The sequence below is a fragment of the Micromonospora sp. WMMD712 genome (genome assembly GCF_029581295.1).
Classification (GTDB): domain Bacteria; phylum Actinomycetota; class Actinomycetes; order Mycobacteriales; family Micromonosporaceae; genus Micromonospora; species Micromonospora carbonacea.
Genome location: NZ_CP120743.1, coordinates 4180515 through 4237431, shown reverse-complemented (window position 1 = coordinate 4237431; position 56917 = coordinate 4180515). Strand labels below are relative to the sequence as shown.

Genomic DNA, 56917 nt, shown 5'->3' with positions numbered 1-56917 from the left:
TCGACCATTTCCACCGGGCCCTGCCCATCCTGCGGGAGGTCGGTGACCGGGCCGGCGAAGCCACCACCCTCCACAACATCGGCAGCGTGCACGACAGCTTGGGAGACCGGCAGCGGGCCCTCGACCACTACCACCGGGCCCTGCCCATTTTGCGGGAGGTCGGCGACCGGGCCAGCGAAGCCACCACCCTCAACAACATCGGCCTCGTGTACGACGGGTTGGAGGACCGGCAGCGAGCGCTGGACCACTACCACCGGGCCCTGCCCATCCGGCGGGAGGTGGGCGACCGGGTAGGCGAAGCCGTCACGCGGCTCAACATTGCGATGGTCCACTGGGCGAAGGGGGACCTCGACCAGGCGATCCAGGAGCTCGAACACGTCGTCGACCTGGAGCGGCAGGTCGACCACCCCAGCCTCGAAGACCACACCGCCTTCCTCGAACAACTCCGCCGGCAACGCGCCGAAGACCGCCGATCGGAACCGCCACCTACGGGGTCGTGATGCCCATCTCGCCGAGGACGTGGGCCGGATGCTCCTGACGCGGCGTCGCGTTCGGCCCCGTAACCCCGAGGGATCGCGCTGGGCGCGCCTTAGCTGGTGCCGGTTCGCCTGTTCACCTGGCCGCTGGATGCTTGACCCTTCTTATAGATGGAATCTAAACTTTCGATCTGTTATCGCTAACAGTGGCGTCAGTCGATGAGAGCCGACGGGTCATTGACGCCGGGGGTCAAGGGCAGTCCCCATGGCGACGCTGGAGGGCGGTGCCGACCGGTCCGGGCAGGACCGGGGCACGCGCGTATCACCACCACCAGCCAGGAGGACGCAACATGACGCAAGACCAGAACGGGCCGGTCAGCGGCGAGCGGCGAGTGCTGAGCCGGAGAGCCGTCCTGACGACGGTGGGGGCCGTGCCGGTCGCCGCCGCGGCCGGGACACTGCTGGGGGCCACCGGAGCCTCGGCCGCGCCCGCGACCATCAACGTGTCGGCACAGCGGCAGACCATCAAGGGGTACGGCGCGATGGCCCACGCGGCCTGGATCGGCGACCTGACGGCTGCCCAGCGGGAGACGGCGTTCGGCACCGGCGAGGGCCGGCTGGGCTTCTCCATCCTGCGCATCCCCGTCGGCGAGAGCTCGGCCGACTTCGGCCGCGACCTCGCCACGGCGAAGCGCGCCGTCGAGCTGGGGGTGACCGTCTTCGCGTCGCCGTGGAACCCGCCGGCCAGCATGATCGAGACCTTCACCCGGGGCAGCCAGACCAACGCGAAGCGGCTCCGCTACAGCTCGTACGCCGCCTACGCGCAGCACCTCAACGACTTCACCACCTACATGCGCAACAACGGGGTGCCCCTCTACAGCATCTCCGTGCAGAACGAGCCCGACTACGCGCACGACTGGACCTGGTGGACCACCACCGAGATGGTCAGGTTCCTGAAGGAGAACGCCGGGTCGATCAGCACCCGGGTCATGGCCCCCGAGTCGTTCCAGTACGTCAAGTCCATGTCGGACCCGATCCTCAACGACGCCGCCGCGCTGGCCAACGTGGACATCATCGGGGCCCACCTCTACGGCACGTCGTACTCGAACTTCCCGTACCCCCTGTTCAAGCAGAAGGGTGCGGGCAAAGAGCTGTGGATGACGGAGGTCTACTACCCCAACAGCAACGCCAACTCGGGTGACGCCTGGCCCGAGGCGCTCGACGTGGGCGAGCACATCCACCGCGCCATGGTCGACGCCGAGTTCCAGGCGTACGTGTGGTGGTACCTGCGGCGCAGCTACGGCCCCATGCGGGAAGACGGCCAGATCAGCAAGCGGGGCGCGATGATGGCGCACTTCGCCCGGTTCGTCCGGCCCGGCTACACCCGGATCGACGCGACGGCGAACCCGGCGTCGAACGTCTACGTCTCGGCCTACCGGGGCGGCGACACCGTCGTCATCGTCGCCGTCAACAAGAACACCTCGTCGGTGAGCCAGCAGTTCACCCTGTCGGGCGCCAGCGCGTCCGGCACCGTCCAGAACTGGCTGACCGACGGGAGCCGGACCGTCGCGCCGCAGAGCGCGCTCACCATGTCCAACGGCTCGCTCACCGTCAACCTGCCCGCGCGCAGCATCATGACCTTCGTGGCCAGCGTGAACGGCACCACGCCGCCGACCACGCCGCCGCCCACCACCCCGCCGCCCAGCCCGACCCCCACGCCCACCGTCACGCCCCCTAGTGGCTCGGGCCCCCGGGTCGCCTACACGATGAACTCGTGGGGCTCCGGCTTCACGGCCAGCATCGACATCACCAACACGGGCACCTCGGCGATCAACGGCTGGACGTTGGCGTTCACCCTGCCCTCGGGCCAGTCGATCACCTCGGGCTGGAACGCCACCTACTCGCCCTCCAGCGGCCAGGTGAGCGCCCGCAACGTCGACTACAACGGCACGATCGCCCCCGGGGCCACCATCAACATCGGCTTCCAGGCGAACACCAGCGGCAGCACCGCCAAGCCGACCGCCTTCACCCTCAACGGCGTCGCCTGCACGGTGGTCTGACGGCCACGGGACGTCGAACGTCCGGGTGCGGCCCCTCCGGCGACGGAGGAGCCGCACCCGGTGTCCGGGTCCGTCATCGGGGCGCTGCGGGTCGCCCGGCCGCTCGGCCGGTCGGGTGGGCAGTCCCGCGCTAGCGGTCGCCGCCTGGCCTGTCCTGCTGCGTCAGCCGCCGCATGCGGCGCAGCAGCGCCGCACGTCGGCGGTGTGCCCGCACGGTCAGCGTCAGCGCCGCCGCGACGAACAGGCCCCCCGTCGTCAGCGCAGCCCACAGGCCGGCGCCGCCGCGGGCCGCCGCGAAGGCCGTGATCCCGGTGGTGACCAGGGAAGCCGCCAGGGCGATCCAGCCGGCGACCACCTGCTCGGTGGCGAACAGCGGCACCCGGCGGGTCAACAGCCAGCCCCCGTAGCAGGCCCAGGCCAGGCAGAACACGGTGAGCAGCGCGAACGACAGCCGGGTACGACCCGGCAGCGGCCCCGGCTCGCTCCACCACAGCGAGGTCACGAACACCGCGCCCGCCAGCCCCGCCAGCAACGCCGCCACGGCGCGGATGCGTGTCCCCCGGGACAGCGTCGTGTCGAGGTGGTCGAGCAGTTCCCGTGCCGACAGGCGTGGCTCGTCGGTCATGACCGGTACCCCTTCCCGTTCAGGTGCTCCCGGAGCAGGCGACGCGCCCGGTGCAGCCTCGACTTGACCGTGCCGACCGGCACCTGGCAGACCTGCGCGCAGTCCTGCACCGACAGGTCCTCCAGGTAGTGCAGGACGAGGATCTCCCGTTCCAGCACCGGCAGGCCCGTGAGGGCGTCGACGAGTTCCGCCCGGACCACCACCGCCTCCCCCGGATCCTCGACACACCTGTCCTGGAGAAGCGGAGTCTCCTGCCCCCTGGCGTACTCCGTGCGGAGGCGGTCGACGATCGAGCGGCGGGCGATGGCGAACAGCCAGGGCGTGAACCGGGCCGGTTCCCGCAGGCGTGGCAGGCCGCGGACGACGGCCAGCCAGATCTCCTGACTGACGTCGTCGGCCCGGTCGGCGTCCAGCATGCGCCGGACGTATCGCCACACCGGCAGGCGCCACCGGGCCACCATCTCGGCCAGCGCCGCCCGCTCGCCGAGCTGGGCGCGCACCACCAGCAGCTCATCGGTCATCTCGCCCTCCTCTCACCCTGGACAGTCGGGCGAGCGGCCGATCAGGTTCACGGCGTACGCCGCCGCGGCGGGCGCGGTCGCAGCGGGCGCGGTCGCCGCGGGCGGTGCCGACGAGACGACGGGCCGCCGTCGCGCGCCCTGCTGCCCAGCGGCGGTTAGGAAGGGGCCCTTCCTATACAGAAAGCGTTAACAAGGTGCCCTTCCTTACCGCAGGGAAGCGTGGGCGGAGAAGGCGATGCTCGCCAGCAGGAAGCCGCCGTTGACGACCGTGAACGCCACGATCACCCAGAACACCAGGGCCGGGGCGAACGCCAGCACCAGGCCCGCCACGAAGATCACCGCGCCGTAGTCGCGGACCAGCTTCACCAGCCGCACCGGCAGCGACGTCGAGGTGACCATGCTGGCCGCGTTCGGGCCGGACTGCATCACCGACGTGACCAGGTTGACCATCCAGGTGCCCGCGAACAGGGCGACCAGCCACGTCGGCGTCGACGGGCGCTGCGCCACCGCCGTGGCCGACAGGGCGGCCACCAGGGCGATCTGGGCCGCCACGTCGCAGAGCACGTCGACCCGCGCCCCCGCCGCGCTGCCCGTGCCGGTGACCCGGGCGAGCTGCCCGTCGGCGCAGTCCAGCGAGTAGGCCACCTGCCAGCCGACCAGGGCGACCACCCCGACCACCCAGGCCGGGACGGTGCCGGCGGCCACCTCGTCGGCGAGCGCGACCACGGTCACCGAGGCGGCCAGCCCCAGCACCAGGTTGGTGATGGTCAGCGCGGTGGGGCGCAGCCCGAGCCGCTGGGCGAACAGCGCGAACACCGCGCCGAGCCACTGGCTGACCGACTCGCTGAACAGGCCGCCGCCCCGGTTGACCCGGTGGAAGTCGGCTACGGACGGGCGGGCGGGATCAGCCAAGGTCGCGGAGTGCACCGGCGTAGTCTGCCAGCCGCTCCCGCGTCTCGGTAGCCGACATCGCCAGGTGCTCCAGGATGGTGTACCGGTCGGGGCGGGTGGCCGGCGCGAACTGCACCGCCTCGACGAACTGGTCGTCGGTGAGCCCCACCTCGGCCGGCAGCCGGGGCAGGTTGTGCCGGGACAGGCACGCCGACATCTCCGCGAAGCGCCGCCCGTCGCCGCGCAGGAACGTGCAGAACAGCGCCCCGAGCCCGGCCAGCTCGCCGTGCGAGGCGGTGCCGGGGAAGAGCGCGTCGACCGCGTGCATGATCTCGTGGCAGCCGCCGCTGGACGGGCGGGACGTGCCGCACACCGCCATCGCCAGCCCGCTGGAGATCAGCGCCTCGGCGAGCACGGTGACGAACGCGTCGTCGGTCATGTCGCCGGGGTGGGCGAGCACCGCCTCGGCCCCCATCCGGGCCAGCGACGCGGCCAGGCCGTCGACGGGCTCCCCGCGCACCTGGCGGGCCAGCTCCCAGTCGGCCAGCGCGCTGATGTTGCTCACCACGTCGCCGATGCCGGCCCGGTTGTGCCGCTCCGGCCCCGCCTCCACGAAGTCGAGGTCCACGATCACCGCGATCGGGATGTGCACCCCGTAGGAGCCCTTGATCCCGCCGGTGATCAGCGACGCCACCGGGGAGGCGATGCCGTCGTTGGCCAGGCTCGTCGCCACGGTCACCATGGGCAGGCCGCGCCGGGTGGCCGCGTACTTCGCCACGTCGATCGTCTTGCCGCCGCCGATGCCCACCACCGCGTCGTACGACCGGGCGCGCAGCTTCCCGCCCAGGTCGTCGGCGGCCTCCAGAGTGCCCCCGGCGACGGTGAACACGTCGGCCGAGCGCAGCGACGGGCGGATCAGCTCGGCGATCTGCCCGCCCTGCCCCGGCCCGACCACCACGGCGACGTCCCCGCCGGAGGAGATCCGCCCGTCGGCCAGGATCGCCGCCAGGTCGGCCACCGCGCCCCGCCGCACGTCGATGTGCAGCGGGGTGAGGATCGTCCGGGCTAGTAGCGGCACGCGATCTCCCGCGCGCGGGCCAGGTCGTCGTGGTTGTCGACCTCCACCCAGGAGACGTCGCCGATCGGCGCGGCCCGCACCTCGCCGCCCCGCTCGGCGAACTCCTGGTAGCCGTCCTCGTAGTAGAGGTTCGGGTCGCGCCGCCAGGTCGCCTCCAGCGCGTCGGCGAGCGGCTCGGCCACCTGCGGCTCGATCAGCGTCGCGCCGATGTACTCCCCGTACGCCTCGCCCGGGTCCATCAGCTTGGTGATGCGGGTGAGCTGGCCGGCGGCGTCGAAGGTGGTCTTCATCTCCTCCTCGGCCAGCGTCTTGAGCGTGTCCACGGCGAGCAGGATGCCCGGCCCGCGCTCGGCCAGCAGCGTCCGCTCCACGCTCACCGGGTGCACGGTGTCGCCGTTGACCAGCAGCACGCCCCTGGCGAAGTGCTCCCGGGCCAGCCACAGCGAGTACGCGTTGTTCCACTCCTCGGCCTTGTCGTTGTGCACGAGGGTGAGCGTGACGCCGTGCCGCTTCTCCAGCTCCGCCTGGCGGGAGACGACCGCGTCGGCGGCGTACCCGACGACGACGACCACGTCGGTGAGGCCGACCTCGGCGAGGTTGCGCAGCGCGATGTCCAGGATGGTGGTGTCACCGTCCACCGGCACCAGCGCCTTGGGCAGGGTGTCGGTGTACGGGCGCAGCCGACGCCCCGCACCGGCCGCGAGGACCATCCCGATCATGCAGTTGCCTCCCTGGTTCGACTCCGGGTCACCGGTGGAGGATAGCGCCGGGGCCGACCCCGCCCGCCGTCAACCGGCGCGCCGGCCCCGGCAGGGCCGCGCCCGGCCCCGGCGGTTGCGGGTCAGCCCGGCCCCGGCGCGTCAGCCCGGCAGGGCGGCCAGGTCCGCCAGCATCGTCAGCCGCTCCTCGGCGGTCAGCGCCGCGTACGGGCCGGCCGCCCGGCGGTCCGTCTCCAGCTCGATGGCCAGCCGCTCGGGGCCCGCCGGCAGCTCGCTGACGCTCAGCGCGGTGTGCCCCGCCGCCGTCCACGCCGCCGCGTGCGCGTCGGCCCGGTGGTAACGCAGCGTGCCCAGCCGGTTGAGCAGCAGCACCCCCGGCGCGGTGCCGTCCGGCTCGTACGGCGGGGCGGTCACCGCGAACGCGTCGCCCAGCACGTCGGTCTCCTCCTCGGCGGCGACCAGCGCGTGCGCCAGCAGCCGGCCGAGGGTCTCGACCAGCCGCAGCACCCGGTCGTCGTGCCCCGCCCACAGTTCCTCGGTCACCTCGGCGTGCACCTGGAACAGCTCCTCCAGGAAGGCGAGGCCACGTTCGGTGGCGCTGAGGCAGCCGTCGGGGCGGCGGTGCAGCATCCCGTACGCGACCTGCTTGTCCAGCGCCCGCTTGCAGGAGGCCGGGTCCCGGTAGCGGGTGACCGCGGCGAAGCCCGCCGGGTCGACCGTCCCGCCCGGCGCGGCCAGCCGGGTGCGGAACTCGACGAGGAAGCCGGTGGCCGCCGGCCCGCCGTAGCGCTGGCTCAGCTCCGCGCCGCCCCCGTCCCGCCCGGCGAGGATGCCGGCGGCGAAGACCCGGTCGACGGCCGGGGCGACCAGCCCGGCGAACCGGTGCGGCGGAAGCTCGACGTCGTCGCTCACAGACCGATCGAGCGCAGCGCCGCGAAGCCGTCCTCGGCGATCCGCCGGATCAGCCCGTCGTTGACGTCGCGGTGTTCGTCCAGCACGGCCAGGTCCCGCTCGGTCAGCCAGCGGAACTCGGTGTGCTTGCCCTCCTCCAGCCGGGGGCGGCTGAGGTCGCCGTCGACCCGGACGAGGAAGTCGCTCTCGACCCGGGGCAGGCCGTCGTTGCCGGTCCACCGGTATTCGCCGACCGGGCCGAGCAGGTGCGACACCGTCCAGCCGGTCTCCTCGGTGACCTCCCGGCGCAGCGCGTCCTCGATCTCCTCGCCCGGTTCCAGGTGGCCGCCGACGATGTCCCAGGTGTCGGGGAAGAGGACCCGCTGCGGGGACCGGCGCTGGAAGAAGAGGCGGCCGTCGTCGTCGACGATCAGCGCGCCGGCGCAGCGGAGAGGCTCGGTGGGCACGTCACGACAGTAGCGAGCCGGGGCCGGCAGGGCGATGCCCCGTCCGGCCCCGGCTCGTCACCGCTGGCGTCGCGCCCGGCTCACGGGCCGACGAAGACCGCCTTCGCCCGCCAGTCGATGCCGCTGAGGAGGCGGCTGCTGCGCAGCGTCCAGCCGCCCGACGGCGCGCCGTTGACCCAGGTGGCCGACGACAGGTTGCCCAGGAGGCGGCTGACCAGGTAGATCCGGTCACCGGAGACGAACACCCCGCCGGAGTCGGAGAAGCCGGACGTCGCGGCGGTGAACTTGTCCGCCCCGACGGTCCCGCTGTCCGGGTTGAACCAGCGCCAGTACAGGCCGTTCTGCCCGCTGAGGGTGTAGTAGAGCCGGCCGTTGGTGTAGAACATGCCGGTCACGTTGGCGATCTCCGGGTAGAAGCTCACCGTGCTGCCGGCGTACGTCTGCCCCTCCGGCCCGGAATCGGTCTCCACCGTGTCCCACAGCTCGTCGTGGTAGGGGTCGACCTTCGTGGGGGTGCCGAAGGCGGTGCCGTCGAACGTGCGCCGCCACAGCGAGCCGTTCATCCCGTAGAACAGGGTGCCGCCGACCCAGAAGGCGCTCTTCGCCGACGACCAGGTGGTGCCGTCGGTGTTCTCGACGGCCGTGGCCGCGCCGACCGAGCTCGTCCCGTCGTACGACCGGCGCTGCACGTCGTTGGCCGCGCCGAAGCCCAGCCCGGCCTGGTAGACGTTGCCGGGCAGGGTGGCGGTGGCGGTGGAGTGCGGGGCGGCCCCGCCGTTGAGCGGCAGGAACGCGATCCGTCCCCGGCGGTACTGGAAGTTGCCGATGTACTCCTGGTCGGAGCCGAGCCAGATGCCCTCCGGGGTGGCCAGCAGCGCCGCCACGCCGTAGCCGCGCGGGTGCCGCCCCGGGTTCCACGACAGCGGCAGGCCGTTGAGCGGGTCGAGCGCGGCGATGCTGGGCCGGGCCACCGCGCCCGGGTACGCCGAGTTGGTGGCGGAGGTGTTGTTGAGCCAGCGGAAGTGGCCGCCGACATAGATCGCCTGCTCGGTGACGCCCACGGAGAGGAACGTGTCGCCGCCGGAGTAGGCGACCCAGGTCGGCTGGACCGACGTGCCGGTGGACGACGTCTCGAAGCGGGCCGTCGAGTCGCAGAGCGTCCCCGCGTACGGCGCGCCCGTGCTGACGATGACGAAGTAGCTGCCGTCGGGGGAGAAGCTCACGTCGCGCACGTACGAGTCGAACGAGTTGTAGGAGCAGCGCGGCTCGAACCGGTTGGTGTTCCACGGCGACACGGTCGCGGTCTCCGCCCCCAGGTCGAGCCGGACCACCTGGTCGTGCAGCACCCCGTCGGCCTTCTTGAAGTTGCCGATCACCACGAGCTGGGTGCCGTCGGGCGAGACGGCCAGCTTCTCGGGCCCCACGCCGGCGCTCGCGCCGCTGATCCCGTCGTAGTTGTGGTGCTCGGTGAGCGAGGTGGTGAGGTAGTCGTCGACCACGCCGGTGACGGCGTCGAGTGAGGCGAGGCCGGCGCGCGGCTTCGTGGCGGCGGTGGTGAAGATGCCGCCGACGAACAGCCGGCTGCCGACCTTGACGACGTCGTTGACCAGCCCGTTGAAGGCCAGGTTGGGGAAGCTGGTGACCAGGCTGCCGTCGGCCAGGTCGAGCAGGGCCAGCTTGCGGCGGTTGGTGCCGTTGACGCTGTTGAACTTGCCGGCGAGGTAGACGGTGCCGGCGGTCGGGCCGGCGAGGATGTCGTAGACCTCGTTGTCGACCACCGGGGCGAACGCGGTGTCGACCTGGCCGGTGGCCTTGTCGAAGGCCAGCACGTAGTTGCGGGTGAGCGTGACGTCCGAGTTGCGGTTCTGCACCTGGGTGAACGAGCCGCCGACGAGGACCTTGTCGCCGGCGTCGTGGATGGCGAAGACCGTGCCGTCCAGGATGTTCGGGGTCAGGGAGGAGGGGACTGCGCCGACCATGGTGGCGTGGTCGGGGGCGGCGGGGGCCGGGCCGGCGACGAGAAGGCCGGAAACGGTCAACGCGGCGGCGGTCAGGACCGCGAGGGGTCGGCGACCAAGCGCCGGGAAACGGGCCACTGGCAACTCCGGGTGAACAGCGGAGATCGATGGGGAGGAAGCCTCCGTGCGAGCGGGTGCACCCGTTCGCTGACCGCCGGGCGCTGAGGCGGCGACCGGGGGACGGAGAGCTCGATGACACAATCGCGCACGGAAGGCGCGGCGTCTACCCCGCGTTGCGTCTTGTGGCCGACACCGCGCCGGCCACTGCCGGGACAGCCGCGCCGGCCGTACGAAGAGACGAGTTCACTGGGTGCGCGGGCCGTGCGCCGGGGTGGGTGGCGGCGGCGCGGAGAACCACGGGTCGGCCGTCAGTTCCCGGAATGCGGCCAGCCCGTCCGGGTCGTCGTTGAAGGTGCTGTCGTACGCCGGCTTGGTCTGCTTCGCCGCGAAGTAGACGACCGCCTTGATCTGCGGGTGCCGCTTGATGTAGTCGCCGGCCTCGCGCAGCCACGCGCCGCGCTGCCCCGGCGAGCCGGGATAGGTCACGCCGAACTCGCCGATCACAATCGGACGCGGGTGCTGGGCGGCGAACGCCATGAAGGTGTCCATCTGCGGGGCGAAGCCCTCGAACCCCTTGCCCGGGTAGACGTCCGTGCAGAGCCAGTCGACCTGGTCGTCGCCCGGATAGTACGCGGCGGCGTTACGGGAGGAGTCGACGAACCCCTGCACGTGCGGGCACCAGACGAAGGCGGCGTTGGTCGCGCCGACCTCGGTGAAGATGCCCCGGATGCGCTTCCAGGCGGCCACGTAGTCCTCGGGCGAGTGGACGCTCTGTTGCAGGTTGGGCCGGTCCATCTCCCACCGCCACCGCAGCATCAGCGGCACCCCGAACTGCTTGATCTTCTCGGCCCGCTGCCGGATGAGCTGGTCGTAGACGCCGTCGCGGATGGACCGGGTGTCGGCGCCCGACCAGGAGATCATCTGGAGCTTCCCGGCGGCCTGGAAGGCGTGCTCGGTGGGGCCGGGGAAGTCGTCCTCCCACTCGTGGAACATGTGCGCCAGGTTCACGTTGCCCTGGGTCTGCGCGGCGAACGCGGCCAGCGCCTCCACCCGCCCCTCCGGGGTCTGCCAGTCCGGCTTCACCCACGCGCCCAGCCACGCGCCCTTCTCGGGCAGCTCCGGGCCCCGGCCCGTGGTGGCCAGGTCGTCCGTCGCGCGGGGGGACACCGTCGGCGCGGCACCGGACGGGGGCGGCACGAAGTCCGGGGCCTGCTCGGAGCAGGCCGTGACGGCCAGCGCCGAGGCGAGCAGGAGCGCCGCCGCCCTGTGGAACCGCTTCATCGTGTGCCGCACCTTTCCCATGCCGTCGGCGTGCCGGCGGCGGTCGTTTCCGTGGCTGTGGGACCCGAGCCGGCCTCAGCGCCGCCGGCCCCGGCGCAGGGCCCGCAACGCGTCGAGCTGGAGCACCCGGCGCAGCCGCCACGCACCGGCGAGGTAGCCGGCGGTGCCGAGCACCGCGAGCACCGCGAGGGTGACCGGCCCGGCGTCGAGCAGCGCGCGGGCGATCAGCGCCGGCACGCCGAAGCACGCCACCGCGAGGCCGGCGGCGGCGAGCGTGCCCCGGCCGAACGGGTGCAGCCGGTACGCGTGGTGCAGCTGCGCCAGCGGCACCAGGTTGGTGATGAAGATGGACGCCGACCAGGCGACCGCCGCCCCCATGATGCCGAAGCGCGGGATGAGCAGCACGTTGAGCACCACGTTGACCAGGGTGCCGGCCAGCGCGTTGTAGAACGTCCACGACGTGCGCCCGGCCATGTTGAGCACCGTGTCGACCATGCCGCAGCCGGTGGCCACCAGCATCGTCAGCGCCAGGAACACGGTCACCCGCGCCCCCGCGGCGTATCCCTCGCCGAACAGGTGCAGCATCGGCTCGGCGAACACCGCGAACAGCAGGTATGCCGGCCAGGCCAGCAGCACCAGCCAGCCCGTCGCGGCCTGGTAGAGTCGGCCCGCCGCCTCCCGGTCGTCGCGCACCAGGTGCTCGGCGAGCCGGTGCTGCACGGCGGTGGACAGCGCCTGCCCGGAGAGCTGCCCGAGGGCGAGGAACCGGGTGGCCGCCGTGTAGAGCGCCGCCTCGGACAGCCCACGCAGCGCGCCCAACAGCACGATGTCGAGCCGTTGCACCGCCATCTGGGCCAGCCCGCTCAGCGCCCGGGGTCCGCTGTAGCGCCAGTAGGGCCAGAACTCCTCGCGCAGCGACACCGCCGGCGCCTGCGCGCCCCGCTCCGCGCGCCGCACCAACCGGGCCAGCCACACCGTGCCGACCAGCGCCGCCGGCAGGTAGGGCGCGACCCAGGCCAGCGGCAGGGCCGTCGTCGCCGACAGGCCGAGGACGGCGGCGAGCCCCACCCCGGCCACCTGCAACCCCGTGCGGCCGAGGCGTTCGATCAGCAGCAGCGGGCGCATCTTGCCGAAGCCCCGGCAGGCGGCCAGGACGAAGTCGCACAGCGCGGCCACCGGCACGAAGACCAGCAGCACCCGCAGCGCGCGCACCGCGCCGGGCACCGGCTCGTCGAACGTCAACGCCACGATCCGGGGGGCCGCCCACCAGCCGGCCACCGCGATCAGGGTGCCGACCGCCAGCACCGGCAGCAGGCCCACCAGCACCGAGGCGCGCAGCCGCTCCGGCTGGCCCAACGTGCGGTAGCGGCTGATGAAGTAGACCGAGCCGACGCCGGTGCCCAGCCGCGCCGCCGCGTACGCGATCATGAAGGCGCTGGTGGCGGCGAAGAAGAGGCCCGCGTCGGACATGGACCAGCCGCGGGTGACGACGATGTTCAGGCCGAAGCCGGCGACCGCCGCGACCGCCACCCCGAGCAGGTTCGCGACCCCGTGCCGCGCCGCGCCGCCCAGCTCGCCGGCGGCCGACCGGGCCGGGGCTACCGTCGCCACGACGGCACGCGTCCCCACCAGGCGCTCAACCGCTCGTCGTACGGGGCGAAGTGCTCCTCCAGCCGGGCCCGCAGCGCCGCGTCCATCGGCGAACGGGACCGCGCGTTGTGCTTGCCGAACGAGATGTCCGCCCAGTGCGGCAGGCCGAGGAAGTCGCACACCGCGTCGAACGCCGGCCGGGGCTCGGCGAAGAAGTCGTCCGCGTCGATCACGTGCAGCCGGTCCCGGCCGAAGATCGACTCCAGGCGTTCGAGCTGCTCCACGTACTGCCCCCGGGTCAGGTACGCGTTGTGCTGGAAGTGGTGGCTGTGCGCCGTCGGGTCGGCGAGCAGCCGTTCCCGTTCCCCGGCGATCCGCTCCTGCTCCAGCTCCAGGGCCCGCTCGAAGCCCTCCGTCTCGAAGCCCCGCGCCGCCTCGTGGGTGTGCGCCGAGTAGGCCCGCTCCACCGGGTCGCGCAGCAGCACCAGCAGCCGCACCCCCGGCAGGTCCTTCGCGATCCGCTCCCCCGCGAGGGGGTGGAACATGTAGTACGGGCTCGACTCGCCCGTCACCCCGCGCACCCCGACCTGCTCCCGCACCGACTCGGCCCGGCGCACCGTCGGGAAGTGCCCGAGATACCAGTCCATCCCCCGGTCGTAGCCGGTGTCGAAGTAGTGCACGCCCTTGTGGTAGACCGCCGGAAGCACCGCCGGATGCTGCGACAGGGTCTTGAACAGCGAGGTCGTGCCGCAGCGCTGGGCACCCACGATCAGGAAGTCGGGGGCGAGCCGCGACCCGGCGGTCCACCGGCCGTACGTCCGGCTCACCGACCGCACCGCGCGCCGCGCCTGTGCCTTGACCAGCGTCACTTCGCCACTCCTCCCGCACCCGGCCGTCCGGCCAGGTGTTCCTCCACCGCCGGCAGCAGCCAGGCGTCCACGTGTCCCAGCCGGGCCCCCGCCTCGGCCTGCCGGTCGCGCAGGTAGCGCGCCGCCAACTCGACCAGGTAGAGCACCGCCACCAGGTCGGCCACCCCGGCCGGCTGGCCGAACGGGGCCAGGTCGTCCGGCGCGGCGGCGATCAGCCGCGCCGCCGCCGACCGGGGCTCCACCCCGGCCCGGGTGATCGCCGTCTGCACCCGCCGGTGCAGGGCGTCGAACCCCAGCGGCACGTCGTCGGCGAACCGCTCCCAGTCCCACACCAGCACCCGGCCGTCGGCCAGGGCCGCGCTGTTGCCGCCGTTCCAGTCGCCGTGCCAGGCGCCCAGGCCCAGCACCGGGTCGACGCGGCGCACCCCGGCCAGCACCGCGCGCAGCCGGGCCGCCTCCGGCCGGTCCCCGAGCGCCGCCAGCTCGACTTCGAGCCGCCGGTCGTGGGCGCTGCCGGCGTAGGGGCGGTGGTCCACCCCGGCGCAGCGGCTCACCGTGACCATGGCGGCCCGCTCCGCCTCGGCGGCCGGCCCGGGCGCGGCCCGGGGCAGCCCCACCGGCAGGGCGCTCTGCACCAGCAGCGCGTGAGCGCCCCAGACGCCGTGGTGCAGCGCCTCGGCCACCTGCACGCCCGGCAGGTCGAGCGTCGCCAGCCGGGCCAGCGCCGCCGCCTCCGCCTCGACCAGGGCCCGGGTCAGCGGGTCGACGCCGAGCTTCGCGTACCCGATCGGGACGCCGGCGGTGTCGAGGAGCTGGACCACCGGCTTGCGGTTGGCCCGCGCCGGCCCGATGTGGATGCTCAGCAGCGCCGGACGGCCCAGCACGGCGGCCAGGTGCGCGTCGAGCGCGCCGCCGCCCGCGTCGCCTCCCGGCTCGACGACCAGCCGGTCCCGGAACGCCAGCCGGCCGAGCCCGGTGCGGAACGCGGTGGCCAGCACCGCGCGGCGCAGCCGGGCCTTCGCGCTCTGCGCCTCCGTCGAGTGCCGCACCGCGCCGGCCGCCGCCCGCCGGGAGCCGGCCGGCACCAGCAGCCGGGGCCGCGCCGCCGACGGCACCACCGCGAAACCGGCCCGGCCGCCGCGCCGCAGCGCCGGTCGGGCCGGCGCCGGCCACACCAGACCGGCCAGCTCCGGCAGGTACGCGCCGCGCGCGTCCGCGCCGGGGGGAGGAGTGAGCATCAGCGGAACCGCCGTTCGGGCCGGGCACCCGGCGCGGCCGGCGCGGACGCGGCCTCGACGGCGGCGAGCCGGGCCGCGCGGCGCGCCTCGCGCAGGTGCAGGTCGTTGCGGGCGAGCAGCGCCACGCTGATCAGCCCGTACGCCAGGGTGGTGTTCAGCGAGCCGTAGAGGAACTGGAAGAACAGCATCAGGATCAGCACCAGGCTGCCGGCGATGCCGATCGGGGTGTTGTCGTGCCGGAACCGCCACAGGCACCACAGGAAGAACGCGCTGTAGCAGAACGCGCCCACCCAGCCCTGGCCGGTCAGCAGGTTCCACACCTGCCCGTTGCTGCCCAGCTCCCGGTTGCCGCACTGCTTGCACTCGGCCGACTTGCCGATCGCGATCGACCGGTTGCTGCCGATCAGGGCACGGTTGCCCCCGTAGCCGAGCACCGGGGAATGGTTGGCCGCCTCGACCGCGCCGCTGGACAGGGTGGCCCGGATGTCGTCGCTGTGGCCGTTGGCCATCCGTTCGTTGAGCAGGTCGCCCAGCGGCGACGCCAGCACCGCCACGCCCATCAGCCCGCTCGCCAGCGCCAGCCCGACCAGCACCACCACCCGGCCGCGCAGCGCCAGCCGCACCGCGACGTACACCGCGCCGACCACCAGCCCGATCCACAGCCCCCGGTTGAGCGAGTAGACGATCGGGAAGACGGCGGCGACCACGACCAGGTAGCCGGTGAGCCGGCGCGGCCCCCGGCCGAGCACCACCCAGCCGACGATGAACCAGATCAGCAGGATCGCCATGTTCTCGCCCCAGGTGTTGGTGTATTCGAAGGGGGCGGCCGGGCGGGGCGAACTGGCTTCCCCGGCGAGCACCTCCTGCACCTGGGCGACCTCGACGTGCATCAGCCGGTTGACGAACGGTTCCTTGGCGATGGCGGCGGGCAGGATGTAGTTGAGCGGCGCGACGAACTTGAGCTGCGGGAACAACGCGCCGACGTATCCGCCGATCACGGTGACCACGGCCATGAAGCCGAACAGCTTGACCAGCCGCCCCCGGGGCAGCTCCCGCTCGCTGAGGTTGAGGACGTAGAGCATCGTCACCGTCAGGGCGGTGTAGTTCATCACCCGGATGCCCCAGCCGATGTACCGGCCGGAGCCGCTCGGGGGGAGCGTGTTGGGCGCGGTGATGCCGAGCATCAGCCCCGAGAGGACCACCCAGGCCAGCAGGATCAGCCAGATCCCGAAGCCCGGCGGCACCTTCACGTTGCCGCGCCGGTAGAGCTGGAACGCCATCGGGATGGCGAGGATGGCGAAGATGAACGACGGCAGGCCCAGCGCCCACCACGCCGGGTAGAGCACGAAGAGCGCGGTCACCGGCCAGGCGACGGGCAGCCGCAGGGACCAGCGCCGGGTCGGCGCCTCCGGCGGGTGCTGCGCGGGGTGCTGCGACGGGCCGGCCGGATGCCGTCCCGCCGACGCCGGCTGCGGTCCCGGTGCCGGCCGGAGCGGGGCGGCCATGGTCATGTCACGCTGACCTTGGCGGTCTTCGGGGCGTAGATCACCCAGGCCGGGCCGGGCTGCGGCCGGACCTGGAAGCCGCCCTCGTCGGTGACGTTGCAGACCAGCTTCTGCCCCGGCTTGCGCCACTGCGCCTTGGCGCTGGACGGGCCCGAGACCACGAGCGCCGCGCCGGAGCCGTAGACGTTCGCCCCGGGCAGTGAGCGGGGGCTGGGCTTGCGCACGGTGAGCGTGCGGTATTCCATCGTGAGCACCACCACCGAGGCGACGCTCACGGTGACCTTGCCGACCTTGCCGCGCCACGACGCGCTGGCCGCGTCGTACGTCCAGGTCTGGGTGGGGTGCCCGGGGGCGGCGACGGTCAGCTTGCCGGCCGGGTTGACGCCCTGGCTGGCCAGTGGCGCGCCCGGGGTGGCGTGGTCGAGGACGGGGGTCGGCGCGACGCCGCCCTTCGGGGCCGCCGCCCGCAGCGCTGCGGTCGACGCCTGCCCCGACGGGAACGCCGCCTCGCGCTGCCCCGGGGTGACGCCCTTCAGCTCGGCGGCGGCGAACTGGTTGAGGAAACCGGTCGGCCCGCCGGCGTAGCCGACGAAGGGGCGCAACACGCCGACGGTCCGGATGTCCACGGGCCGGATCTCCGCGACCGGGCCCACCTTCCCGGCGTCCCGGGACTGGTAGACCGCCGTCAGGTGCAGGCTCTCCGACTCGGCGAACTCCTGGTAGACCACGTCGGCCTCGGCCAGCCCGACGGGGCTCGTGCCGGGCGTCACCCGCACCGGCACCACGACCGCCTGGCGGGCCGCCACCTCCTCGGCGACCGGCTTGCCGGACAGCGGCGCGGTCGGCAGGCTCGGGGTCGGGGTGGGCCGGGGGGCCGGCGAGCCCGGGTCGACCACGTTGGTGGCCCCGGGCGGCTGTTCCTCGGCGCAACCCGCGCCGAACGTGGCGACCAGCGCCACCGCGAGCGTGCTGCCCAGGGCGCGCCGGCGGTTCACTCCCTGTCCTCGACCGGGTCGAGGGCCATCGAGTAGCGGCCCGGGTCGACACCGTCGGAGTCCCGCGCCGAGCGGTAGACGGTGGACTTGCCCGGGGGCTTCGGCTGCGTCGTCGGCCGCGACGGCGGAAGCGGGGTCTGCGGGACGGGCGGCGGGGTCTGCGCCGCCGGGCCGGGCGTCGGCCGGAGGGACCCCTGCGGCCCGGTCGGCGGAGGGACGTCCCGGCCGCCGGCCGAGGGACGGGTGTCCCGGCCACCCGGTGAGCGGTTGTCCCGGTTGCTGGTGGCCGGGCGGGGGAGGATCATCGTGGACTCGATGTTGGGCGGACCGGCCTGCGACGGCACCGCCGGGTTGGACCGGGGACGGGGCGACGGCGGACCGTCGCGCCGCGCCGCCGGGGCCGCGGCCGGGGCCGGGGCCCGCTCGGCCAGCCGGGGGGCCAGCACCGCGCCGAGCACCGGCGCGTCGACCTGCTCGAACTGGTGGATCGCGGCGGTGATCTCGCTGCTGCGGGTCTGCCCGCCCTCGATCACCAGGATCACGCCGTCGACGTGCCGGGCCAGCGCCTGTGCCTCCACCGCCGCCGTCGGCTGGGCCGTCTCGATCAGCACGTGGTCGAAGCGGGCGGCCAGCTCGCCGAGGACCTCCAGCATCATGGCTACGGGCAGCTCCACCTCGGTGTCGAGGGCGCCGGGGAACAGCACCCGGAGCTGGCCGAGGCCGGGGGCCGGGGTCAACGCGGTCAGCGCCGACACGTCGCGGCGCAGCACGTCGGCGAGGGTGTGCCGGGGCTTGGCCCCGCCCAGCATCTTGGGCAGCGGGGAGTCCCGCTTGGTCGTCACCACCGCGACCTGCGCGCCGGTGCGGGCGTAGGCGGCCGCGAGGTTGCCGACCACGAAGCCGGCCGCCGGGCCGGGCGAGGTGTCGGTGAGCAGCAGCTGGCGGCCCCGGCCGGGCTGCGGCTCGGGCATGGTCGACAGCAGCACGTTGCGCAGCCGGCCCAGCTCGCGGGAGACCTCGTGGCCCGCCGGCAGGATGGTCAGACCGGCCTGGCCGGTGGGCAGCTCCAGCAGCATCGGCACGCCGAGCCGGTCGGCGACGTCCCGACCGCGCCGGACGCGGGTGTCGAGCCGGTCCAGCACCAGGGCGACCACGATGCCGAAGAGCAGACCCGCGCCGAGGCCGCTGGCCAGGTTGAGGGTCGTGTTGGGGGAGCTGGGCTTCCGGGGCAGCGGCGCGTCGGAGATGATCTCGCCGGGGTCGAGGGCGGTGCTCAGCAGCGGGCTCAGCCGGCTGTTGAGGCTGGCGAGCTGATTGGTCAGCACGTTGCGGTCGGCCTCGGCGCGGGCGCGCTCCACCGAGTTCGGCGGCGCGGCGGCGATCTTGCCGGCGACGGCGGCGAGCTGCTTGTTGGTCTCGGTGATCTGCTGCTTGAGCGCGGTGGTCTCGTTCTCCAGGGACCGGGTGGCCGTGGCCAGCCGCAGGTCCAGGTACGCCTGGGCGAAGGAGTGCGAGCCGGCCTGCGCCGCCTCGGGGCTGGCCGCCTCGAACGCGATCTGGAGCACCTGGCTGTTCGGCGGCACCGTCACCGACAACGACCGGACCAGGTCCTCGGCGGGGATGTCGGTCTTCAGCAGGGCCTGGGCCCGCTCGGCGACCACCAGGGAGCGGACGACCTGCGCCTCGGTGTCGAGGTTGACCTTGGCGCCGGGGTTGGCGTCCGGGCCGACCTGGCGGACCAGCAGCGACGTGGTCGACACGTAGGTGCGGGTCTGCACCTGGCTGACCAACATGCCGGCGCCCGCGCCGAGCAGCGCGGCCACCACGAGGATCCACCACCGGCGGCGTAGCCACTCGAGGTAGGTCATCAGCGTGGGGCCGTCTGAGTCGCGCAGATCGGCGTGGTGAGACGAGGGCATCGGGGTGTGTCGCTCCCTTTGGACCGGACCGGCCAGTCGTCCGTGACGGGCGGCGTCACGGCGGAAACCTGAGTCTCCCTGATCCGGGCGGTCAGGGGAAGCCGACGAAGCGTCGCTTTCCAGCAACGGCGTCGCAGGGGAGGATAGGCGGGTGCGGTTTTGCTACCACATCCAGAGCCACCGGTCGCCGGAGCAACTGAACCGGCTGGTGCACGCGGTGAAGAAGTACAGTCCCGACAGCATTGTGCACGTCAGCCACGACGTGAACGGTGCCCCGCCGGACCTCGCCGAGCTGCGTTCGATGACCGACGTCGTCGTGCAGATGCACGAGGGTGGATACGGTGACTTCAGTCATGTCGACCGCTACATGGCCGCGGTCGACTGGCTGAACGACGAGGGGGTGCAGGTCGACTGGCTGGTGAACATCACCGGTCAGGACTACCCGCTGCGGCCCCTCGGCGAGTGCGAGGCGGAGCTGGTCGACTCGGGCGCCGACGGGTTCATGGAGTACTGGGACGCCAACGGGCCGGAGAGCCACTGGCCGCGCAGCCGCGTCCGCTCCCGCTACCACTTCCAGCACCGCCGGCTGCTGCCGCTCAGCCCCCGGGGCAAGAAGCTGCTCCGCCCGCTCCAGGCGGTCAACCGGGTGCAGCCGCTGGTGCGGGTGCACGTGTCCTACGGGCTGGCCGTCGGCCGCCGGGCCCGCACCCCGTTCGGCCCCGACCTGCGGCTGCACGGCGGGTCCGCGTTCTCCTCGCTGAGCTGGCCCGTGGTGGCCTACCTGCGGGACTACTTCGACCGGCGGCCGGACGTGGTGGAATATTTCCGACACTGCCTCTCCCCGGTCGAGGCGGTCTTCCAGACGATCGTGTGCAGCGCCGACCGGTTCGACCTGGTGCCGGACTGCAAGCGCTACTTCGACTTCCGCGACAGCACCTTCAACCACCCCAAGTCGCTCACCGCCGAGGACCTCCCCCTCGCGCTGGCCAGCGGGGCGCACTTCGCCCGCAAGTTCGACTACGAGCGGGCCCCCGAGCTGCTCGACACCCTCGACGCCCAGCTCGCGAGGTCGTAAGGAAGGGCACCCTGTTAACGCTTTCGGTAGAGGAAGGGCCCCCTCCTCACACCGTCAGCCGGCGCGCCCCAGCCGACGCGCGGGGCCGGCCGGGCCGGGCCGGCAGCCCGCGTAGCCCTCAGCGGTAGCCGTAGCGGCGGCGCAGCGGCCAGGTCATCGCCCCGACCAGGCGGCGGGGCCCCGGGGCGTACTCGCGACGCCACTTCTCGTCCAGCGCCAGCGTGATCGGGCCGCTGCGCATCCGGATCCGGCCGCCGGCCACCGCGTGCGAGCCGGCCTGCTCGAACTCGTTGTCGCGGAGGAACTCCAGCGGGTCGACGACACCTGTCACGTCGGCGGTCAGCGCCGCGATCCGGCCCAGCTCCCCGCGCGGGTCGCGGACCAGGTCCTCGTACCGGACGGTGACCCGCGGCACGCCCCGGCGGCCCAGCGCGGCGACCATCGCGTTGACGGTGACCCAGCGCCGGGCGGTCAGCCGGGCCGACCGCTGGTTCATCCGGCCCTTGGCCGAGGTGCCCTCGGGCAGCTCGACCACCTGGCTCCACGAGTACGCCACCCCGCGCGGGTCCCGCAGCACGTGCACCAGCCGCAGGTCGATCTGCGGGGCGCGGGCCAGGATGTACGCCAGCGAGGGGCGCTTGGTCGAGTCGACCACCACCCGGGCCCCGGACACCTCGGCCACCGCCCGGTAGAGCGGGGTCAGCAGCTCGACGTAGCGGTCCAGGTCCCGCCGGAAGGCCGTGGACATCCCCGGGTTCACGATCAGCGGGATCTTGGAGGTGGCGTCGACCCGGCCCTGTAGCGCCCGCACGTCGGCCACGTCGATCTGCGACCACCCGCCGTACGCCCGGCGGCCCACCTCGCCCCAGAACGGGCACGCGTCGAAGTGCTCGCCGCAGGCGCACCGGAAGTTGCGCTCGACGCCGGACTGCCAGAGGTAGAACAGCTCGCCGACGTCGCAGTGCCCGACGAACTGGCCGAGCATCAGGTCGAGCAGCGTGGAGCCGCTGCGCGGCATGCCGCAGACGTAGAGGACGGTGACCGGGGCCACCCCGTCGCCGGCACCCTGCGCTGCCTCGGCCGTCTCGTCGGTCATCCGCGATCCCCTCGCCCCCGGTGCTGTCAGCGGCAGTCTAGGTGCGCAACGGGGGAGCCCGGCATTGGCGGAAGGTCCTGCTGGCAACCATCCGACAGGCCGGATGATGGTGAACGCCACTTATGTTTCAGTTCCGGAGGCCGCTACATTGTGGCGGCGTCGCGCCGTCCGGTCGACCGCCCCCGGTGGGCGCGTCCCGGGGCGCGGTGGGCCCTCGGGAGGCGGGTGGACGTGGAGTCTGGTGAAGTCATGCTCGTCGGTTCCAGCGGCGGGCACCTCGCCCAACTGGTGGCGCTCGCACCGTGGTACCGCGAACGGGCCCGCTCCTGGGTGACCTTCGACACCCCGGACGCCCGTTCGCTGCTCGACGGCGAGGACGTCGTCTGGGCGCACCACCCGACCACCCGCAACCTGAAGAACCTGGCCCGCAACCTGTGGCTGGCCGTGCGGGTGTTCCGGGGGCGGGACGTCGCCGCCGTGGTCACCACCGGCGCCGGGGTCGCCCTGCCGTTCGTGATCGTGGCCCGGCTGCGCGGCATCCCCACGGTCTACATCGAGGTGTACGACCGGATCGACACCCCGACCCTGTCGGCCCGGCTGTGCCGGCCGTTCCTCTCGGCGATGCTCGTGCAGTGGGAGGAGCAGCGCCGGCTCTACCCGAAGGCGACCGTGGTGGGAAACCTGCTGTGAGCCTGCCGATCCCGCGCCAGCGCGGCAACTCCCCGGCCCCCCGCACGATCCTCGCCATGGTCGGCACGGACGTGCACCGCTTCGACCGGCTGGTCGACTGGCTGGAACGCTGGCACGCCGGCCGCGACGCCGCCGCGCCGGAGGTCCGCCTCGTCGTGCAGCACGGCCGCAGCCGCGCGCCCCGGCTGCCGGGCGGGGCGCCGTTCCTGGCCCACGACGAGCTCCAGCGGGCGATGACCGAGGCGGACCTGGTGGTCTGCCACGGCGGCCCCGCCACCATCACCGAGGCCCGCCGGCACGGGCACCTGCCGATCGTGGTGCCCCGGGACCCGACCCGCGACGAGCACGTCGACAACCACCAGCAGCTCTTCGCCCGCCGGCTCGGCGCGGCGGGCATGGTCAGGCTCGTCGAGGCCGAGGCCGACCTGGTCGAGGCGCTCGACAAGGGCGTGGCGGACCCGTTGACGTACGCCCTCGCGGCCGACCCGGACCGGCCCGACCCCCGGGTCGCCGCCGCCACCGAGGTCGGCCGGATCGTCGAGGACCTGGTCCGCGCCAGCCGGACGCCGGGGCGGCGCAGGTGGTGGCGGTGACCGCCCGCGTGCTCTTCGTCGGCGGGCTGGGGCGCAGCGGCTCCACCCTGCTGGAGCTGATCCTCGCCCAGCACCCCGACGTCTGCGCCGTCGGCGAGGTGGTGCACCTGTGGGAGCGGGCGCTCGGCGGCGACGAGCGGTGCGGCTGCGGCGAGCGGTTCACCGCCTGCGACTTCTGGCAGCGCGTCGGCGAGCACGCGTTCGGCGGCTGGTCCGCCGTCGACCGCGCCGAGGTGCTGGCGCTCAAGGACGCCGTGGACCGCACCCGGCACATCCCCCGGCTGGCCCGCGCCGAGCTGCCCGCCGCGCAGCTCGACGAGGTGCGCCGGTACGCCGACCTCTACACCCGCATCTACGCCGCCGCGATGGCGGTGACCGGCGCGCTGCTGGTGGTGGACTCCAGCAAGCACGCGTCCACGGCGTTCGCGCTGCGCTGGGCCGACGACCTCGACCTGCGGGTGCTGCACCTGGTGCGGGACAGCCGGGCGGTGGCCTACTCGTGGGCGAAGCAGGTGCGCCGGCCCGAGGTGGTGGACACCGAGGCGTACATGCCGACCTTCTCGCCGTTCACGGTGAGCAAGCTGTGGACGGCGCAGAACGCGGCGTTCCACCTGCTGGCCACCCGCGCGCCGGTGGTCCGGCTGCGCTACGAGGACTTCACCGCCGACCCGCGCGGCACGGTCGCCCGGCTGCGCCGCTTCGCCGGCCTGCCCGACGACCCCGAGGCGCTGCGGGTGCTCGACCCGTCGCCCGCGCCGCTGCGCCGGGCGCACAGCATCGCCGGGAACCCGCTGCGGTTCAACGCCGGCCCGCTGCGGGTCCGGCAGGACGACGCCTGGCGCACGGCCCTGCCGTCGCGCAGCCGGGTGGTGGTGAGCGCCGCGACGCTGCCCCTGCGTCTGCGGTACGGATACGTCGGCCTCGGCCGCCCGGGTTCCACGGAGGCACCATGACCGAGCCGGTGAACGACGCAGGCGCGACGGCCGAGCCGGGCGCGACGTACCCGTCGGTGACCGCCGTGGTCCCCACCCGGGACCGCCCCGAGCTGCTGCGCAAGGCCCTCGACGCGATCCTCGGCCAGGACTACCCGGGCCGGGTCGACGCGGTGGTCGTCTACGACCAGTCCGAGCCGGACCGGTCGCTGGCCGACGACCCCCGGGTCACCGTGCTGGTCAACCAGCGCTCCCCCGGCCTGGCCGGCAACCGCAACACGGGCATCCTGGCCGCCACCGGCGACCTGGTGGCGTTCTGCGACGACGACGACGAGTGGCTGCCCGGCAAGCTCGCCGCCCAGGTGGCGGCGCTCACCGCCGCGGGCGACGGCGCGTTCGTGAGCTGCGGCATCCGCGTCGACTACGACGGCCGCCAGGTCGACCGGGTGCTGCCCGTCGACCGGGTGCCGCTGGCCGCCCTGCTGCGCGACCGGCACACCGAGCTGCACCCGTCGACGTTCCTGATCCGCCGGGACGCGCTGCTCGACGGCATCGGGCTCGTCGACGAGGAGATCCCGGGCAGCTACGCGGAGGACTACGAGTTCCTGCTCCGGGCCGCCCGGCACGCCCCGCTGGTCAACCTGGCGCAGCCGTACGTGACGGTGCGCTGGCACAAGCAGTCCTACTTCGCCCAGCGCTGGGAAACCATCTCCGTGGCGTTGCAGTGGCTGCTCGGCCGCTATCCGGAGTTCGCCACCGTGCCGGCCGGCGAGGCCCGGGTCAGCGGGCAGATCGCGTTCGCCCAGGCGGCGCTGGGCAACCGGGGCGAGGCCGTGCGCTGGGCCCGGCGCACGCTGTCGCGCAACCCGCGGGAGCCGCGCGCCTACCTGGCCCTGGCCGTGGCCAGCCGGGCCGTCGACCCCGACCGCGTCCTGCGTACGCTGCACAAGCGCGGCCGGGGCATCTGAGCCTCGTCAGGAGGCGGCGCACCAGGCCCGCCACGCCTCCCGGCTCGGCGCGTCGAGGAGCCGGAAGTCGCCGCCGGCCACCTCGTAGTCGTAGTACGCCACCCACAGCGGGCGCTGCGCGTCGAGATAGCGGCTCATCGACCGGATCCACGCGGCCCGGCCGGTGCCGCTGCTGTCGCCGGCGATGCGGACGCTGCCGGTCTCGGCGAGCCCCCACGGCTTGCCCAGCGCCTTCGACTTGTTGATCATCGGGGTGAAGACCTGCGCCGGGTCGGTGTACCGGTCGTACTTCCCGCCGCTGTTGTAGCAGTCCCAGCCGAGCACGTCGATCGCGTCGCCGCCCGGCCAGTAGTCGTCGAAGCTGCGCCGGGAGTTCGGGTTGAGCGTCCAGCACATCAGGATGAGCGTGGACCGCAGCCGGGCGTTGCCGGCCCGGTCGGCGAGGCCGGCGAGGCGCTTCCACGCGGACCGGTACTGGGCGGCCGTGTACGAGCCGCGCTCGATGTCGTCCTCCGGCTCGTGGAAGTAGGACCAGTAGACGTCGAGGTCCCGGGGCACGGAGCGGAACCAGGAGGCCAGCCGCGAGTCGTGCTTGCCGGCGGCCACCTCACCGGGCGGGGCCTTGAACGAGACGACCACCGTCCGGTCGGCGACGTCGGCGCGGCTGCCCGACCAGGACGGCGGCAGCCCCGGGTAGAAGACCCGGACCATGCGCAGCGGGCCGTAGCTGCGGTCGGACCGGGCGAGCCCGGCGGCGAAGCTCTCCCCGTTCTGGAGGTAGATGCTCGCCCCCGGCAGCGTGTTCCGGCCGCCCGGGAAGCCACCCGAGGTGGCCCCGCCGCTGACGCTCGGGCTCGGCGAGCCCGATCTGGGGCCCGCGCCGAAGCCCTCGTTGCCGCCCGGCGTGGGGCGGCTGCCGGGGGCGGCCGGGCCGAGACCAGCCTTGCCGCCGGTGGCGTCGGTGCCCGGCGGGGCCTGCCGGCCGGGCAGGTCCCCGTTGGTGGCGAGGGCGACCGTGGTGCCCAGCGCGAGCGCGCCGGCGGTCACCGGCAGCAGCCACCAGCGGCCGAGCAGCAGCCGTCGGCGGCGACGGGGCGGGTCGGGCTCGGGCGGGGCGGGCGCGAGAGCGGGCGCGGCGGTGGGGCCGGGACTCATGACCCTCCTCGGATCGGCGGTGCCGGAAGCGGGCGTCGTCAACGGTAGCGGTCGATGGCCGCGAGCAGGGACCCCGCGTGCTCCGGCCGGCACACCAGCAGGTCCGGAAGGCGCGGGTCGTCCCGGTTGTAGCGCAGCGGCGAGCCGTCGATCCGGGACGCGTGCATGCCCGCGCCGAGGGCCACGGCGACCGGGGCCGCCGAGTCCCACTCGTACTGGCCGCCGGCGTGCACGTACGCGTCGACCTCGCCGGTGACCACCGCGCAGACCTTCACCCCGGCGGAGCCCATCGGCACCGCGCGGGCGCCGATGCCCTCGACGAGCTCGCTGACGAACGCGGGCGGACGGCTGCGGCTCACCGCGATCCGCAGCGGCCCGTCGACGGCCGGCGCGGCCGGGACCCGGTTGCCGAGCACCAGCGGGGTGCCGTCGGGGCCGGTCCGGGCCGGCATGCCGACCGCGCCCGCGACCAGCGCGCCGTCCGGGCCGGCCGAGCGCTGCCACAGCGCCACGTGCACCGCCCAGTCGTCGCGGCCGGACTCGGAGAACTCGCGGGTGCCGTCCAGCGGGTCGATGATCCACACCCGGTCGGCGGTGAGCCGGGTCGGCCGGTCCCCGGCGGACGGGTCGTCGACCCAGGCGCGCCGGCTGTCGGCCTGCTCCTCGGAGAGCACCGCGTCGGCCGGACGCCACCGGGCCAGGGCCGTCGACATCAGGTCGTGGGAGACCTTGTCGCCGGCGTCCTTGAGCGCCTTCGGGTCGGCGAAGCCCTGCTCGGCGCGGAGCGCGGTCAGCGCCACCCCGGCCTCGCCGGCCAGCCACTCGGCGAACGCCTGGTCGTCGAGCCGACCCGTACCGTCCTCGGTCACGTGAACCTCACCACTCCTTGAGTGCCGCCGCCGGACCGTCCTGCGCCGCCCGGCGGACGCCATCCTTCGACGGTCGCCCGGGCGCGGCCAGAGACCGGTCCGATAATCGACAACGAGTGTCGCGCACGTTCGGTGTCTCCCGCTTCGGCCGTTCGCCGCCCGTGTCCTGCCCGCATGTTGAACTTGGCGTGTATGCCGGTCGGAGCGCCCGGGCCAGGCCCTAGGCTCGTGCGCATGACCGCCGAGCAGCTGATCTCCTTCGCCCGTGGCGCTCCCTCGCTGGACATCGTCGATGTCGAGGGGCTCAAGGCCGCCGCCGTCCGCGCCTTCGACGCCGACCCCGCCGGGGTCACGGCGTACGGCACCTCCGTCGGTTACCCGCCGTTGCGGAAGTGGATCGCCGAGAAGCACGGCGTCGAGGCGGACCAGGTGCTCGTCACCAACGGCTCGCTCCAGGCGGACGCGTTCCTCTTCGACCACCTGGTCCGGGCCGGCGACGCGGTCGTGGTGGAGCGTCCCACCTACGACCGGACGCTGCTGAACCTCCAGCGGATGGGCGGCGAGGTCCACGGCGTGACCGTCCAGCCCGACGGCCTGGACACCGCCGAGCTGCGCAAGCTGCTGGAGTCCGGGGTACGCCCGAAGCTCGCCCACGTCATCCCCAACTACCAGAACCCGGCGGGCGTCACGCTGTCGCTGGACAAGCGGCGGGAACTGCTCGACCTGGCCGCCGAGTTCGGCTTCACCCTCTTCGAGGACGACCCGTACGCCGACATCCGGTTCCGGGGCGAGCCGCTGCCCTCGATGCTGTCGATGGACACCCGGGGCGTGGTGGTGCACGCCTCCAGCTTCACCAAGACGGTCTGCCCCGGCGTGCGGGTCGGCTACCTGGTCGGGCCGGCGGACCTGATCGGCGACATCGCGAAGAAGGCCACCAGCCTCTACATCTCGCCGGGCATGGTCTCCGAGGCGATCGTGCACCAGTTCTGCGTCTCCGGCGACATCACCCGCTCGATCGAGAAGGTCAGCGCCGCCCTCGGCGAGCGGGCCCGGGTGCTCGCCGAGTCGCTGCGCCGGCACATCCCCGAGGCGCGCTTCGTCGAGCCGGACGGCGGCTACTTCCTCTGGGTCGAACTGCCCGAGGACGTGCTGGTCGACCGCCTCGCCCCGGCGGCGGCCGAGCGCGGCGTGGCGGTCGTCAAGGGCAGCGACTTCGTGGTCGACGGCGGGCAGCACGCGCTCCGGCTGGCCTTCTCGGCCGTCACCGCCGACCGGATCGACGAGGGCGTCCGCCGACTCGCGGAGGCGATGGCAGCCGTTCGGGGCTGACCTTCCTGTCAGTTTGGTCACAACACGGTGGTGTGGGCCGGGTGGGGTCTCCCTTCCGCCCGGTCCACGGCCCACAATGCTGCGAGCGCCGTTCACACCGGCCAGCCCGCCTGCCCCTACGTGGGCCGGGCGGCCCCGGCCGGCGGCGCGCGAGGCATCACCCCCGCCCCCAAGGGCGTCGGGTGGGCCGGGCCGCCCCTCACCCCCCTGATGCGACCCGGCCCACCCGGCCCCGCCCCGCCCCGGCGGGTGGCGGCGGCCGGCCCGTTCTCCGGCGGCGGCGTCGGCGGGCCGGCCTGCGGCGGCCGGTGCCGGCCGGCCCGGCTCCGACGGGCGTACCCTGCAACCCGCGGCGGCGTCGGCGGTCGCGGCAGCGCGGGGAGGGGGTCGCCATGTCGGACCGGACGGAGCGGAACGAGGCCACGTCGCCCACGGGTGCGCGGGCGATCAAACCCCGGGCCTGGGCCCCGGTGCGGGCGATGACCCGGATCCTCAACGCCGACGGCAGCCAGCGCGCGCCCGTGCCGCCCGGCGTCGACTCCGGCCGCAGCGCGGTCATGGACTCCGCCCTCTACGTCGACGGCCGGCGGCAGCCCGGCGACCGGCACTACGCGGAGGCGCTGGCCGCCGCCCGCCGCGAGCGCGGCTTCGTCTGGATCGGCCTGCACGAGCCGGAGCTGGCCGAGATGACGGCGATCGCCGCCACCTTCGGCCTGCACGAGCTGGCCGTCGAGGACGCCGTCAAGGCCCAGCAGCGGCCCAAGCTGGAACGCTTCGGCGAAGTGAGCTTCCTGGTGCTGCGCACCGCCCGGTACTGCGAGCACGACGAGCTGACCGAGAACTCGGAGGTCGTCGAGACCGGTCAGGTGATGCTCTTCATCGGCCCGAACTTCGTGATCAGCGTCCGGCACGGCGACGCCTGCCGGCTCGCCCCGGTCCGCGCCGACCTGGAGGCCAAGCACGACCTGCTGGCGCACGGCCCCTGGGCCGTCGCGTACGCGGTCACCGACCGGGTGGTCGACCTCTACCTGGAGGTGGCCGACCAGCTGGAGGACGACCTGGACGTCCTGGAGGCCGACGTGTTCGACCGGCAGAGCAGCGGCCGGATCCAGCGGATCTACCAGATGAAGCGGGAACTGGTCGAGTTCAAGCGGGCCGTCGTCCCGTTGCAGCGCCCGCTGATGACCCTCACCGCGCAGGTCAGCCGGGAGATCCCGCAGGAGGTGCGGCGCTACTTCCGGGACGTGCAGGACCACCTCAGCCGCACGGTCGAGCAGGTCAACTCCTACGACGACCTGCTCAACTCGATCCTCCAGGCGCGGCTGGCCCAGGTCACGGTCGACCAGAACAACGACATGCGCAAGATCGCGGCGTGGGCCGCCATCGCGGCGGTCTGGACCGCGATCGCCGGCATCTACGGCATGAACTTCGAGAACATGCCGGAGCTCAAGATGACGTACGGCTATCCGGTCGTGCTCGCCCTGATGCTGGCCATCTCGCTCGCGCTCTACCGCTGGTTCCGCCGCAACGGCTGGCTGTGACGGCTCCGTCGTCGCGGCTGGCTCTGACGGCTCCGTCGTCGCGGTCGGTCGTGCCGGCATCGCCTGCGGCGCGGGACGACGGGGGTCGTCGCCGCGCCGCGGGCGGTGGCACGTGGGTCAGCGGCGGCCGCCGGAGCCGGCCGCCTTCTCCTTGTCGAGAGCCTTGTCGATGGCCTTGTCGAGGTTGTCGGCCGGGCGGCCGGAGACGTCCCGGGCGCCCTCGGCGACCGAGGGGACCTTGTCGGTCGGGTGGATCACCGGCTGGGCGCCTGGCCGGGGGGCCGAGGCGCCGGCCGAGGGGGTCTCCACGACCAGGGTGTCCACCTCGTCGCGGGCCGGCTCCAGGGTGCGGGTCGGGTCGTACTCGGACCATTCCTGCTGCTCGCGGCGGCGACGCAGCGCCATGGCGCCGGCCAGGCCGGCGACCGTGCCGGCGGCCAGCAGGCCGACCATCGTGCCCCGCGAGCGCTTCTGCTTCCGCTTCGCCTTCATGCTCTTCGCCTTGACCTTCCTGCTCACCGCGGCCTGCCGCGCGGCGGCGGCCTTCTTCCCCGCGACGGCCTTCCCGGCCGCCTCGGCCTGTGCGTTACGGACGGCCAGGGCGAGCGGCGCGAGGGCCGCGACCGTCGACGCGAGACCGCTGGACGCCCGGTCCCGCACCACGAGGGCGGTCGGCGCGACGGCTCCCCGGGCCGCCTGGACCCGCGGGCCGACCGTGGCACCGGCACCCTTGGCGGCGTACGTCGCGGCCTGTCGCAGGTGGCCGATGCCCTGGTTCAGCTCGGCCCTCGCCAGCTGCCCCTGGGTCTTGCGCCGCACGATTCCAAACACGGTCCCACCTCCTGGGAGTTGTTCCTTCGTCATCCTCCACCTTCGGATGCCTCCGCACTGCCAGAACGGGCACATGGGAGGATCCGCATGGAACTGACCAACGACTGAGGAGTACCCGTGGCCGAGGCTGTCTACGCCACCTTGCACACCAACGCCGGCCCGATCCGGCTGGAGCTGTTTCCCAACCACGCGCCGAAGACGGTCCGCAACTTCGTCGACCTGGCCGAGGGCAACAAGGAGTACACCGACCCGCGCACGGGTCAGCCGGGCAACGGGCCGTACTACGACGGCACGATCTCGCACCGGGTGATCAGCGGCTTCATGATCCAGATGGGTGACCCGACCGGCACCGGTCGCGGCGGCCCGGGCTACAAGTTCGGTGACGAGTTCCACCCCGAGCTGCGCTTCGACCGGCCCTACCTGCTGGCCATGGCGAACGCCGGGCCGGGCACCAACGGCTCGCAGTTCTTCATCACCGTCGGCCCGACCCCGCACCTGAACAACCGGCACACCATCTTCGGTCAGGTGGCCGACGAGGCGTCGGCGAAGGTCGTCGACTCGATCGCCAACACCCCCACGGGCCCGAGCGACCGCCCGCTCCAGGACGTCGTCATCGAGCGCGTCGAGATCGAGCGCATCCCGGCCTGACCGGCCGCGCGAGGTACCTTTGCTCGCATGACCGAGCGCCCCGCCGCACCGGGAGGCAGCAGCCGTGAGTGAGTCCCCGCCGACCACCCCGGTCTGCTACCGGCACCCTGGCCGGGAGACGTACGTCCGCTGCACCCGCTGCGACCGGCCGATCTGCCCCGACTGCATGCGGGACGCCTCGGTCGGGCACCAGTGCCCGGAGTGCGTGGACGAGGGACGCCGCAGTGTGCGGCCGGCGCGCACCGCCTTCGGTGGCGGTGCCGTCGGCCGCCTCGGCTACGTCACCAAGGCGCTCATCACGCTCAACGTCCTGCTCATGCTCCTGTCCATCGCCTCCGACCGGGGCGGGGACGCGCTGGCCGGCGGCTCCGGCTTCGGTGGCCTGATGGGCGGCAGCACCCCGCTCACCGACTGGGGTTCGGTGCTCGGCCAGGCCCTCTTCCCCGACGGCAGCGTGCACGGCATCGCCCAGGGCGAGTGGTACCGCCTGGTCACCGCGATGTTCCTGCACTACGGCATCGTGCACCTGTTGCTGAACATGTGGGCGCTGTGGGTGCTCGGGCGGTCCCTGGAGGCCAACCTCGGCCCGCTGCGCTTCCTCGCCCTCTATCTGATCGCCGGCCTCGGCGGGAACGTGGCGGCCTACCTGTTCAGCGCCGAGAACGCCACCACGGCCGGCGCGTCGACGGCGATCTTCGGCCTCTTCGCCGCGCTGATCGTGATCGAACGCCGGATGGGGCGGGACATCTCCTCGGTGCTGCCGGTCCTGGTGATCAACCTGGTCTTCACCCTGACCGTGCCGGGCATCTCCATCCCGGGCCACCTCGGCGGCCTGGTGACCGGCGGGGCCATGGCGCTGGTGCTGGCGTACGCGCCCCGGTCCCGGCGGACGCTGTTCCAGGTCGCCGGCGCGGCCGTCCTGCTGGTGGCGCTGCTCGCCCTGGCGGTCGTGCGCACCCTGACGCTGACCGGCTAGCCCGTCCACGGTCCCGGCGACGTCCCGTCGTCACCCTTCATCTGCCTGCTGTCCGTAATCGTCGCGGCCTCACGAGGCGGTGACCGGCGGACGCTGCTCTCTGTCACGGCCCTGCGGCCCGCCACCCGACCTGTACCCCCTTTGCTCTGCACCCACGCGCGCAACACCTTCGCTGAGCTGCGTATCCGCAAATGGCGCTGGGCGATGGGGCGCGGCCCGGTTGCGCTGCGTAGACCGCTGCGTATCCGGGTGCAGAGCAAAGGGCCAAGAGAAGGTGGTCGGCTTCGGACCGGCAGGCTTGCGCCGCCTAGAGGCCGCCTAGACCCCGATCCCCTGTCCCGAGCCCGGCATCCCGGGGTGGGCGGCGCGCAGCGCGTCGGCCACCTCGCCGGGCGGGGCGTCCAGGTCGTAGCGGCCGAACAGGTGCAGCGACTCGCCCGCGTCGATCTCCAGGACCTCGGCGGACAGGCCCAGCCGGGGCCGCCGGTCCACGGTGATCGCCTCCACGGCGGCCCAGTCGAGGTGCCGCCGACCCGCGAAGCCCCGGACCACGGTGATCCCCGCCGGGTCGACCGCGAGCCGCACCGGGGCCAGCAGGTCCCGCAGCGCCCAGCCGGCCAGCCCGGCGGCCACCACCCCGGCGAGCACGAGCCGCACCCGGTCGCCGTCGCCGAACACCAGCCCGAGCCCGACCAGCGCCGCCGCGCCGACCAGCTTCAGCGCCGGCAGCGCGGGCGGCACCCGCCACTGCCGGGCCGACGGTGCTGCGGGGGTCGGTGCCGGCTCCATCCCACCAGGATGCCAGCCGGGCCCGCCCCTGCCGGAAGCCCCGCCCGCGACAGGGCCCGCCCGCGACCGGCCCGGCCGCCGCGGGGGGACGGCCGGGCGGCGGAGGACGTACTATCGGGGCAGCTAGGTTACCGGGGAGTAAACATGAGTGACGCGGTCATCGTCGGTGCGGTGCGCACCCCGGTCGGGCGGCGCGCGGGCAGCCTCGCCGCCGTGCACCCGGTCGACCTCTCGGCGCACGTGCTGCGCGCCCTCGCCGAGCGCACCGGGATCGACCCCGGGCAGGTCGACGACGTGATCTGGGGCTGTGTGTCCCAGGTCGGCGAGCAGTCGTGGAACGTCGCCCGCAACGCCGTCCTCGCCGCCGGCTGGCCCGAGTCGGTGCCCGGCACCACCCTGGACCGGCAGTGCGGGTCCAGCCAGCAGGCCCTGCACTTCGCCGCCGCCACCGTCCTGTCCGGGCAGGCCGACCTGGTCGTCGCGGGCGGCGTCGAGTCGATGACCCGGGTGCCGATGGGCTCCAGCGTCGGCGGCGGCATGCCGTTCAGCGCCCAGGTCCGCGACCGCTACCGGGGCGTCGAGGGCTTCGCCGACGACGAGCCGCTGCCGTTCAACCAGGGTGTCGGCGCGGAGCTGATCGCCGCCCGCTGGCACTTCTCCCGGGCCCAGCTCGACGAGTTCGCCCTCGCCAGCCACGTCAAGGCCGCCGCCGCCCAGGACGCCGGGGCGTTCGACCCGGAGCTGGCCCCGGTGGCGCTGGCCGACGGCGGCAAGTTCGCCGCCGACGAGGGCATCCGGCGGGACACCTCGCTGGCCAAGCTGGGCGGGCTGAAGACCCCCTTCCGCGCCGACGGCGTCGTCACCGCCGGGTCCGCGTCCCAGATCTCCGACGGCGCCGCCGCGCTCGCCGTCACCACCTCCGAGTGGGCCAGCCGGCACGGCCTGCGCCCGCTGGCCCGGGTGCACACCGCCGTGGTCGCCGCCGACGACCCGGTCGCCATGCTCACCGCGCCGATCCCGGCCACCGCGAAGGCCCTGCGCCGCGCGGGGCTGGGCATCGAGGAGATCGGGGTGTACGAGGTGAACGAGGCGTTCGCCCCGGTGCCGCTGGCCTGGCTCGCCGAGACGGAGGCGGACCCGGAGCGGCTGAACCCGCGCGGCGGCGCGATCGCCCTGGGGCACCCGCTCGGCGCGTCCGGGGCCCGGATCATGACCACGATGCTCCAGCACATGCGCGACAACGGCATCCGCTACGGCCTCCAGACCATGTGCGAGGGCGGCGGCATGGCCAACGCCACCATCGTCGAGCTGCTCTGAGCCGGCGGGCGGGGAAAACCCCTCGCCGGCGGGCACGCCGCTGCCTACCCTGCCCACCGTGACCGACGCACCGACGCAGCCTGCCGACGCCGCGACATCGCCCCCTGACGCCGCGACGCCGCCCACCGGTGCGCCGACGCCGTCCGCCGACTGGGCCGACCCGGGCTGGCAGGCCCGCGCCCGCGACTGGGTCGCCGGCCAGCTCGACCGGGCCGGCCGCCGGATCACCGGGCCGGTGGAACCCCGGGTCCGGCCCTGGTCGCTGGTGTGGCGGGTGCCCACCGACGCCGGCCCGTACTGGTTCAAGGCCAACAACGCCGGCACCCGCTTCGAGGCCGGGCTGCTCGGCGCGCTGGCCCGGATCGCCCCCGGCCAGGTGCCCGACCCGGTGGCGGTCGACGCCGACCTGGGGTGGTCGCTGCTGCCCGACGGCGGCGAGACCCTGCGCGACGCGCTCGCCCGGCACCGCGACCCGGCCGTCTGGGAACGCGTCCTGCCCCGGTACGCGGCGCTCCAGCGCGCCGCCGCGCCCCGGGTCGGCGAGCTGCTGGCCCTCGGGGTGCCGGACCACCGTCCTGGGGCGCTGCCCGCCCTCCTCGCCGGGCTGCTCGACGACTCCGATGCCCTGCTCCTCGGCGCGGCGGGCGGCCTCACCACCGAGACGTCGGCGCGGCTGCGGGCGTTCCTGCCCGAGTACGCCGAGCGCTGCCGCCGGCTCGCCGCGTTCGGGGTGCCCGACAGCGTGCAGCACGACGACCTGCACGACGGCAACGTCTTCGCCGCCGACCACCGCTTCTTCGACTGGGGGGACGCCTCCGTCGCCCACCCGTTCGGGACGCTGCTGGTGACGCTGAACTCGGTGGCGCACTCCTTCGAGCTGCCCGATGGCGACCCGGTGCTGGTGCGGCTGCGCGACGCGTACCTCGAACCGTGGACCGACCGGCACGACCGGGCCGACCTGCGGGAGGCGGCCGGCCTCGCGGTCACGGTGACCAAGGTCAGCCGGGCGCTGTCCTGGCGGCGCGCGCTGAGCACGCCGGACCCGACCCGCGCCGAGTACGCCGAGGCGGTCCCCGGCTGGCTCGCCGAGCTGTTCGAACCCGACCGCCTCTGACCCCGCCGCCGATGGATTGTAAGAAGGGGACCCCTCTCTACCGTATGCGTTAACAAGGGGCCCCTCCTTGCGCGTGGAAGTTCCGTAGATTGGCGGTTGCCCATATCAGGCGCGGGGCGGGCTCGTTGGGCACGTCATGGACGTCTTCTCCCGCACGTTCCTTCCGGCAGCCGCCGAGACCGGGTTGGCCGTGCAGGCCGTCAGCCGGCACGTGCCGGTCTTCCGCCGCTGCGTCGGCGCCGGTGACGCCACCGTCCTGGTCGCCCGGTGCGGCCGACCCGACCGGGCCGCCGGCGAATACCTGCTGCTGCTCACCCACCGCCGGCTCGTGGTCACCCGGCAGACCCGGGTGCTGCACCGGCTCCGCCTGCATCTCAACGCCGAGCTGGGCGAGCTCAGCGACGTCACCTGGAGCGCCGACCCCCACCAGCCGGCGGTCGAGCTGGCCGCCACGGCCATCGACGGCGTACGGGAACGGTTCGTGATCCGCGTCCAGCACCCGAGGCAGGTGTGGCAGCTCGACGCGCTGCTGCACCACGCGTTCCGCACCCGGCTGCGCAGCTCGCGGGAGCGGGTGGTGGCCGCCATCGGCGACGCGCCGACCGCCGCCCGGGGCGCCGCGTTCCGGCCCGTCGTGGTGCACTGATCGGTTCCTTACCTGATCCGAACATGTCCTGACGCGCCCCGTCGGGCGGTGGTCGGCAATCATGGTCCGGTGACCGTCGACGCACCGCAGCGCGGGCTGGTCCTCGTCGTCGAGGACGAGCCGGCGATCGCCGAGCTGGTCCGGCTCTACCTGACGCGGGACGGCTTCGGCGTACACCTGGAACGCGACGGCGCGGCGGGGCTCTCCGCCGCCCGCCGGCTGCGCCCGGTCGCCTGTGTCCTGGACATCGCCCTGCCCGGGCTCGCCGGCACCGAGATCTGCCGGCGGCTGCGCGAGGCAGGCGACTGGACGCCGGTGCTCTTCCTCACCGCGCGCGACGACGAGGTGGACCGGATCATCGGCCTGGAGCTGGGCGCGGACGACTACGTGACGAAGCCGTTCAGCCCGCGCGAGCTGGTGGCCCGGGTGCGGGCGGTGCTGCGCCGCACGGCGGGCGTGCCGGAGGGCGTCGAGCGGCCCCGGACGGTCGGCCCGGTCACCCTCGACCCGACCCGCCGCACGGTGACCGTGTCCGGCGCGCCGGTGCAGCTCACCTCCACCGAGTTCGACCTGCTCGCGCACCTGATGGCCCGCCCCGGCCGGGTCTTCACCCGCGAGGAGCTGCTGGCCGGCGTCTGGGGCTACGCGGCCCACTCCGGCACCCGCACCGTCGACGTGCACGTGGCGCAGGTCCGGGCCAAGCTGGGCGGGGCGGCCGGGGTGATCCGCACCCACCGGGGCGTCGGGTACGCCGCCGATGGCTGACCGACCGGCGACGCCGGGGGAGTCCGTGCCGGCCCAGCCCACCGTCGCGCTGCCGGTGATCGGCCCGCGCCCGGCCGGCCCGCGCCGGCGTCGCCCCGGGCGTACCCTCACGGCCCGCGCGGTGTTCGTCACCTGCGCGGTCGCCCTCGTCTCGGTGCTGGTCACCGCGCTCGTCGCCGTCCCGCTGGCGGTGCGCGGTCAGGAGCGCCGCGACCAGGAGGCGCTCGCGGCGCAGGCGAGGCTCGCCGCCGACGTGCTGCGGGTGCGGGCCCCGAGGCAGCGGGACGCGGCGGGCGAACGGTTGATCCGCCAACTCCAGGACCAGGACATCGACGTGTACGTGATCCGCGCCGGCGCGGTCGACCACGCCGGCCTGCCCCGGCAGGTCGTCAACCGGGTCGCCGCCGGCAACGGTGTCTCCGGCCGGCGGTTGGTCGCCGGCGAGCGCGCCCTGGTCGAGGGGCGACCGCTGGCCGGCGGGGACGGCGTGGTGCTGACCCGGCCCGCCACCCCCGGCCTGTGGGGGCGGGTCGTCCGGGGCCTCTGGCTGCCGCTGCTCGCCGGCCTGGCCGCCGGCCTGGCGGCCGGGATGCTGCTGGCCCGCCGGCTGGCCCGGCCGATCCGCGTCGCCGCGACCGCCGCCGCCCGGCTCAGCGCCGGTGACCGGGCCGTCCGGGTGCCGGTCGAGCCGCCCGACGAGGTCGCCGAGCTGGCCCTGGCCCTGAACGGGCTCGCCGCCGCGCTGGCCACCAGCGAGGACCGGCAGCGGGAGTTCCTGCTCTCCGTCTCCCACGAACTGCGCACCCCGCTCACCGCCATCCGCGGCTACGCCGAGGCGCTGGCCGACGGGGTGATCGACGCGGACGACACGCCGCGCACCGGGCGCACCATGCTGGCCGAGGCCGAGCACCTGGACCGGCTGGTCCGTGACCTGCTCGCGTTGGCCCGGCTGGAGGCCGCCGACTTCCCCCTCGAACCGGTGCCGGTCGACCTGGCCCGGCTGGCCGCCGACGCGGAACACACCTGGGCCGACCGCTGCGCCGCCGTGGGGGTGACGTTCCGCCTGGAGATCCCCGACGGCCTGGTGCCCGCGTACACCGACCCGGGGCGCATCCGGCAGGTGGTCGACGGGCTGCTGGAGAACGCGCTGCGGGTCGTGCCCCCGGGCGCGCCGGTGGTGCTCGCGGCCCGGCCCGCCGGGGCCGACCCGGCGGCCGGCGGGATCCTGGAGGTGCGCGACGGCGGCCCCGGCTTCACCGACGACGACCTCGCGGTGGCGTTCGACCGGGGCGCGCTGCACGCGCGCTACCGGGGGGTGCGCAAGGTCGGCAGCGGCCTCGGGCTGGCGCTCGCCGCCGGGCTGGTCCGCCGGCTCGGCGGCGAGATCGCCGCCGGTCACGCCGCCGAGGGCGGGGCGGCGTTCACCGTGCGGCTGCCGGCCGGCCCTTACCTGACCCGAACATCGCGCTGACGCCCCCTGAGCACCGGGGCGGGACGCTGGGGCCCTCACCGACGAGAGGGAGACCCATGGCACGTCACGGATTTGCGGTCGCCGCCACCTCGCTGCTCGCGGCGGTCGCCCTGGGCGTCACCGGCTGCGGGCCGGCGCAGGTGGCGCAGGACGCCTCCAGGGAGGTCGCGGTCGACGTGTCCGCCGCGCTGGGCGCGGAGGGGCAGGCGCTCGCCGCGCTGGGCTTCGACCCGGGCGACCTCGACCTGATGGCTGCCCCGGCCCCGGCCGGCGCGGACCCGACCCAGTCGGGTTCGCCCGCGCCGGCCAGCGGCGAGCCCGGCGCGAAGGAGCGGCGGGGCGAGCGGGCGCAGGAGTGGCGCAAGCGCCGGCAGGCGCGGGTGCTGCTGCGGAAGAAGAACACCCTGCACGGCGAGGTCGTGGTGGGCACGAAGGACGGCGGCACGAGGACCGTCGCCGTGCAGCGCGGTGAGGTCACCGCGATCGACGGCGACTCGATGACCGTGAAGTCCACCGACGGGTTCACGATGACGTGGACCTTCGGCGACGACCTGCGGGTGGTCGAGCGACGCAAGACGATCCAGCCCGAGGCGGTGCGGGTCGGCGCGACGGTCGGCGTGGCCGGCGCGAAGGACGGCGACGCCGCCAAGGCCCGGCTCGTCCTGCTCAAGTGAGCAAGCAGGGGCCCCTTGTTAACGCATTCTGTTGCACAGGGGGCCCCTGCAAACAACCAACGCCGCCGCGTCAGCCCGGCGGCGGCAGGGCGTACCCGACGTAATCCCGCCAGGTCAGCGTCCAGCCGGCGGGCACCAGGTCGGCGCAGACCTTCCGGGTGCCGGTGCAGACGATCGCATCCGTCGAGCCCGGGTCGGCCGGCGGCCGGTCCGGCAGCACCGACTGGAGCGCCACCAGCTCGGGCGGCCGGCCGTCGGCGTCGCGCAGCAGGAGCCACCACGGGTACTCCCAGTTGTCGTTCTGCTGCACCAGCCCCACCCGCCGCGCGCCGCTGGCCCGGACCGCGTCGGCCGCCGCCCGAAACTCGTCGGCCCACTGCGGCCGGCGCAGGAAGCGGGTGTCCCACTCCGAGGTGGTGAAGACCGAGCCGGCCCCGACCAGCCGGCGCGGGAAGCCGTACGACAGGGCGAGCACCCCGGCCAGCGCGGACCCGGCCAGCATCGCGACCGCCAGCCCGGCCGCCACCGACCGCCGGCGGCCCGGGGCGGAGGAGGAGCCGCCCGCGGACTCCGACTCCGACGCCAGCCGGCGACGGAAGAGCGAGTCCAGCCAGAGCCCGGCGAGCGGGGCCGCCAGGACCAGGGCGTACAGCAGCAGCCGGTTCCCCCACGGTTGCCACTTGATCATTGCGGTGTGCAGCGCGACGGCCGCCACCACCACGGTCGCGTACCCGCGCAGGGCGGCGGCCGCCGCCGGGCTGACCCGCGCCGGCCGGGCCAGCGCCAGCGCCGCGCCGACCAGCGCCAGCGTGCCGGCCAGCGGGAACGCCACCCGATCCTCGTCGGGATACCAGGACGGCACCGGGAAGGTCTCCCGGCCGAAGGTGATGGCCCGGTCCTGCGGGTCCACCCCGATCGCCCGCGCCCCGGCCATGATCGCCTCGGCGGTGCCCGCCCGCACCGGCGCGAGCGGCGTGTCCAGCGCGGTGTGCCCGATCCGCAGGGCGTTGACCAGGACCGACGGCGGGTCGTGCCGTTCCATCGGGATGGACTCGCGCAGCCGCGGCGGCCCCAACGGGTGCCCGAACTCCGCCTGCACGCGGGCCAGGAACGGGCCGACCACCAGCAGGGCCACCAGCACCACCAGCACCGACCCGGCCACGGTCCGGGCCGTGCCGCCCGCGCGGGACTCCGGCGGCCCGGGCGGCTCCGGCGCGCCGCCGCCCGCCCCCGGCCGGGTGACGCCGGCCGCTGCGGCCGGGGCCACCAGGTCGGCCCCGCCGGTCGGCAGACCGACGCGGCCCGCGCCGACCAGGGCCGGCCGGGCCGGTCCGTCGACCCTGGCCCCGACCCGCCGGTCGCGGTCCGTGCCCCGCCCGGTCCCGCCGAGGTACGCCAGCCGGAGCTGCCCGATCCCCCAGAGCAGCAGCAACGGGCCGACGCCGATCAGGCCGCTGGTCTTCGTCACCGCGGTCAGCCCCGTCGCCGCGCCGAGCAGCAGCAGCGTGCCGAACCCCGCCCGGCGGCGCAGCCCGTCCAGGGCGAGGGTCGCCACGCAGGCCACCCAGGCGGCGCAGACCAGGTCGGTCTGGGTGCTGGTCGCCTGGAGCGCCACCATGGGCGTGGTGCCCAGCACGAACGCGGTGAGGAGCTGGGCCCGCCTGCCCCCGCCGAGCTGCGCCGCGATCCGGGCGACCGCAAGCAGGCAACCCACCCCGGCGGCCCACTGGACCAGGTTGTACAACGCGTCGCCGCCGGTGAACAGGCGCAGGTGCAGCAGCAGGTACTCCGCGCCGGGCGGGATCGTCACCTGCCGGTGGATGGCGGTGGGCCAGAACTCCAGGCTGCCCTGGGCCACCCAGTGCTCCACCTTCGGCAGGTGGTACGTCTGCGAGTCGAAGTTGTTCGGCTCGGCGAGCAGCGCGATCAGCAGCTCCACCAGGACGAGCCCGCCGACCGTGCCGGCGAGCAGACGCTCGCCCCGCCCGGCCGTACGCCACCGGTCGGCCAGCCGGGCGCGGACGGTGGCCGGGCCCGGTGCGCCGCCCGGCCCGCCCGACGCCCGGGCCCCGCCCGGCCCGGCGGCCCGGCGGCGTCGCCAGGTCGCCGCCGCCACGGCGACGGCGACGAAGGCCAGCCACGCGACCGCGAACGCGGGCAGGGTCAACAGGCGCAGCGCGCCGAGCAGCTCCACGGTCAGCACCGCGAACGCGCCGGTGACCACCGCGGCCCGGACCACGGCGAGGCGCAGCGGGGCGACGGTGTCCGGCCGGGCGGGGCGCAGCGCCACGACGAGGGACGGGACGGCGACGAGCGGGGCCGCCACGAGCAGGGAGCCGGCTGCCGACATGGCGCGAAGTAAACACCATCCGGCTGAATGCGCCGCGTCCGACGCCCGGCCGTGCTGCACCCCGCCGCGCTGAGCTGCCAAGCTAGGCTAAGCCCGACGTGCCGTCGCAACCGTGGAGATTCCCGTGAAGCTCTCGATCCTCATGCCGGTCTACAACGAGGAAGAACGCATCGCGGATGCCCTCAAGCAGGCCCTGGCGGTCGACTACCCGTGCGAGATCGAGCTGGTCGTGGTCGACGACGGCAGCCGCGACGGCACCGGCGAGGTCCTCGGCCGCGCCGACGACGCGCGGCTGCGGGTGATCACCCACCAGCGCAACGCCGGCAAGGGCGCGGCCATCAAGACAGCGGTCGACAACGCCGAGGGTGAATACATGGTCATCCTCGACGCCGACCTGGAGTACGACCCGCAGGACATCCCCAGGCTGCTCGACCCGGTGCTCGACGGTCGCGCCACGGTGGTCTACGGCAACCGCACCTTCGGCAGCCACAGCGCCTACAGCTTCTGGTACGTGATGGGCAACAAGGGCGTCACCATGGCGGCCAACGTGCTGTTCAACTCGTACATCGGCGACCTGGAGACCTGCTTCAAGCTGATGCCGGTGGAGCTCTACCGTTCCCTCGACATCCGCTCGCGGGGCTTCGGCATGGAGGCGGAGGTGACCGGCAAGCTGCTGCGCCGGCGCATCCGCCCGTACGAGGTGCCGATCAGCTACCGCGCGCGCGGCCGCGAGGAGGGCAAGAAGATCACCTGGAAGGACGGCGTCGAGGCGATCTGGATCCTCGGCCGGGAGCGCACCCGCCGCCGTCCCCTGGTCGCCTCGCAGCACTGATTCCGACGCCCCCCGCCGCGGTGGCGGTCATGCGGGCCGTGCCGTTAGCCTGAACAAGTTGAAGTCCACTTCAATTCAAGGCGACGTGATGCAGGAATCCCTGACCATCGGCCAGCTCGCCGCGCGCAGCGGGGTCGCACCCTCGGCGCTGCGCTACTACGAGCGCCTCGGCCTCATCCGGGCCGACCGCACCGGCGGCAACCAGCGCCGCTACGCCCGCACCGAACTGCGCAGGGTCGCGTTCATCCGCGTTTCCCAGCAGGTCGGCGTCTCGCTGGAGGAGATCCGCGAGGCGCTGGACTCCCTGCCCGCCTCCCGCACGCCCACGGCGGCCGACTGGGCCGAACTCTCCGCCGCCTGGCGGGCCCGGCTCAGCGAGAAGATCCGCCTGATGAGCAAGCTCCGCGACGACCTCGACGGCTGCATCGGCTGCGGCTGCCTGTCGTTGCAGCGCTGCGTCCTCTACAACCCCGACGACAAGCTGTCCGGCGAGGGCCCCGGCGCCCGCCTCATGCTTCCCCGCCCCGAGTCCGCCGCCGGTCCCGCGCCCGCGACCTCCGCCTGCGGCGACTGCGCCCCCGCACCCGCACCCGCCTAGACGGTCAGCAGCACCTTCCCCACGTGGGCGTTGGACTCGACCAGGCGGTGCGCGTCGGCGGCCTGGGCCATCGGCAGCCGCCGGTCGACGACCGGGCGGACCCTGCCGGCGGCGACCAACGGCCACACCTGCTCGCGTACGCCCGCCACGATCTCCGCCTTCTCCGCCAGCGGCCGGGAGCGCAGCGCGGTGGCCGCCACCGACGCCCGCTTGGCCAGCAGCGCGCCCAGGTCCAGCTCCGCCTTCCGGCCGCCCTGCATCCCGATCACCACCAGCCGGCCGCCGGTGGCCAGCGCCGCCACGTTCCGGGCCAGGTAGGACGCGCCCATGATGTCGAGGATCACGTCCGCGCCCCGACCGTCGGTGACCCGGCGGACCTCCTCGACGAAGTCCTGCTCCCGGTAGTCGACCGCGTGTGCCGCGCCCAGCCCGAGCAGCCGCTCGTGCTTCGCCGACCGGGCGGTCACCACCACCGTGGCCCCCAGCGCCGCGCCGAGCTGCACGGCGAACGTGCCGATCCCGCTGCCCCCGCCGTGCACCAGCAGCGTCTCGCCCCGAGCCAGCCCGGCGAGCCGCACGACGTTCGACCACACCGTGCACGCCACCTCGGGCAGCGCCGCCGCGTCGACCAGGTCGACGCCGTCCGGCACCGGCAGCAACTGCCCGGCGGGCACGGCCACCCGCTCGGCGTACCCGCCGCCGGCCAGCAGCGCGCAGACCTCCCGGCCGACCTCCCACCCGGCCACGTCGGGGCCGATCGCGCTGATCACCCCCGAGCACTCCAACCCGGGGTACGCGGGCGCGCCCGCCGGGGGCGGATAGTGCCCCTGCCGTTGCAGCAGGTCAGCCCGGTTGACGGCGCTGGCCCGCACGTCGACGACCACCTCGCCGGGACCGGGCTCGGGGTCGGGCACCTCCGCCCAGACGAGTGCGTCGGGTCCACCGGGCTCCGGGATCGTGATCGCGCGCATGTCCCAGTCATACCCGATCCGGCGCGCCCGCCACGTCCGGGCTGTCCCGGTCCGTCGCCGTCCGGTGCCGGTGGGACGGTGAGTCACAGGTTGGCCGGCTTCTGGCAGACTAGGCAGCGGTCGCGCCCCGCGGGGCGCGGGCCGGGAGGGTTCGCCTAGTGGCCGATGGCGCTGGTCTTGAAAACCGGTAAGGCAGCGATGTCTTCGTGGGTTCGAATCCCACACCCTCCGCTTCACCCAGGCACGAGCATCCAAGGCGCCATGGCTGCTGCCAGATGTTGACAACTTGGGAAAATGCGGCGCAGTGACCGCTAGTGCTCCTTCTTGAACTCAGCTGTCCAAGATCTGCCACAGGGCCGTCTAGCTGCGTTCGTGTAACTCGGATACGTTGCGGAAACCTTTTCGACCTGACCGAGTTGCGCGAGGAGACGGATGTCCCAGGATGTTGATCCCGCTGCTCCTACTCGTGGTGAGGGCGTGAGGACCAAGGCGCAACGCATGCTCGCCTGGCCCGGGAATCACCCCACGGCGGCGAAAGTGGTCGGAGGGGCGCTCGCCATTCTCTTCGGTGCCTTCCTAGCCTTTGTTAGCGATCGGATCAATGCTCCCGATGAGGTTCCCGCCAATGAGCCCGGGCCCACTGCCGCCGTCAGGCGGATCGGCAACTACTGCTTGGCGGGATGGGTCGTTTCCCAGCCTCCCAGAGAGATTAATCCTCAGCTCGACGACGGTTGGAATGGTTGGGCAAAAAGCGTCGGAGCGGTGCCGACGGGCCCAGACTCGTACGAGCTGACCGTGCAGGGTTCCTCCTCCGCTCAGGTGATCATCACCGAATTGCGTGCGAAGGTGCTGAGCCGGGCACCAGCCCTTGACGGAACATGGGTGAAGGTCGGTTGTGGTGGTGAGACGGGTTACCGATATTCCGAGATCCGGCTCGACGAGGACCCTCCGACGGTGGTCCCTGCCGATGGTGAGAATGGCACCCCGCTCCGAACGCCGTACGAGGTCTCCCTGGAAGACGCTGAGATATTTGCGATCCACGCGTCGGTCAATCTCTACGACGTTCTCTGGGAGTTGGAGGTCGACTGGGCGAGTGACGGAAAGACCGGCACTCTCGTCGTCAACGACAACGGTAAGCCGTTCCGGACGACCGGAACGGTGAACGTTGGAGCCACCTGCACCTGGACCGAGCAGGCTGACCAGATCATCGACTCCGCGTCCGATGGATGCTAGCGGTGAAGACATCCAGGCTGACGGCATTGGTCACCATTCTCATCGGTCTCCCGGTCGGCTGTTCCGGCGTGACCGGCCGGCCTGCCGACGAGGCTGGTTTGGTTGCCCGGCTGCCGGGGCCGATAACTCTGATCACTACGTCCGGGGCGAACTCCGCGGTTGTCAGCAGTGGGCGAGAGATCTGGTGGATCGGCCCTGAGGAGAAGGTCGTCGGCGTTCCTCTGAGCTCCGTCTTCCCCCGGGGCGGGGATCCTGTCGTGGCCCCGGGGCCAACCCTTCCCAAGCAGGTGACGCTGACCGAGGCAGGCGGCATCCTAGCTGTTTCAGGAAACCTGTGGACGGCGAGACTGGATGAAGTCAGGAGGTACGATTCACGGAGAGCGGTCGCCGACCCGGGCGTCGCGCCGATGGCGCGAATTCCTCTCTCGCCTGCTGCTGTATCGGAGCACGGAAACTCAACAGATATTCCCATGCTCGCCGCCTTCGGTTCGGTCTGGGTTCTTACTCTGGCCAACGGCGGTCCTGGTCAGGAAGTCGTCCGCATCGATTCAAACAAGAACGAGATCGTTGCCCGTATCTCGGTGTCGGGCAGGCGGCTGGAGGGGAACGGGGGCTCACTGGTGGCGAACTCCCGTCACCTCTTCGTTCTGTCCGACGGGAAGATCTTCAAGATCGATCCCGGCCGTAACGCTGTCGAGGGGGAATTCGTCGCCAACATTCCTTCGCTGCCAGGTGAGCTTCCCGGCCGGATCAACAGCGTGGCCGCACTCGAGGACACCCTGGTCGCCTTCGGGGCGACCTACAACAGCGCCTTGGGGTCGGACCGATACAGCCTGACCCGGATCGATCCCGAAAAGCTCTATCCCGTCGATCAGCATGGGTTTGACTTCGAGGGCGCAGCCATGCAGGTGTCGGAGGGGATCGTGATCGGCGACCGTGCGATCCTTGCGCCCGCTAGCCAGGGGATCTTCCGCATCACGATACCCGCCCCCGGCGTCACCCATGTCGAGCTGAAGATTCAGCCGTTCCTGCCGCCGAGAAGCCTTCCCGAATACCTTTGCAACTCCCAGACCGGTATCAGCTATGTCTCGACAAGCAACGGCGTCGTATGGGCTGTGGACCGGAACAACGGGATCTGGGCGCTCGACCCGAAGCAGGACAGGATTCCGGTCTCATCTCATCAGGAGGGTTCGGAAGACTGCCCAGAGGAAGATCCGGCCGGTGACTGACAACTGTCGGCCGCCGCAGACGTCAAGCCCGGACTGGTCATCCGCGCCTCTGACAGTGAGGGGATCACCCGGCTGGTCTGACTCGGCCTCTGACGTCGGGCCCAGACGCCTTTGACGCGTCACGGGCTTCGCAGGTAGTGCGACGAGCGGGGGCCCGATGCGTGCCGGTGGTCGATAGGCGGGACGTCGCGGGGTAAGAAGGGGCGCAGGAAATCACGCCCACCGGAAGGACCATCCCCGATGTCCCTGGAACGACCGATCGCCCCGGACCCGTACGAGCTGCTGCCCACCGTCGCGTCGTTCGCCCTGAACAGCGACGACGTGCACAACGGCGAGCCGATGGACGCCCGGTACGCCCACGGCAGCGTCGGCGGCGAGAACGTCTCGCCCCAGCTGGCCTGGTCGGGCTTCCCCGCCGAGACGAAGAGTTTCGTGGTCACCTGCTTCGACCCGGACGCGCCGACCGGCAGCGGCTTCTGGCACTGGGTGCTGGTCGACGTGCCCGCCTCGGTGACCGAGCTGCCCCGGGGCGTCAAGGAGGCCGACCTGGGCGGCGCGTTCAGCGTCCGCAACGACTACGGCGACACCGGGTTCGGCGGCGCCGCCCCGCCCGCGGGTGACCGCCCGCACCGGTACGTCTTCGCCGTGCACGCCGTCGACGTCGAGCGCCTCGACGTGGGCGCGGGGGCGAGCTGCGCGTACGTGGGCTTCAACCTGGCCTTCCACACCCTGGCCCGGGCGGTGATCCGCCCGACGTACCAGGTCAAGGCCTGACCCTGCCCCCACCCCGCTTCCGCGATCTTGCACTTAGGGCCCCGGCAGAACGGACAAAGGCCGTGAACGGTGGGCCGCAAGTGCAAGATCGCCGCGGGAGGGGGTGGGAGGGCGGGGAGGGAGGCGGGGGAGGGAGGCGGGGGAGGGAGGGGAGGAGGGTTCGGGTCAGGCGGGGACTCGGGCTACGGCGAAGACGGACTGGCCGAACGGGGGGCGGACCAGTTGCTCGGCGGCCTTGGTCGCCGGGAGGACCAGGGTGTCGTAGACCTTCACCATGGGGCCCTCCTTCGGCATCAGCCGGAAGACCTTGGTCGCCATGAAGTAGCCGATCAGGCCGAGCGCGTTCGCGTAGTGGATCTTCTCCACGGTCAGGCCGGCGTCGGTCATCGCGGCGGCCAGGGTCTTCTTCGTGTACCGCCGGACGTGGCCGGTGGCGATGTCCGCCGGGCTCATCGCGAACTCGAACGCCGGCACGATGATGATCACGTTGCCGCCGGGGCGGACCAGGTCGCGCATGCTGCGCAGCGCGCCCACGTGGTCCTCGATGTGCTCCAGCACGTTGTACGAGACGGCGGCGCTGTAGTCCCCGCGCTCGGAGTGCGGCAGCAGCATCTGCCGCACCTCGATGGTCGGCTGCTCGGCGAGGCGCTCCTTCAGGGCGACCAGCCGGTCCGGGTCGGCCTCGGTGGCCGTGAACCGGGGAAGGTGCGCCGACCACTCCAGGGCGTAGTCGCCCAGGCCGCTGCCGATCTCGATAGGGTTGTCACCGAGGTGCGGGACGGCCAGTTCGACGAACCACCTGCGGTGGTTGACCGCCGTCGCAAGCCCTTCGAGGACTTCGGACTGGACTCGCTGATCCCCAGTGATATCTGCCATGCGTCGATTCCTCACGGTGTGACTCGACCTGCCCCGGGACCGACAGAGTGAACCATCCGAAGCGGACGGCGGGGAAATCGGGGCACCGAAGTGGCCGAATTGCGGTCGGGGGTGGGCACGAGATCGGCGGTCGGCGAACCCGGCACATAGTACGCCAGTCCCCAGAAACATGTCACGTCAGTGCCAAACGCTGACTACTCTACGAATTGTCATGACTACTCATCAATCGGGCCGCCCGGATGGCGGGGCCGGGGGCGGCGCGGCCGGCTCCCCGGCCGGGGGCGCGCCCGACGAGGGGCAAGTCGGCGTCGCGGCGGCTGGTCGGGGGCGCTGGACGGATGCCGCCGCCGTGCTCAGCTTCGCGCTGATCGCCTTCTGGGTGACGCTGCGGTTCTGGCTCAACCCGGCGCACGGGGTGCGGGACAACCGGTCCGATCAGGCGCTCTTCGAATGGATGCTGGCGCACGGCGCGCGCGTGGTGACCGAATTCGCATATCCGTTCGGCTCGGATCGGATGAACGTGCCGGACGGCGTGAATCTCATGGCCAATACATCCGTATTGTCCATTTCATTGCCAATGACGCCGGTCACCGTCCTGTTCGGCCCGCGTACCGCATTCCTGGTCTTTCTCACCGGCGGCATGATCGCCACCGCGACCGCCTGGTATTTCGTGCTCTCCCGGGTGCTGATCGGGGCGCGCGGGCCGGCCTGGCTCGGTGCCGGCTTCTGCGCCTTCGCCCCCGCGATGGTGTCGCACGCCAACGCCCACCCCAACATCGTCAGCCAGTTCGTCGTGCCGCTCATCGTCTGGCGCACCCTGCGACTGGCGGACGGGGGCCGGTGGCTGCGCAACGGCGTACTGCTCGGCCTCGTGATCGTCTGGCAGGCGTTCATCAACCTGGAGATCCTGCTGATGACCGCGATCGGGCTCGGCGTCGTGGTCGTCGCGCTCGCCCTCGGCCGGGCCGGCGTGCGTCGGCAGGCCCGGCCGTTCCTCGCCGGCCTCGCGGTCGCCGCCGTGCTCTCCGCCGTCCTGCTGGCCTACCCGCTCTACGTGCAGTTCTTCGGCCCCGGCGCGTACGAGGGGTTGTCCCGGCTGATCCGTGGCTACCGCACCGACCTCGCCGCGTTCACCGCGTTCGCCCGCGAGTCGGTGGCGGGCGACCCGGAGGCCAACGTGAAGCTGGTGAAGAACCCCACCGAGGAGAACGGCTTCTTCGGCTGGCCGCTGGTCGTGCTGGTGGGCGCGATCGTGTGGTGGCTGCGGCGCAGCCCGGCGGTGCTCGGCCTCGCGGCGGTCGGCCTCCTCTTCGCCGTCCTCTCGCTCGGCCGCGAGATCCAGTTCGAGGGCCGGGCGACCGGCGTCCCCGGCCCCTGGGCCGCGCTGGAGGACCTGCCGATCCTGCACTCCGTGGTGCCGACCCGGTGGGCGCTGGCGACCGTGCCGATCGTCGGGGTGCTGCTCGCGCTCGGCGCGGACCGCGTCCGCCGGCTCGCCCGGGAGCACCCCGCCGCCCGGCCGCAGATCCGCTTCGCCACCGCCACCGTGCTGACCATGGCGCTGCTCCCCGCGTTCCCCACCCCGCTGCCCTCGGCCCGCCTCGACCCCGTGCCCGAGTTCGTCACCTCCGGCGCCTGGCGGCCGTACGTGGCCGGGGGGCGCAGCGTGGTGACCCTGCCGCTGCCCGACACCGACTACCCGGACCCGCTGCGCTGGTCGGCGGCGACCGGGCTGGACCTGCCGCTGGCGCGCGGCTACTTCCTCGGGCCGGACACCCGCCCCCGGGCGCCGGAGGGCCGGATCGCCCTGTTCACCGCCCCGCCCCGCCCCACCAGCAGCTTCTTCATCACCATCCGGCGCACCGGCCAGGTGCCCCCGGTCACCCCGCTGACCCGGGTGAGCGCCGTGGACGACCTGCGGTACTGGCGGGCGGGGGTGGTCGTGCTCGGCCCGCACGAGCACGCCGACGCCCTGCGCCGGGGCATGACCGAGCTGACCGGCATCCGTCCCACGTACACGGGCGGGGCCTGGGTGTGGGACGTCCGCCCGCTGACGAACTGAAGCCCGGCGGCGGCGTGGGTGTCCGGAGGGAGAGGCGGCGTTGTCCGGAGGGGGAGGCGGCGCGGAAGCCCGGCGGAGGGCGCGGGCGGGGCGCGGGGTCAGGCGGCGCGGAGGCAGCAGCCCTGGCAGACCTTCGGCCGGGGCAGCGTGAACGCGAGGCAGCAGGTGCGGCGCTGGACCGTCGGCTCGCCGGCCGGGCCGGGCACCAGCTCGACCAGGTCCGCCAGGTCGAGCGCGCCGAGCAGCGTCTCCACGTGCCGGGCCGCGGGCCCGGGCAGCGCGTCGGCCGCCCGCAGGACGCCGTGCGCGACGCCGGAGGCGACGGAGCCGAGCAGCGTACGGGCGCCGATGCGGACCTCGGCCTGGATGGCGGCGACCAGCGGGACGAGGTGGGCGTCGAGCAGCGAGGCGCGGAGCGCGGCCAGCAGCGCGGCCTCGTCGGCGACGACCCGGACCTCGGGGAGCCCCGCCAGGGCCAGCGGGTCGCCGGGGAGCACCGCGACGGTGGTCGACCGGCGCAGCCCGAGGGTGACTAGCGGGCGGTGGTCCTCGAAGTGGATCAACACGTCGGCCGGGTCGAGCAGCGGCACCCGGCGGGCCGCCGCCCAGCCGAGGACGGCCGGCAGGGCCGCCCAGTAGCTGTACGACTTCCAGGCCAGGGCGGCGCAGGCGTGCGGGGTGCCGCCCCAGCGCAGCGCGGCGGCGGCCAGCAGCTCGGGCAGCCGGCTGCCGTCGACGAGGGTGCTGGCCGGGGCCCAGCCGAACCGATCGTCGGTCACGAGCAGCCCCGGGGCGAGGCCGGGCAGGTCGTCGGTGCCGAACATGGCGCGCAGGGTGGCGGTCACCGGGGCGAGCGGCGTCGCGGTCTCCCGCGTGGGCAGCACCGCTGTCACCTGATCCCCCCTCGCCTCTGGTGTCCGCCGGACGCTCCCGACAGTGAGCTAAGGCTAGCCTAACCATCCCGGTCGGATAAGGAAAGCCTCACCTGATCGCAGGCGGGAGGCTCCGGTCGTTCCGGTGGCTCGCCGGCCGGGAGGGTCGTGCGCCGCTACTACCCGCCGTCGCGTGACGGAAACACCCCGTGTCGGGGTTCCGGGGGTGGTGGCGGGGGTCGGGTCATGGATTGGTTGACGTTACCGGGTGAATTGTCAAGATGAATGTCGGCAAGATGTCATTCCTGTCCGGGTTCATGCACGGAACGTGAAACTGATACTCCCCGGCGTTGAGGAAGCTGATGACGACCTCTCCCATCGAGCGGGCCGCCGAGTCGTTCGCGGCCGAACTTGCCCGCCATCGGACCGAGCGGGGGCTGTCCAAGAAGCAGCTGGCCACCCTGATGGGCTTCGACCCGTCCTACGTCAGCCACGTCGAGGGGCGACGGCACCGGCCCACCGAGGACTTCGCCCGCCGGGCCGAGGCCGTCCTGGAGGCCAGCGGCGCGATCTGGCAGCGTTTCCGGGAGTACGACGAGCTGCGGCACGGCCGCTCCGCCACGCCCGCCCGGGACCACCCCGCCCCCGGGCAGTGGATGCCCCCCGGCACCGGGCTGATCGTCGAACGCGAACAGGCCGTCCTCACCTACACCGACGACGCCTACCACTGCCTCATCCGCCGGGAGCTCTACAACGCCGGCACCGAACCCGTCACCCGCTACCTCGTCCGAGTCGCCGTCGACCGCTACCCCAACGACCCGGGCCGGTCCAACCGGCACCACCGGGAGCATCCGCTCACCTTCGCCGAGCTGCAACTGCGGGCACACCGGGACGACGGCAGCGGGCAGCCCGAGCCGATGCACTGGCGGGCCAAGCACGACCGGGACGCGTTCAAGGAGATCTGGCTGCTGTTCGAGAACGACGAGGGCCGGTTCCCGCTCTACCCCGGCGACCGGGTCACCATCGAATACGCGTACCAGGTCGGCCGCGAGAAGTGGGGCCCCTGGTTCCAGCGCGCCGTACGCCTGCCCACCCGGCACCTGGCGGTGCGGCTGGACCTCCCCACCGCGCTGGACCCCCAGGTCTGGGGGCTGGAGACCTCGCTCTCGGCGGAGGAGGGCCCGCTGCGCCGCCCCGTCGTCCGCCAGGACCGCGCCGACCGGGCCATCTTCGACTGGGCGACGGAGGACCCGCCGCTCAACGCCCGGTACCGGTTGCAGTGGCGGTTCCGCAGCCGCCCGCCCGACTCCGACCCGGGCGGCCCGGCCGGCGTCGCCCGGGTGCGGGCCAGCGACCGGATGCGCGGGCTCGGCATCGTCCAGCGCGGCGCGGACCTGCTCCGCCAGCCCAGCCGCCAGTTCGACCTGCCCGCCGAGGAGGGGGTCGCCAGGGAGGTCGTCGAACGGCTCGGCTCGGCACTCGTCCGCCTCGACGAGCTGCACCCGTTCAGCAAGGGGGTCGGCATCGCCGCGCCGCAGCTCGGCCTCGCCTGGGCCGCCGCCGTCGTACGCCCGCCCGACCGGGCCGCCGAGCCCGTGGTGCTGCTCAACCCCCGGGTCGTCGACTCGTCCCCCGAGACCGACGAGCAGTACGAGGGCTGCCTCTCCTTCTTCGACCACCGGGGGTTGGTGCCGCGGCCGCTGCGCATCGACGTCGAGCACGCCCAGTGGGGCGGGGCCCGCCTCATCACCTCGTTCGAGTTCGCCATGGCCCGGCTCGTGGCGCACGAGATCGACCACCTGGAAGGCCGCCTGTACGTCGACCGGATGACGCCCGGCGTGCCGCTCGTGCCCGTGGAGGAGTACCGCGAGACCGGCACCCCCTGGCGGTACTGAGCCGGAGCGGTCCCGGGCGGGTGTCGTCCCGGGCCGCAAGAGGCGGACCGGGTCGCGTGCCCCAGGGGGCGGGGGCACGCGACCCGGTCCTTTTCGGGGGGAGGAAAGCCTCTCTGGCCGCCGGCACCGCCGGCCGATCCGGCGGCCGGTCGGAGGGGGACGGCGGACGGCGGCCGACCTACAGGTCGCCGAAGGTGTCGTACCGGATGTTCGGTGGCGGGACCTCGTCCTCCGCGAGGGCCCGTAGTGTCGACCGGACCATCCGCGCCGAGCCCGAGACGTAGCAGTCGTGGGTCGTCCACGGGCCGTAGCGGGTGATCACGTCGGAGACGTCGCCCCGCTCACCGTCGAAGCCCGGCTCCTCGCTGCACGCCGGCGTCACCGACAGCCACGGGTGGGCCTCCACCAGCTCGCGGAGCCCGGCCAGCCCGTACAGGTCGGCGGTGTGCCGGGCACCGTAGAAGATGTGCACCCACCGGGTCCGGTTCCAGCCGGCCAGCTCCTCCACCAGCGCCTTGATCGGGGCCAGCCCCACCCCGCCGGCGACACAGAGCACGTCCCGCTCGGAGTCGCGGTCCAGGACCATCGAGCCCATCGGCGCGGCCACGCGCAGCAGGTCGCCCGGTCTCGTCCGTCGCACCAGCGCCCCGGACACCCAGCCCGCCCCCGGCGGCGTACGGACGTGGAACTCCAGCACGTTGTCGTCGTTCGGGGCGTTCGCCACCGAGTACGTCCGCCACACCCTCGGCAGGTGCCGGGGCACCTCGACGCTGACGTACTGGCCTGCCCGCCACCGCAACGGGTGCTGGAGGGCGCGCACCGTCAACACGGCGGTGTCCTGCCCGTGCCGCTCGTGGGTCAGCACCTCCGCGTGCCAGAACGGCGGGTTGTCGTCCGCCGCCGCCCCGGCCAGCATCTTCGCCGAGATCGCCCCGTACGCGTCCCGCCACGCCTGGTCGTACTCCAGGCTCCAGCCGTCACCGGCGGTGCTGCGCAGCGCGTCGAGCAGCGCGACGCCCATCGTCTCGTAGTGCGTCGCGTCGACGTGGTACTTCCGGTGGTCCCGGCCGAGCGAGCGAAGATACTCGTCGAAGCTCTCCGGATCGTCCACCACCTGGGTCGCGGTGACGATCGCGTCGAGGATGCGGTCGCCCTGGCCGGTCATCTCGACCGGGAAGAGCGGACGCAGCGCGGGGTCGAGGAGGAAGAGCCGGGCGTAGAAGTGACCGCTCAGCCGGTCCCGGTCCTCCTCGACCAGGGTCCAGCTCTCCTTCAGCAACCGCGCGACATGGTCCACGGGGGCGCTCCTCCTGACGGCGGATCGGGCTGACGGCGATCGGGCACCCATAGAATGTCCACGGAGCGTGCTGGCCGGTCGCACAGAATGTGCGATCGCCTCACACCGCCCGGTTGACCCGTGTCCGTCGGGCGGGGCGGTCGGGCACAGTGGTGCGGTGACCGTTGAGGAGCTCACCCGCCCGGTCTCCCGCCGGGTCCTCGGCACGGAGACGCTGCTGGTGCTCGGCCTGTCGCTCGGGCAGTCGGCCGTCTACGCGCTCGTGTCGATCATCGCGAAGCTGACCGCCGACGGGCCGCTGTCGAAGCAGACCGCCGCGCTGAACACCTCCCAGTCGGCCCGCCCCTGGCTCGACCTGACCTACCAGCTGCTCGGCATCGTCTTCGCGCTGCTGCCGGTGCTGCTCGCCGTGCACCTGCTGGCCCGTGACCCCGGCGACCCCGCCCGTACCCTCGGGGTCGACCTGCGCCGGCCCGGCTCCGACCTGGCCCGTGGCGCCGGCCTCGCGGCGCTCATCGGCCTGCCCGGCCTCGCCCTCTTCTGGGCCGCGGCCCAGCTCGGCGTCAACGCCACCCTCGTGCCCGCCGGCCTGCCGGACGTCTGGTGGGCCGTCCCGGTGCTGATCCTCGCCGCCGTGCAGAACGCCGTGCTGGAGGAGGTGATCGTCGTCGGCTACCTGGTCACCCGGCTGCGCCAGCTTCAGTGGCGGCTCGGCGCGGTGCTCGCGGCGAGCGCCGTGCTGCGCGGCTCCTACCACCTCTACCAGGGCTTCGGCGCGTTCGTCGGCAACGCCGTGATGGGCGTCGTGTTCGGCCTGTTCTACCTGCGCACCAAGCGGGTGATGCCGCTGATCGTCGCGCACACCCTGCTCGACGTGGTCGCCTTCGTCGGTTACGCGCTCCTGCCGAAGGACTGGTTCAGCTGGCTCTGACCGGCCCTGCGGGCGGCCCCGGCGGAACCGGAGCCGGGGCCGGGGCCGAACGGTAGGCGGCGACCGCCCGGGCCGCCAACCGTTCGGCGGCAGCCGAGTCGCCCACCGCGGCGGTCAGCACCGCCGCGCCCGGCAGCAGCCGCGACGCCACCCGCAGCCCCAGCCACCCGCCGGCCCGCCCGGTCAACGGCCCGGCCAACCGCCAGACCGCCCGCGCCGCCTGCGGCGCCCCCGCCGTCACCTGCCCCGCCGTCACCTGCCCCGCCGACGGCCGGTCCTCCGTCGTGGGCCGCACCGCCGTCGTCCGTTCCCTCGTCGTCCGCTCCGCCGCCTCCACCGCGGTCCGGGCGCTTCGCGCATCCGGATGCACCCGGGTCAGCACCAGCAACTCCACCGCCCGCTCCGGATCGGCCGGATCCCGTCCGTGCGCCGCCGCCAGGTGCAGCACCAGGTTGGCCTGCGCCCACAGCACCGCCGTCAGCTCCACGACCGGGGCGAACAGGCCCGCCAGCGCCGCCACGGCCCCACCGGCCCCGGCCAGCCGGACGAACCGCCGGGCCGCGAGCCGCGCCAACCCGTCCGGCGTCGCCCCCGGGTAGGCGGCGCGGTGCCACGCGGCCCAGTCGGCCGCGCGCGGCCCGAGCGTCCGCACGGCGGCGAGGGCCAACAGCTCCGGAGCGAGGTCCGGGTGGTCGAGCACCCACCCGGCCGTCACCCGCAGGCCATCCTCGGGGGTACGCGCCGACGCCGTCCCCGGCACCCGGCCAACGGCCCCGGCGTCCGCCTCCGGGCCAGGCCCCGGGCGGGTCGACTGCCCGGACACGGGCGCGGCCAGGGGCGGCGGGCCGGCGGTCGGGGTGACGGCGGCCTGCTCCGTTCGCTTTCCTGCCGGGGCGGCCCGTCGCGGCCCACCCGCCTGCGCGGCTGTCCTGCCCGGCGCGGCCCTACCCGGGGTGGTCGCCTCGGCCGGCGTCGCCTGGGCGGGCGCGGCCGCCTTGGCCGGCGTCGCCTTTCGGGCGGGTGCCTTCCGGGCAGTCCGTGGCCGAGGAGCCGGGCCGGCGGCGGTGACCTCCGCCTCAGGCCCGTCCGGCGGACGCGTGCCCGGTGTCGACGCCGGACTCTTCGGGATCTCGCCAGCGGCGTCGGCGTCGGCGCCCGACGGGGGCGCCTCGACGTCAGCACCGGCCCCGGACACCGGTGGGGACACGCCGCCCGCAGCGGCCCGTGCGGCCGACTCGGCCTCCGTGGGGCCGGTCGGCACCGCCCCGGCCTCCGGGTGTGGCTGATCACCTCCCCGAGCGGCGCCCTTGGACGGCTCGGCCGGCTCGGGGAGTTCGGGCGGCTCGGGGGCCGCCGAGGGGACTGGGGCCGACGGGGTCGAGACCCGCCTCCGCTGTGGCGGTGACGATGCCGACTGGTCGGCCGCAGGCGGCTGGAAGATCACTCCCGGGGCCGCGCCCGGTCGGCGTTGGCGAGGCCGCGCGGCTTTCGGGGCTTTCGCGGCTTCCGGGGCCTCATCCTCAGCCGGGGGTGGCACCGGGGCGGGGACGGCCGGTGGCATGAAGGTGGCCTTCGGTGAACGGCGGCGTCGCGCACCCTCACCAGGCTCGCGGCGGTCCGGCTCGCTCGGCGACTGCTCCTCCATGTCGATGGAGCCTAGTCCCGATCCGGATGCCGCACAGCAGGGAAACGCCTGGGCGGGAGGCCCCCGTCCCGCCCGGCATCCGAGCTCCTTCCGACCCGGCCTGCCGCGCTGCGGTGGTCGCCTCGCCCCGCTGCGGTAGTCGCTTTGCCCCGGAAGGGTGCGGGCCTGTATCCTCGGGCGCGGTGGTCTACGGGCCACCTGGGAGACTTCGCCTAGTCTGGTCTATGGCGCCGCACTGCTAATGCGGTTGGGGTCTTAAAGCCCCTCCCGGGTTCGAATCCCGGAGTCTCCGCGCGAAAGCCGGTGTGTAGACTGGCCCAGCAGCAAGCGCCCGTAGCTCAACGGATAGAGCATCTGACTACGGATCAGAAGGTTAGGGGTTCGAGTCCCTTCGGGCGCACTTCACGATCAAGGCCGTGACCAGCGGAAACGCGGGTTACGGCCTTGATCGCTTTCGCGTGTTGGGACGAATCTTCCCAGGATTTGGAATCTGGTGCTCCGATGGTGCTCCGTTGTCGGTGTGCCGTTCCGGCCGTGGTTCGTGTCGACCTGTGCTGACCAGTGCGATTGCGTGTCGGCTGGTCTGGATCATGGTCGGGGTGCCGGTACTTCAGGGGTCAGCCACCGTCCGCTGTGGTCGGTGATGTGGATCTTGTTTCCCGAGGTGGGT

Annotated in this window: 51 protein-coding genes and 3 tRNA genes (1 of these 54 running past the window's edge); 28 read left to right on the top strand and 26 right to left on the bottom strand. The window is 73.5% G+C overall.

The window, feature by feature from the left end:
• Positions 1–500: the end of a tetratricopeptide repeat protein gene (locus O7633_RS18250; RefSeq protein WP_282323274.1), read on the top strand. It extends 562 nt beyond the left edge of the window; only the last 500 of its 1062 coding nucleotides appear in the window; the start codon falls outside the window, past its left edge; its stop codon occupies positions 498–500.
• Positions 501–826: 326 nt separating this feature from the next.
• The gene (locus O7633_RS18245) at positions 827–2536 is read left to right on the top strand and encodes a cellulose binding domain-containing protein (RefSeq protein ID WP_282323273.1); all 1710 of its coding nucleotides are present in this window, start codon (positions 827–829) and stop codon (positions 2534–2536) included.
• A 130-nt stretch (positions 2537–2666) separates the two neighbouring features.
• Here O7633_RS18245 and O7633_RS18240 read toward each other — a convergent pair whose 3' ends face one another.
• The 15 genes from O7633_RS18240 to O7633_RS18170 form a co-directional block, all read right to left on the bottom strand.
• Positions 2667–3161: a hypothetical protein gene (locus tag O7633_RS18240; RefSeq protein WP_278130262.1), complete on the bottom strand. Its 495-nt coding sequence runs from the start codon at positions 3159–3161 to the stop codon at positions 2667–2669.
• Complete coding sequence (locus O7633_RS18235) at positions 3158–3682, bottom strand: sigma-70 family RNA polymerase sigma factor (protein ID WP_282323272.1); 525 nt, start codon at positions 3680–3682, stop codon at positions 3158–3160. The genes O7633_RS18240 and O7633_RS18235 overlap by 4 nt, the downstream gene beginning before the upstream one ends.
• Before the next feature lie 204 nt (positions 3683–3886).
• Positions 3887–4609, bottom strand: coding sequence for a CDP-alcohol phosphatidyltransferase family protein (locus O7633_RS18230; protein ID WP_282323271.1), 723 nt, complete (start codon positions 4607–4609; stop codon positions 3887–3889).
• Entirely contained in the window at positions 4587–5651 is a 1065-nt protein-coding gene (locus O7633_RS18225) for an iron-containing alcohol dehydrogenase family protein (protein ID WP_282323270.1), read from the bottom strand. The genes O7633_RS18230 and O7633_RS18225 overlap by 23 nt, the downstream gene beginning before the upstream one ends.
• Positions 5639–6370, bottom strand: coding sequence for a phosphocholine cytidylyltransferase family protein (locus O7633_RS18220; RefSeq protein WP_282323269.1), 732 nt, complete (start codon positions 6368–6370; stop codon positions 5639–5641). Before O7633_RS18220 ends, O7633_RS18225 begins: the two co-directional genes overlap by 13 nt.
• A 141-nt stretch (positions 6371–6511) precedes the next feature.
• Positions 6512–7282, bottom strand: a complete 771-nt coding sequence (locus O7633_RS18215) for a hypothetical protein (protein ID WP_282323268.1) — start codon at positions 7280–7282, stop codon at positions 6512–6514.
• Complete coding sequence (locus tag O7633_RS18210; RefSeq protein WP_178066876.1) at positions 7279–7728, bottom strand: NUDIX domain-containing protein; 450 nt, start codon at positions 7726–7728, stop codon at positions 7279–7281. Before O7633_RS18210 ends, O7633_RS18215 begins: the two co-directional genes overlap by 4 nt.
• 80 nt (positions 7729–7808) lie before the next feature.
• Complete coding sequence (locus O7633_RS18205) at positions 7809–9767, bottom strand: hypothetical protein (RefSeq protein WP_282323267.1); 1959 nt, start codon at positions 9765–9767, stop codon at positions 7809–7811.
• A gap of 282 nt (positions 9768–10049) precedes the next feature.
• On the bottom strand, positions 10050–11087 hold the full coding sequence (locus O7633_RS18200) for a beta-mannanase (RefSeq protein ID WP_282323266.1): 1038 nt from the start codon (positions 11085–11087) through the stop codon (positions 10050–10052).
• 75 nt (positions 11088–11162) lie between these two features.
• A complete protein-coding gene (locus O7633_RS18195) occupies positions 11163–12698 on the bottom strand; it encodes a polysaccharide biosynthesis C-terminal domain-containing protein (protein ID WP_282323265.1) in 1536 nt (511 codons plus the stop codon).
• Positions 12686–13546 (bottom strand): sulfotransferase domain-containing protein, encoded by an 861-nt coding sequence (locus O7633_RS18190; RefSeq protein ID WP_074479020.1) that lies wholly within the window; start codon positions 13544–13546, stop codon positions 12686–12688. The genes O7633_RS18195 and O7633_RS18190 overlap by 13 nt, the downstream gene beginning before the upstream one ends.
• Positions 13543–14784 carry a hypothetical protein gene (locus O7633_RS18185; RefSeq protein ID WP_282323264.1) on the bottom strand — a complete coding sequence of 414 codons (1242 nt, stop codon included), beginning with the start codon at positions 14782–14784 and terminating at the stop codon, positions 13543–13545. Before O7633_RS18185 ends, O7633_RS18190 begins: the two co-directional genes overlap by 4 nt.
• Complete coding sequence (locus O7633_RS18180; protein ID WP_282323263.1) at positions 14784–16289, bottom strand: O-antigen ligase family protein; 1506 nt, start codon at positions 16287–16289, stop codon at positions 14784–14786. Before O7633_RS18180 ends, O7633_RS18185 begins: the two co-directional genes overlap by 1 nt.
• A 2-nt stretch (positions 16290–16291) precedes the next feature.
• Positions 16292–17284 carry a DUF3048 domain-containing protein gene (locus O7633_RS18175; protein ID WP_282323262.1) on the bottom strand — a complete coding sequence of 331 codons (993 nt, stop codon included), beginning with the start codon at positions 17282–17284 and terminating at the stop codon, positions 16292–16294.
• Positions 17281–19152, bottom strand: a complete 1872-nt coding sequence (locus O7633_RS18170) for a lipopolysaccharide biosynthesis protein (RefSeq protein WP_282323261.1) — start codon at positions 19150–19152, stop codon at positions 17281–17283. Before O7633_RS18170 ends, O7633_RS18175 begins: the two co-directional genes overlap by 4 nt.
• 202 nt (positions 19153–19354) lie before the next feature.
• Here O7633_RS18170 and O7633_RS18165 point away from each other — a divergent pair, with 202 nt between their 5' ends.
• Positions 19355–20278 carry a hypothetical protein gene (locus O7633_RS18165; RefSeq protein ID WP_074479024.1) on the top strand — a complete coding sequence of 308 codons (924 nt, stop codon included), beginning with the start codon at positions 19355–19357 and terminating at the stop codon, positions 20276–20278.
• Between the two features lie 118 nt (positions 20279–20396).
• Here O7633_RS18165 and O7633_RS18160 read toward each other — a convergent pair whose 3' ends face one another.
• A complete protein-coding gene (locus O7633_RS18160) occupies positions 20397–21374 on the bottom strand; it encodes a sulfotransferase (protein WP_278130236.1) in 978 nt (325 codons plus the stop codon).
• Positions 21375–21623: 249 nt separating this feature from the next.
• Between O7633_RS18160 and O7633_RS18155 the strand changes: the two genes are divergently transcribed.
• Genes O7633_RS18155 through O7633_RS18140 form a run of 4 tightly spaced genes read left to right on the top strand, consistent with a single transcriptional unit; the run spans position 21624 to position 24557 of the window.
• Positions 21624–22064: a UDP-N-acetylglucosamine--LPS N-acetylglucosamine transferase gene (locus O7633_RS18155; protein WP_282328591.1), complete on the top strand. Its 441-nt coding sequence runs from the start codon at positions 21624–21626 to the stop codon at positions 22062–22064.
• Between the two features lie 56 nt (positions 22065–22120).
• Complete coding sequence (locus tag O7633_RS18150; RefSeq protein ID WP_083303059.1) at positions 22121–22657, top strand: glycosyltransferase; 537 nt, start codon at positions 22121–22123, stop codon at positions 22655–22657.
• On the top strand, positions 22645–23610 hold the full coding sequence (locus tag O7633_RS18145) for a sulfotransferase (RefSeq protein ID WP_347405154.1): 966 nt from the start codon (positions 22645–22647) through the stop codon (positions 23608–23610). The genes O7633_RS18150 and O7633_RS18145 overlap by 13 nt, the downstream gene beginning before the upstream one ends.
• Positions 23607–24557, top strand: a complete 951-nt coding sequence (locus O7633_RS18140; RefSeq protein ID WP_278130233.1) for a glycosyltransferase family A protein — start codon at positions 23607–23609, stop codon at positions 24555–24557. The genes O7633_RS18145 and O7633_RS18140 overlap by 4 nt, the downstream gene beginning before the upstream one ends.
• Before the next feature lie 6 nt (positions 24558–24563).
• Here the strand turns inward: O7633_RS18140 and O7633_RS18135 are convergent, their stop codons facing one another.
• Both O7633_RS18135 and O7633_RS18130 read right to left on the bottom strand, forming a co-directional pair.
• Positions 24564–25712, bottom strand: coding sequence for a hypothetical protein (locus O7633_RS18135; protein ID WP_282323260.1), 1149 nt, complete (start codon positions 25710–25712; stop codon positions 24564–24566).
• A 38-nt stretch (positions 25713–25750) separates the two neighbouring features.
• A complete protein-coding gene (locus O7633_RS18130; protein ID WP_074479030.1) occupies positions 25751–26581 on the bottom strand; it encodes a 3'(2'),5'-bisphosphate nucleotidase CysQ in 831 nt (276 codons plus the stop codon).
• Between the two features lie 234 nt (positions 26582–26815).
• On the opposite strand from O7633_RS18130, the gene O7633_RS18125 reads away from it, so the two are divergent.
• Both O7633_RS18125 and corA read left to right on the top strand, forming a co-directional pair.
• Entirely contained in the window at positions 26816–27910 is a 1095-nt protein-coding gene (locus tag O7633_RS18125; RefSeq protein ID WP_074479031.1) for a PLP-dependent aminotransferase family protein, read from the top strand.
• A 392-nt stretch (positions 27911–28302) separates the two neighbouring features.
• Positions 28303–29451: a magnesium/cobalt transporter CorA gene (gene corA / locus O7633_RS18120; protein WP_074479032.1), complete on the top strand. Its 1149-nt coding sequence runs from the start codon at positions 28303–28305 to the stop codon at positions 29449–29451.
• Between the two features lie 117 nt (positions 29452–29568).
• Here the strand turns inward: corA and O7633_RS18115 are convergent, their stop codons facing one another.
• Complete coding sequence (locus O7633_RS18115; protein WP_278130227.1) at positions 29569–30315, bottom strand: hypothetical protein; 747 nt, start codon at positions 30313–30315, stop codon at positions 29569–29571.
• 84 nt (positions 30316–30399) lie between these two features.
• Between O7633_RS18115 and O7633_RS18110 the strand changes: the two genes are divergently transcribed.
• Positions 30400–30930 (top strand): peptidylprolyl isomerase, encoded by a 531-nt coding sequence (locus O7633_RS18110; protein WP_278130224.1) that lies wholly within the window; start codon positions 30400–30402, stop codon positions 30928–30930.
• A gap of 64 nt (positions 30931–30994) precedes the next feature.
• Positions 30995–31906, top strand: coding sequence for a rhomboid family intramembrane serine protease (locus O7633_RS18105; RefSeq protein ID WP_282323259.1), 912 nt, complete (start codon positions 30995–30997; stop codon positions 31904–31906).
• Positions 31907–32224: 318 nt separating this feature from the next.
• Here O7633_RS18105 and O7633_RS18100 read toward each other — a convergent pair whose 3' ends face one another.
• Positions 32225–32695 carry a PH domain-containing protein gene (locus tag O7633_RS18100; RefSeq protein ID WP_282323258.1) on the bottom strand — a complete coding sequence of 157 codons (471 nt, stop codon included), beginning with the start codon at positions 32693–32695 and terminating at the stop codon, positions 32225–32227.
• A 144-nt stretch (positions 32696–32839) separates the two neighbouring features.
• Here O7633_RS18100 and O7633_RS18095 point away from each other — a divergent pair, with 144 nt between their 5' ends.
• The 6 genes from O7633_RS18095 (at position 32840) to O7633_RS18070 (ending at position 38682) form a co-directional block, all read left to right on the top strand.
• Positions 32840–34012, top strand: coding sequence for an acetyl-CoA C-acyltransferase (locus O7633_RS18095; protein WP_282323257.1), 1173 nt, complete (start codon positions 32840–32842; stop codon positions 34010–34012).
• Between the two features lie 58 nt (positions 34013–34070).
• Entirely contained in the window at positions 34071–35126 is a 1056-nt protein-coding gene (locus tag O7633_RS18090; protein WP_282323256.1) for a phosphotransferase, read from the top strand.
• Between the two features lie 136 nt (positions 35127–35262).
• Positions 35263–35772 (top strand): hypothetical protein, encoded by a 510-nt coding sequence (locus O7633_RS18085; protein WP_074479038.1) that lies wholly within the window; start codon positions 35263–35265, stop codon positions 35770–35772.
• A 69-nt stretch (positions 35773–35841) separates the two neighbouring features.
• Positions 35842–36537 carry a response regulator transcription factor gene (locus O7633_RS18080; protein WP_074479039.1) on the top strand — a complete coding sequence of 232 codons (696 nt, stop codon included), beginning with the start codon at positions 35842–35844 and terminating at the stop codon, positions 36535–36537.
• Positions 36530–38008: a HAMP domain-containing sensor histidine kinase gene (locus O7633_RS18075; protein WP_282323254.1), complete on the top strand. Its 1479-nt coding sequence runs from the start codon at positions 36530–36532 to the stop codon at positions 38006–38008. Before O7633_RS18080 ends, O7633_RS18075 begins: the two co-directional genes overlap by 8 nt.
• Positions 38009–38064: 56 nt before the next feature.
• Positions 38065–38682: a hypothetical protein gene (locus tag O7633_RS18070; protein WP_282323253.1), complete on the top strand. Its 618-nt coding sequence runs from the start codon at positions 38065–38067 to the stop codon at positions 38680–38682.
• A gap of 70 nt (positions 38683–38752) precedes the next feature.
• Here O7633_RS18070 and O7633_RS18065 read toward each other — a convergent pair whose 3' ends face one another.
• A complete protein-coding gene (locus O7633_RS18065) occupies positions 38753–41032 on the bottom strand; it encodes a hypothetical protein (protein ID WP_282323252.1) in 2280 nt (759 codons plus the stop codon).
• Positions 41033–41156: 124 nt separating this feature from the next.
• On the opposite strand from O7633_RS18065, the gene O7633_RS18060 reads away from it, so the two are divergent.
• Together O7633_RS18060 and soxR are read left to right on the top strand one after the other, a co-directional pair.
• A complete protein-coding gene (locus tag O7633_RS18060; RefSeq protein WP_278130209.1) occupies positions 41157–41864 on the top strand; it encodes a glycosyltransferase family 2 protein in 708 nt (235 codons plus the stop codon).
• Positions 41865–41952: 88 nt separating this feature from the next.
• Positions 41953–42462: a redox-sensitive transcriptional activator SoxR gene (gene soxR, locus O7633_RS18055; protein WP_282323251.1), complete on the top strand. Its 510-nt coding sequence runs from the start codon at positions 41953–41955 to the stop codon at positions 42460–42462.
• Here the strand turns inward: soxR and O7633_RS18050 are convergent.
• Positions 42459–43433, bottom strand: coding sequence for an NAD(P)H-quinone oxidoreductase (locus tag O7633_RS18050; RefSeq protein WP_282323250.1), 975 nt, complete (start codon positions 43431–43433; stop codon positions 42459–42461). The genes soxR and O7633_RS18050 overlap by 4 nt on opposite strands.
• Positions 43434–43577: 144 nt before the next feature.
• On the opposite strand from O7633_RS18050, the gene O7633_RS18045 reads away from it, so the two are divergent.
• From O7633_RS18045 to O7633_RS18030, 4 genes are all read left to right on the top strand, one after another.
• Positions 43578–43664: transfer RNA gene (locus tag O7633_RS18045), tRNA-Ser, on the top strand.
• 246 nt (positions 43665–43910) lie between these two features.
• On the top strand, positions 43911–44666 hold the full coding sequence (locus tag O7633_RS18040) for a hypothetical protein (protein ID WP_282323249.1): 756 nt from the start codon (positions 43911–43913) through the stop codon (positions 44664–44666).
• A gap of 2 nt (positions 44667–44668) precedes the next feature.
• A complete protein-coding gene (locus O7633_RS18035) occupies positions 44669–45895 on the top strand; it encodes a hypothetical protein (RefSeq protein WP_282323248.1) in 1227 nt (408 codons plus the stop codon).
• 240 nt (positions 45896–46135) lie between these two features.
• Entirely contained in the window at positions 46136–46669 is a 534-nt protein-coding gene (locus O7633_RS18030; protein ID WP_282323247.1) for a YbhB/YbcL family Raf kinase inhibitor-like protein, read from the top strand.
• Positions 46670–46834: 165 nt separating this feature from the next.
• On the opposite strand, the gene O7633_RS18025 is transcribed toward O7633_RS18030, so the two are convergent.
• Positions 46835–47545 (bottom strand): class I SAM-dependent methyltransferase, encoded by a 711-nt coding sequence (locus tag O7633_RS18025; RefSeq protein ID WP_278130199.1) that lies wholly within the window; start codon positions 47543–47545, stop codon positions 46835–46837.
• A 211-nt stretch (positions 47546–47756) separates the two neighbouring features.
• On the opposite strand from O7633_RS18025, the gene O7633_RS18020 reads away from it, so the two are divergent.
• Entirely contained in the window at positions 47757–49607 is a 1851-nt protein-coding gene (locus O7633_RS18020) for a hypothetical protein (protein ID WP_282323246.1), read from the top strand.
• A gap of 98 nt (positions 49608–49705) precedes the next feature.
• Here O7633_RS18020 and O7633_RS18015 read toward each other — a convergent pair whose 3' ends face one another.
• Positions 49706–50488, bottom strand: coding sequence for an IucA/IucC family C-terminal-domain containing protein (locus O7633_RS18015; protein ID WP_074479075.1), 783 nt, complete (start codon positions 50486–50488; stop codon positions 49706–49708).
• Positions 50489–50841: 353 nt separating this feature from the next.
• On the opposite strand from O7633_RS18015, the gene O7633_RS18010 reads away from it, so the two are divergent.
• Positions 50842–52374, top strand: a complete 1533-nt coding sequence (locus O7633_RS18010) for a peptide deformylase (RefSeq protein ID WP_282323245.1) — start codon at positions 50842–50844, stop codon at positions 52372–52374.
• A gap of 178 nt (positions 52375–52552) precedes the next feature.
• Here O7633_RS18010 and O7633_RS18005 read toward each other — a convergent pair whose 3' ends face one another.
• Positions 52553–53671 (bottom strand): globin domain-containing protein, encoded by a 1119-nt coding sequence (locus O7633_RS18005; protein WP_282323244.1) that lies wholly within the window; start codon positions 53669–53671, stop codon positions 52553–52555.
• A 157-nt stretch (positions 53672–53828) separates the two neighbouring features.
• Between O7633_RS18005 and O7633_RS18000 the strand changes: the two genes are divergently transcribed.
• A complete protein-coding gene (locus O7633_RS18000; RefSeq protein ID WP_178066848.1) occupies positions 53829–54602 on the top strand; it encodes a CPBP family intramembrane glutamic endopeptidase in 774 nt (257 codons plus the stop codon).
• Here the strand turns inward: O7633_RS18000 and O7633_RS17995 are convergent.
• Complete coding sequence (locus O7633_RS17995; RefSeq protein WP_282323242.1) at positions 54589–55317, bottom strand: hypothetical protein; 729 nt, start codon at positions 55315–55317, stop codon at positions 54589–54591. The two genes, O7633_RS18000 and O7633_RS17995, sit on opposite strands and share 14 nt — an antisense overlap.
• Before the next feature lie 1131 nt (positions 55318–56448).
• On the opposite strand from O7633_RS17995, the gene O7633_RS17990 reads away from it, so the two are divergent.
• Positions 56449–56539, top strand: a tRNA-Ser gene (locus O7633_RS17990).
• 35 nt (positions 56540–56574) lie between these two features.
• Positions 56575–56647 (top strand) — tRNA-Arg (locus O7633_RS17985).
• Positions 56648–56917: the final 270 nt, after the last annotated feature.

What these genes read in the sequence shown, in the direction of transcription:
- O7633_RS18010 (WP_282323245.1), top strand. Translation starts at nt 50,842, where the DNA reads ATGACGACCTCTCCCATCGAGCGGGCCGCCGAGTCGTTCGCGGCCGAA.
- O7633_RS18235 (WP_282323272.1), bottom strand. Translation starts at nt 3,682, where the DNA reads ATGACCGATGAGCTGCTGGTGGTGCGCGCCCAGCTCGGCGAGCGGGCG.
- O7633_RS18095 (WP_282323257.1), top strand. Translation starts at nt 32,840, where the DNA reads ATGAGTGACGCGGTCATCGTCGGTGCGGTGCGCACCCCGGTCGGGCGG.
- O7633_RS18050 (WP_282323250.1), bottom strand. Translation starts at nt 43,433, where the DNA reads ATGCGCGCGATCACGATCCCGGAGCCCGGTGGACCCGACGCACTCGTC.
- O7633_RS18185 (WP_282323264.1), bottom strand. Translation starts at nt 14,784, where the DNA reads ATGCTCACTCCTCCCCCCGGCGCGGACGCGCGCGGCGCGTACCTGCCG.
- O7633_RS18150 (WP_083303059.1), top strand. Translation starts at nt 22,121, where the DNA reads ATGGTCGGCACGGACGTGCACCGCTTCGACCGGCTGGTCGACTGGCTG.
- O7633_RS18220 (WP_282323269.1), bottom strand. Translation starts at nt 6,370, where the DNA reads ATGATCGGGATGGTCCTCGCGGCCGGTGCGGGGCGTCGGCTGCGCCCG.
- O7633_RS18070 (WP_282323253.1), top strand. Translation starts at nt 38,065, where the DNA reads ATGGCACGTCACGGATTTGCGGTCGCCGCCACCTCGCTGCTCGCGGCG.
- O7633_RS18125 (WP_074479031.1), top strand. Translation starts at nt 26,816, where the DNA reads ATGACCGCCGAGCAGCTGATCTCCTTCGCCCGTGGCGCTCCCTCGCTG.
- O7633_RS18155 (WP_282328591.1), top strand. Translation starts at nt 21,624, where the DNA reads ATGCTCGTCGGTTCCAGCGGCGGGCACCTCGCCCAACTGGTGGCGCTC.
- soxR (WP_282323251.1), top strand. Translation starts at nt 41,953, where the DNA reads ATGCAGGAATCCCTGACCATCGGCCAGCTCGCCGCGCGCAGCGGGGTC.
- O7633_RS18180 (WP_282323263.1), bottom strand. Translation starts at nt 16,289, where the DNA reads ATGGCCGCCCCGCTCCGGCCGGCACCGGGACCGCAGCCGGCGTCGGCG.
- O7633_RS18100 (WP_282323258.1), bottom strand. Translation starts at nt 32,695, where the DNA reads ATGGAGCCGGCACCGACCCCCGCAGCACCGTCGGCCCGGCAGTGGCGG.
- O7633_RS18170 (WP_282323261.1), bottom strand. Translation starts at nt 19,152, where the DNA reads ATGACCTACCTCGAGTGGCTACGCCGCCGGTGGTGGATCCTCGTGGTG.
- O7633_RS18115 (WP_278130227.1), bottom strand. Translation starts at nt 30,315, where the DNA reads ATGACGAAGGAACAACTCCCAGGAGGTGGGACCGTGTTTGGAATCGTG.
- O7633_RS18025 (WP_278130199.1), bottom strand. Translation starts at nt 47,545, where the DNA reads ATGGCAGATATCACTGGGGATCAGCGAGTCCAGTCCGAAGTCCTCGAA.
- O7633_RS18030 (WP_282323247.1), top strand. Translation starts at nt 46,136, where the DNA reads ATGTCCCTGGAACGACCGATCGCCCCGGACCCGTACGAGCTGCTGCCC.
- O7633_RS18020 (WP_282323246.1), top strand. Translation starts at nt 47,757, where the DNA reads ATGACTACTCATCAATCGGGCCGCCCGGATGGCGGGGCCGGGGGCGGC.
- O7633_RS18240 (WP_278130262.1), bottom strand. Translation starts at nt 3,161, where the DNA reads ATGACCGACGAGCCACGCCTGTCGGCACGGGAACTGCTCGACCACCTC.
- O7633_RS18085 (WP_074479038.1), top strand. Translation starts at nt 35,263, where the DNA reads ATGGACGTCTTCTCCCGCACGTTCCTTCCGGCAGCCGCCGAGACCGGG.
- corA (WP_074479032.1), top strand. Translation starts at nt 28,303, where the DNA reads ATGTCGGACCGGACGGAGCGGAACGAGGCCACGTCGCCCACGGGTGCG.
- O7633_RS18245 (WP_282323273.1), top strand. Translation starts at nt 827, where the DNA reads ATGACGCAAGACCAGAACGGGCCGGTCAGCGGCGAGCGGCGAGTGCTG.
- O7633_RS18140 (WP_278130233.1), top strand. Translation starts at nt 23,607, where the DNA reads ATGACCGAGCCGGTGAACGACGCAGGCGCGACGGCCGAGCCGGGCGCG.
- O7633_RS18160 (WP_278130236.1), bottom strand. Translation starts at nt 21,374, where the DNA reads ATGACCGACGAGACGGCCGAGGCAGCGCAGGGTGCCGGCGACGGGGTG.
- O7633_RS18135 (WP_282323260.1), bottom strand. Translation starts at nt 25,712, where the DNA reads ATGAGTCCCGGCCCCACCGCCGCGCCCGCTCTCGCGCCCGCCCCGCCC.
- O7633_RS18075 (WP_282323254.1), top strand. Translation starts at nt 36,530, where the DNA reads ATGGCTGACCGACCGGCGACGCCGGGGGAGTCCGTGCCGGCCCAGCCC.
- O7633_RS18200 (WP_282323266.1), bottom strand. Translation starts at nt 11,087, where the DNA reads ATGAAGCGGTTCCACAGGGCGGCGGCGCTCCTGCTCGCCTCGGCGCTG.
- O7633_RS18065 (WP_282323252.1), bottom strand. Translation starts at nt 41,032, where the DNA reads ATGTCGGCAGCCGGCTCCCTGCTCGTGGCGGCCCCGCTCGTCGCCGTC.